Raw genomic sequence first — 57,671 nt, forward strand, 5'->3', positions numbered from 1 at the left:
AGTTTACATCAGCTAAGCGGGGGTTCTTGGGAACATACAGATCTGCCGCCTTTTCGTAATCCTCATCATTCTGCCTCGGGTGTGTCGATCATTGGAGGAGGCCAATATCCAAGGCCAGGGGAGGTCTCTCTTGCTCATCGAGGAGTGCTATTCCTGGATGAAATAGCTGAATTTACAAAGAAAACCCTTGATATGCTTCGCCAACCTTTGGAGAGTGGCAAAGTCAGCATTAGCCGGACACAAGCAACGGTAACTTATCCAGCCTCTTTTATTTTGATTGGGGCAATGAATCCTTGTCCGTGCGGCTATTCTGGTTCTAATACCCACTACTGCACTTGTACCCTAAAACAAATTATTGCCTATCAAAATAAGCTATCAGGTCCATTAAGAGACCGTTTCGATATTAATCTATCATTGGGCCCTGTCGATTTGAAATCCGTTAGCACCAGAAAGGAAGAATCATCGTCTTCCATCAGACAGAGAGTTGATGAGGCAAGAAAAAAGCAATACGAGCGATACGGAAGTGAAATTGGCAATAGCCGAGTCTCCTATGACACCCTATTGAAAACAAGTCCCTTAACAGCTGAACAGCAGCGGACACTGCAGCAATTCTCTTATAAGAAAAATTGGAGCAACCGAACCCAAATAAAAATCATTCGTCTGGCTCGAACTATATCTGATATACAGGGGAGTACTGGAATTTCGGATCAGAGTATTTGGGAGGCGGTGAAGTTGAATAGTCTAGCGGAGAGGAAGGATGTTAGAGGAGCTAAGATGAAATGGAACTGACTCCCTCCATATTCCTGTTTAACAATAAGGCATGAAGGAATCCAATATAGTAATGTAAAAAGTTCAAAACTATTTTATCTGCCCGAATATGGAAATCTACAAAGAGATGTTTTAAAAAAACCAAGAGTCTGAGATTTATTCTTAGGCTGTTTGCTTTTTTGTTCATAGATGTAAGAAAGTTAGACGCCTATTCTCATAACAGATTCACGATATTTAAGCATCATACTCAAAAAACTTTTCCTGTTCACATTGAGAGACAAACGATTAAGTAAATTATGAATTTTCAAAATGCAACAAAAATTATTCTTCCGTTCCCGAATAAATTTTGGCATAATAGTTTAAAAGAACTAATATAAAAAAGTAAATAAAGGGGGTACTGCGTATGAATTTTGATGATACGATTATTTGTACGGGTTATTCACGATTGCCTGATGGAATGACAGCTAAAAATCTTTATGGTGTCATGGGTGTTGGATTCGAGGTGGACCCCAAAACGGATTGTATTGTGAATGCTTCTAGTACCTTTGTTACAAATATGTGTACTGATTTTATTAAGAGTATATTTACCGGGCACGATTTAAAAGAAGGAATAGAGGGTCCAATTGAAAGGTTTGAAAGAAGGTATTTTGGTCTAGGAAAGAAAGCGATTATAGTAGCCATGCGAGATGCTTACAATCAATATTCCATTTATAAGTCTATGAATGTTCCTGTTTAAAAAATTTAAATTGCTATTGATTTCTATTCAATAATCTGTATAATTAGAAAATATAAAATATTTTTACAACTAAATTTTTCAGCGAGCCTAAAGTTCGGTGGATAGGCAACCCCTATTCATACAAAGGATTTTAAGACCAAGCTGTTCGAAAATACCCTTTTATAAAGGTGTATTTCGATATGGCTTGGTCTTTTATATTTTATGCGAAAAGGAGTGAAGATGATTGAGATCAAGTCCATCAAGATTAACGAGGTGTATTCAAGAGATTGATTTAAATCAGTATGATCATTTGGTTGTCTCATCAACCTATAACCTAAAGTATCTTATAGGAGCTAATTTTGATACTGGGGAGCGGATGACCGTGCTGCTTATAACACCGGGGAAGAATGGGAAACTCTTTATACACCAAATGTTTTCCAATCAAATTCCTGAATTAAATGGAATTGAAATCGTTTACTACAGTGATGATATGGATCCTGTAAAAACATTAGCTTCCCATTTTTCTAACAATGTAAGGTTAGGAATCGATCAAACGTGGCTCTGTTCCTACTTCATTGATTTATTGAAACATCTTCCAGGAATTAAATTTGAGAAAAGTACGATTGTAGAAAAGTTGAGAGAAATAAAAGATTCACAAGAGATTGATATACTTCGCCAATCTGCAAAGATAGCCGATGCGGTTATGTATCAAATTCTACAGCTGCAGCATTTCCCCTGTACCGAACGAGACGTTGCAGCAACGATTAAGAGTTTCTTCGCTGAGAACGATGTAAATGAACTGTCTTTTACGCCGATAATTGGGTTTGGGAAAAATTCGGCGAACCCTCACCATACGATCTCGGACCAAATATGCCAGCTGGATCAGCCGATTTTAATTGATATGGGTGGACTGTTTAAGAATTACTGTTCTGATATCACAAGAACCTTTTATCTGGGCAGAAGAAATCAGAAATTTGAGGACCTATACAAAGTGATTCTTGATACCCAGCTGCAAGCAATCGATATGATCAAACCGGGCATCGCTTTTTCAGAAATAGACCTGTTTGTGAGGAGTTCATTTAAGAAGTGGGGTTATCATTCATATTTTACCCATAGAACAGGACATGGGATTGGCCTCGAGCTGCATGAAGGTGTATCAATTCATAAAAACAATCATGATTTAGTTGCTCCGGGAATGGCCTTTAGTATTGAACCAGGGCTATATTTTCCGAATCAATATGGGATTCGGATTGAAGATATAGTGGTTGTTACAGATGATGGCTGCGAAGTTCTGAATAATTGTTCCAAGGAGGTGCAATATTTGGAGTTAATCGGAGTTTAAATGACTTTAAGATTTAAATCATTTCATTAAAGGGAGGAATACAAGAATGAATAAGAAAAGCTGGTTTTCTATTTTATTTGTCATGATGTTCATTTTCTCTGCTTTTCTAGCAGGCTGTTCCTATGAAAAACCTGCCAGCAATAACACTGGTTCTGCAGGGTCTGATAGCGGAGATGCTGGCTCTGCCAGAGATGAAATTAAGGTCGGATTGGATGTGGATGCAGGAACGATGGATCCCCGCTTATCAAAAGATACATCAGCAAAGAGGGTTTCCGAGCTTGTCTATGATGGACTCATTCGCCTTTCAGCCAATTTGGAACCAGAACCTGGGCTTGCAACGGAATGGGAAAGTCCCGATCCAACTACCTGGATTTTTACACTTCGCGAAGGAGTAACCTTTCATGATGGTGAACCATTCACAGCTGAGGATGTAAAGTATACATTTGATAGTTTAATAGATCCGGATTTTCAGGCGCCATATGCTTCACTTTATGAGCCAATAAAGACTGTTGAAGTGATAGATGATTATCAAGTGAAATTTATTTTAAAAGAGCCATCCGCACCACTATTAAGCTATTTGGACATTGGTATTGTACCTAAACATATTGGTGAAAAGAATGATAATACTTTATCCAATAATCCAATTGGGACAGGTCCTTATAAGATGGTGAAGTGGGATAAAAATAGCAAAATCTCATTTGAAGCAAATGAAAATTACTGGGGTGGCTCACCAAAAACAAATAAGCTAACCTACTTTATTATTCCTGACAACTCCACTCGTGTTGCCTCATTAGAGTCAGGAGATATTGATATCGTGCATTCTCCTTTATCCCCTCAGGATATCAAAAGAATAAAAGAAAATGACCAATTTGAAGTGATCGAAACCGAAGGGCTTGGATTTACTTATTTGAACTTCAATCAAAAACATCCAATATTATCGGATCTAAAAGTGCGTCAGGCAATAGCCCATTTGGTTAACAAAGAGGTCATCTCTTCAGATATTTATCAAGGAATGGATACACCTGGTAAGTCACCGCTAATCCCAGCTTCATGGGCATATGATGATTCTATTTCCGGCTTTTCATACGATCCTGATAAAGCAGCGGAATTATTCAAAGAAGCTGGCTGGGAAGATAGCGATAGCGATAACATTCTCGACAAAGATGGGAAAAAATTAAAAATTACTCTCTCCACTCATAGTGAAGATCCAAACCGTATGCAGACAGTGGAATATCTGCAAAACGAATTCACGAAGTATGGCGTTGAAACCGAAGTGAAAACAAGTGAATGGCCAACCTTTAGCACAGGTCTAACTGAAGGAAACTTCGATATTGCGTTAGTTGGATGGTTAAACTTGGTTGACCCGGATCGCTCTTTCTATAATCCTTTCCATACAAATGGCGGAAGCAATTACGGCAAATACAGTAATGCAACTGTTGACGACTTAATTGAAAAAGGCAGAAAAACTCTGGAACAGGAAGATCGTAAATCCTTCTATCAGGAAGCTGCCAAGATTGTTATAGAAGAAGTAGCGTATGATGTCCTATTGTATCAAGGCTATATTGCTATGTATAACAAGAACCTAAAAGGTTTTACTGAACATCCGGCCGGAAGTTTCTATGGACTAAAGGATGCTGAGATAACAAATTAAGTAAGACTGAAGTAAGGAAAGGGGAGGGTTTACCTCCTCTTGCCTTAAAGTCAGGAGTGATTTAAATGGCAACATTTATTGTAAAGAGGTTCTTTCAATTTATCCCTGTTTTATTAGGGATCTCTATCTTAGTATTCTTCCTGCTGCATCTTATTCCTGGTGACCCGGCACTAACCCTGCTTGGACAAGATGCAACAAAAGAGGATCTTGAACGATTAAGAAATGTTCTTGGGCTAAATGAGCCCCTTTATATTCAGTTAATGGTTTTTCTTAAAAATCTTTTCCAAGGGGATCTAGGGATATCCATTTTTCAGGACACCCCCGTTATTACGCTGATTTCCAACCATCTCCCTGCTACCCTGGAGCTTGCTGTTGTGGCCATGATTATTGCACTATTAATTGCCATTCCTCTGGGCATTATTTCTGCGGTAAAACAATTTTCCTGGCTTGATTACGGCAGTATGTTTTTTGCTCAGATTGGCGTATCGATGCCGGTTTTCTGGATGGGGCTGCTATTGATTATTGGCTTCTCTGTTAATTTGAATATCCTACCTTCATTTGGAAGGGGGGAGCCTTTGTTAGATGCATTCTTGCAGACAATTCAGACCGGGAATCTATTCTATCTAGTCGACAGTTTACAGCATATTATTCTGCCTGCCTTCACATTAGGCGTAATGAGCGCTGCACTCATTACTCGAATGGTCAGATCGGCCATGCTTGAAGTATTGAAAGAAGATTATATCCGAACAGCCGAGGCAAAAGGAGTCAGAGGCATCGTTGTGATTATAAAACATGCTTTTCGCAATGCCTTAATTCCGGTTGTAACCATTGTAGGGCTTCAATTTGGAAATCTGCTTGGCGGTGCAATTGTCACGGAGACCGTATTTGCCTGGCCGGGAATTGGTAGATTAGTCATTACGGCAATCAGCCAACGTGATTTTCCGGTGGTTCAGGGATGTGTATTAATGATTGCGCTTATTTTCGCTTTAATCAACTTGATCGTGGATATTCTGTACGCCATTATCAATCCAAAAATTCAACAAGGATAAGGAGGGAGATGATGGAACTTTCGAAACAATATCAAACAGAAAACCAAACAGAAACTCTCCCCAAGAAAGGCTTCGACTTCAAAGAGTTCGTCCAGCTTATCACCCAGAGTAAGTCCGTTTTAATTGGAGGGGCTTTTATATTAATTGTTGTGATTTGCGCTATTTTTGCTCCTGTCATTTCTACTCATGACCCTTATGAAATGAATATGAGTGAGCGGCTGCTGACACCAATGGAGGATGGACATATTTTAGGAACTGATCAGTATGGCCGGGATTTGTTTTCAAGAATCATCTACGGGGCAAGGGTCTCTCTTGAGGTGGGCTTAGTTTCAGTTGTGCTTGCCATGGTTATTGGCGTAACGCTCGGTTTGGTGTCTGGATATTACGGAGGCTGGGTTGATACGCTGATTATGCGCATTGTGGATATTTTCCTTTCATTTCCTGTATTGCTTTTAGCCATTGCGCTTGTTGCTGCTCTTGGTCCAGGTATTGAAAATGTTATTCTGGCCCTCGGGTTTGTATACTGGACCAACTATGCGAGGATCGTCCGGGCAAATGTGCTTGCAATTAAGGAAGAGGAATATATTCAGGCTGCAAAAACAATTGGTTCTAATGATTTTCGCATCATCTTTTTAAATATATTACCCAATTGTTTAGCTCCGATTGTGGTTGTAGCTACCCTTGGGCTCGGAACGGCTATCGTTTCTGAAGCGACACTAAGCTTTCTCGGTCTTGGCATTCAGCCGCCGGAATCCAGCTGGGGGTGGACACTGGCATTTGGGATGAAATTTATCAGGGAAGCTCCACATTTATCGGTATATCCAGGTTTAGCGATTATGTTTACCGTTTTAGGCTTTAATTTGTTAGGCGACGGAATTAGGGATTTAACAGATTCTAAATTAAAAAGGAATTAACTAAGGAGGAATTATGATGACAGTTACATCTACAAGGGAATATAAAGAGGTTGTTGTTACACACTTATCAAATGGAACGCCGCTTTCTTTGCCAATTCATACAATTCAAGGGGTAAAAGAAGGACCGGTTCTGGGAATCTCAGCACTTGTTCATGGAGATGAAATCATTGGTGCTGAAATCATCAGACGAGTATATAACCGTTTAGATGAATCGGAGCTTTCTGGAACCGTTAAGCTGCTTCCAGTTTCCAATCCGCTAGCCTTTGAAAGTATGACTAGAAATACACCCCTTGATATGAATAATTTAAATCGGGTGTTTCCAGGTAACAAAAATGGATGGGTAACGGAGCAACTGGCAAATTCAATGGTGGAAAACTTTTTAGATCATATAGATGTCTATATTGACCTGCATGCTGGCGGTGCAACTCCGGTTGTTGATTATGTATACATTCAAAATAATGAAGAATTATCACGGGCGTTTAACTTCCCGATTTTATACCGTCCTTCACATCCATATGAAGGCACTACAGCTACTTACACATTAGAAAAAGGAATCCCAAGCATTACAGTCGAGGCAGGGGGAGGTCCTAACAACGATAAAGACATCGAAAGAGGCGTTGAGGGAATTTTTAATGTGATGCGGAAGCTGAAAATGATTCCTGGTGAGGTTACGCCTCCTCCCAATCAAAAGGTTATGACTGAAATTACTATTATTCGTCCAAAGCACGGCGGAATCATGGTACCGGAATTTGACTTTAGTGCTGTAGGCACTGTCATCGAAGGAAAACAGGTTCTGGCAAGAACCTATAATCCCAGAACATTTGAAGAGCTGGAAGTCATTCGTGCGCCATTCCAAAACAATGTTGTGATTTTGACAAGAGGCCTCTTTAATAAAGTAAACCCGGGAGATTACGGATTTATGCTGGGAAATCTCGATAGTGCGGAGGAAGAATAATGAGCACTGAAACGGTCCATTTCGAGTCATTGGACCACAAATTGTCACAGGATTATACGCAAATCGTACTTGGGATGGATGTATTTTATCGAAAAAACCTCTCATCCGGAACGGAAGCTTCACTTGATCATGAAGGATTAGTACCTATTAACTTAACGAAAGAAACGCCAAATTCCTACAGCAGCTGGAATGATATTTTTTCAGATTTAAGGGATTTAAGGAGCAAATATTCGTCTATTCAATCCGAGGTTCGCAGAAATTATATGCAGCAGCAAATCGGATCACTCCTAACACTGGCAAGATGGCGAAGCGGAGAGGAAATTCCCTTCAGGGAGAATGTTAGAGCTCTGTTATATGTAAATGAAAATCCTTTTTCGGAAGCAGAAAGAAAAGAGCTTCATCATAGACTGGAATCATTATTAATTCAAAGAGGATTCTCAGGAACGCTGGAAGAGAAAGTGAAGAAATGGGAACAAGCGCAGCATGTCCCTTCACAGCAGGTTGAATCTGTATTAAAAGATTTGCTTTCACAAGGAAAAGAACGTGTAGTTCAAAAAATGTTTAAAGAGATGGAAGGTGTGGAGGTAACTCCAGTAGTGGTTACAGGTGTACCTTACAGTGCTTACTGTGATTATGTTGGCGGGAGAATGTATATAAATGGCGATCTGTCCTATACCTATGAATCTTTAAAACATTTAGTCACTCATGAATCTTTTCCAGGGCATACTACACATATGAAAATAAGAGAATTAGGTGTCCAATCGGGTGATATCCCTCTTGATGCCGGATTAGTCATCACCAATACAGCAAGCAGTTCCGTGTTCGAGGGGATTGGAGATAATGGGATCGATTTCATTGATTGGACTGATTCCCTTGATGATGAAATCTACAAAGTTTATCAGGAAATAAAAGCGATCTCCGGAATGAGTGCTGCACATATGATTCATGCTGAGGGAAAGTCTGATGAAGAGGTTTTGGTATTTTTAAGAGACTTTGCATTTGGTGAAGAAAATTGGATTCAATCCAGGCTCCGCTTTTTCAAACATACATTAAGAGCCCCGTTTATTTATTCCTATTGGAGAGGAAATGAAGCGGTTAAAGAGATTTATAATAGGCTTCCTGAAGATAGAAAATTAACTTTCTATGAATTTTTATATAAAAATATGTTATCTGCAGATACAGTCAAACAATTCAGATAGGATGTGACAAGATGGAACTTACTAAATCAGAAGAGTTATTTACAAGAGCGGTAAAATCAGTGCCTGGAGGGGTGCATTCAAATTCCCGATTCCGCAATCCTCACCCCATCTATTATCAAAAAGCAGAGGGAGCTTACCTGACCGATGTTGACGGCAATCGATATATCGATTGCATCATGGGAAACGGGGCTGTCATTCTTGGTCATAATGATTCGGATTTTAATGAACGGATCCAATTCTATAGTACTTCAGGGATTGTGACAGGAGTGGAAACGGAACTTAGTATTAAAACAGCTGAAAAGTTTCTCTCAATGGTTCCGACTGCTGAACAAATCCGTTATACCAATACAGGCACAGAAGCGGTCATGCATGCAATGGCCATGTCTCGAACGTATACGCAAAAGCCGGATATTGCTGTTATTGAAGGGGCATACAACGGCTGGCACGATGCTGTATTTGTCAGTACCTGGCCTGATCTGCAAAAGGCAGGTGACAAGTCAGAGCCAAAGTCCCTTCCAGGTGCATCGGGGCTAATAGAGGATGTAGTGAAAAGCACCCTCGTCCTTCCATTTAACGACTTGGAATCGGCTGAACGCCTGCTGACCGAAAATAAACACCGGATTGCAGCATTAATTATCGAACCAACTATGATAGACATTGGTTATATACCAGCCAAAAAAGATTACTTGCAAGGGCTAAGAAGGATCTGTGATCAATTAAATATTGTACTGGTGTTTGATGAATTATTAACCGGGTTTAGAGATTCCCCTGGTGGAGCTCAAGGGTATTACGGCGTGACACCTGATCTTTCTACATTCGGTAAGGCTATTAGTAATGGCTATATGCTGGCGGCTTTGGCTGGAAAAGCATCCATTTTTGAAACGGTCACTCCTGGAAAAGGAACATGTTCTTTTGTGGGGACTTATAATGGCCATCAGGTGTCATTAGCAGCTTCATTGGCCTTTATGGAACTCTATGAAGAGAAACAGGTTTTTCGTACATTGCAAAATAGAACGGAAAAATTGATCGCTGAATTCGCTAAATCAGCGGAAAAATATCAGGTGAAAGCTAGAATGCAAGGAAGAGGCGGGCATTTTCATTGGTACTTCACCGACCAGGAAATTACAGATTATCGCAGTGCTACACATAGTGAAAAGGAAAAATATGCAACGTTTATTGCAGCATTTGCTCAGAAAGGTATTTATTGTTCGCCAAACTACCTGCTCCACCATGCCATCTCAATGGCGCATACGGATGATATCATTCAACAGTTAGCGGACTATATGGATGTAAGCTTGCAGCAAACTGCTGGTGTTAAAGCAGGTTCATAAGGGGGAATGATTCGTGAAATCGAACATCCTGGAAGTCAAAAATTTAAAAACAACCTTCTCCTCTAGAAAGGCTTCTTTTAACGCAGTCGATGGCATCTCCTTTCATGTAGCGAAAGGAGAGACCCTCGGCATAGTTGGAGAATCAGGCTGCGGAAAAAGCGTAACTTCACTATCCATAATGGGCCTTGTTAAACCTCCTGGAAAAGTATCTGGTGATCAAATTGATTTTAATGGTGTCAACCTCCTGAATCTGCCCAAAAAGGAGATGAGAAACCTTCGCGGCAATAAAATCAGTATGATTTTTCAGGAACCCATGACTTCACTCAATCCTGTCTATAGTGTGGGAGACCAAATCGGAGAAACGTTAAAAATCCATAAAAAGCTTAAAGGTAAAGAACGAAAAAGAAAAGTTGTTGATTTATTAAAACAGGTCGGGATCCCGCGGGCAGATGAAATTTATGATCATTACCCTCATCAATTATCAGGGGGAATGCGGCAAAGGGTAATGATTGCCATGGCTATGGCTTGTAACCCTCAGCTGATTATTGCTGATGAACCGACGACTGCACTGGACGTTACGATTCAGGCCCAGATACTTGAACTTATGAAGGACCTGCAAGGCAAAAAAGGGATGTCCATGATCCTGATCACCCATGATCTTGGGGTGGTATCAGAAGTTTGTGATCGTTTGATTGTTATGTATGCAGGGAAAATTGTTGAGACAGGACCTGTAAAAGATGTATTGAATAATCCATCTCATCATTATACAAAAGGCTTATTGGCTTCATTGCCAAAAAAGGGCCATAAAGAAAGGCGCTTAAATTTTATTCCCGGTCAAGTCCCTGCTCCAGTCAACTGGGGAAAAGGGTGCCGCTTTGCTGATCGCTGTCCGTATGCTATGAGTCAATGCGAAACAAGTCTTCCTCCGCTTATGAAAGTCAGCGAAGCGCAAGAATCTGCTTGTTGGCTAATACCTGATAAAGAGGGGAGGACTCACCATGACATTATCAAAGTTACAAGATGATCAGCATGACTATATTTTAGAAGTGGAAAATGTGAAAAAATACTTTCCTATAAAAAAGGGGATATTTTCTAAACAGGTAGGTTCCGTGAAAGCAGTTGATAATGTATCTTTTCAGATGCGAAGAGGAGAAACACTGGGGATTGTAGGCGAAAGCGGCTGCGGCAAATCCACAATGGCAAGGCTGATTATCCAGTTGTTAAAAGCCACGGGCGGCCGCATTAAGCTTGAAGGAAAAGATTTAACCGCTATCTCAAAGGAGGAACTTCGAGCAACCAGAAGAGATATTCAAATGGTTTTCCAAGATCCTTACGCATCTCTTAATCCTAGATGGACAGTTGAAAAAACGTTATTAGAGCCTATGAAGGTATATAATATTGGATCCAAAAGTGAAAGAAACGAGAAGGTAGCCGACTTATTGAACAAAGTGGGCCTGGATCCCAGTTACGCCAAACGCCATCCCCATGAATTCAGCGGAGGACAACGACAGAGAATCGGGATTGCCAGAGCATTAGTTCTAAATCCTAAAGTAATTATTGCGGATGAACCTGTATCAGCTCTCGATATCTCCGTTCAGGCACAGGTCATTAATCTTATGCAGGATCTCCAGGAACAATATAATTTGACTTATATGTTTATTACCCATGATTTGTCCGTTTGTGAACATATATCCGATCGCGTAGCCGTTATGTATCTTGGAAAAATAGTTGAGCTTGCAAGTAAAGATCGGCTATTTTCAAATCCTCTCCACCCTTACACGCTGGCGTTAATTTCTGCTGCACCAGAGGTAAATGCGGCTCATAAAAGGGAAAGAATCATTTTAAAAGGAGATGTTCCAAGTCCGGCCAACCCGCCGTTGGGATGTGCTTTTCATACCAGATGCCCAAGCTGTATGGAAGTATGCAAAGTAGAAACACCAACGCTGACTGAAAAAGAACCTGGACAGTTTGTAGCCTGTCATCTATATCAATAAAGATAGAGGGAGGTTTCTATGAGATTATCTATTTCGAAAAAAGAAATTATAGCTAGGCAGGAAAGGTTTTGGGGAAGTCTTCAGCAGCAAAAACTAGACTGTGCAATCATTTTTAGCCCCATCGATATATTTTATTTAACGGGGTTCTATTTTCATCCAACAGAAAGACCGATTGCTTTTTTTGTTGATTCCAATCAGAAAACCCACTTATTTGTCCCCTTCTTAGAGAAAGAACACGCTGAAGAATTTACAGGTGCCATCAACTATGTCCATTCATATCCTGAATATCCGGGAATTAAGCATCCGATGGAATATTTCAAGGAAGAGTTAACAGCTGCTGGGTTTCAGGGGAAACGAGTAGGAGCTGATAGCCTTGGATATGCTTCGGCCTCAGGATATAGAGGATCGGCAATTGACCAATTACTAGAGGCTAAGGAGTATCAATCAATAAAGGATATTGTTCCGGTGTTAAGGATGATTAAATCAGAAGAAGAAATAGAATTGATTAAAGAATCCTGCCGGTGGGGAAATCTCGCACATCGTCTATTACAAAAATACTCCAAACCGGGATTAAGTGAGCTGGAGATTACAAGCAGGGCCAGCACAGAATCCACCTTGGCCATGATTGAAACCTTAGGTTCAGAGTACAAACCCCATGGTGAAACAGCCTTTGCCCTGTTTAGAGGGCAAGTCGGGGAGATGTCAGCGTATCCTCATGCCGTTGCGCAGAATGTGACTTTAAAGAAAGGTGATACATTAGTCACTGCAGCTGCAGCGAGCATATGGGGCTATAAAAGCGAGTTAGAAAGAACGATGTTTGTTGAAGAGGTAGGCAGTGAACAAGAAACGTACTTCCAGCATATGTACAATGCACAGGAAGTGGCCTTTCAGCATATTAAACCTGGGAGAACTTTATCATCTGTAGAAGAGGAAGTTCAAAGGTATTTTAAAGAGAACAACATTACTGAGTTAACAAGACATCACACAGGACATGCCATCGGTTTGCTCTTTCATGAATCCCCATTCTTTGATTTAGGCGACCACTCCATCATGGAACCAGGTATGGTCTTTACAGTAGAGCCGGGCATCTATGTAAAAGGAATAGGAGGATTCCGTCATTCAGATACTGTACTAGTAACCGAGGATGGAAAGGAGATGTTAACATACTATCCAAGGGATTTAAAATCCTTGATTTGCACGTAAGGGTATGGATTTATTCGATGTCCCTTTATATTGTGAGTTATGAAAGAAGCCATAATAGTGCTTTCAGATAGTAGAACCGAGCTGACAGATAGGTCGGTTTATCGGGATGGAAATAGAGGAGCTTGGACCCGTAAATGGTAAAGTGTGAAACTAAACTACTAAATAAAGAACCTTGCTGATCTGCAGCATAAAATCGGTGTCTGACCCCACTTACGGTGAAGGGGTAACTGAAAATTCTATAAATAAAATGAAAACTTGCTGTTTTTGCAGCAAGTTTTTTCGCTTTATGCGTGCCCAGCAAGCCTTTAATTGCTAACTGGTAAGTCCAGTCTGAATAAGTGGGACTAGGGGACAGGTACAGTGTCCCAAGCCGTGTTTGATGCGTAAACGTACTTGCAGAGTTAAGTTTAGTACTTTCTAGTCTGTGTGCATGACCCACAGATACAAGGAAATTAGAAAATTGGCCCCATGCACATTTAGATTAAGAACACGAATAGAAGTGATGATTCAATACTCAATAAAAAAGCCAGCGAATATACCGCTGACTCTATTAATTAAAACTATTTTTTAAATCAAACGTTTTGAAAGATGAGTGCCTAACCCCGCATACAGTGAAGCATTAAAGCTAGCTTGGCGTTGCTGAGCTAGTTTTTATGTAGGATATTGACCAATGATGAGAGGTGATTTAACACCAGTAAAGGAACGTATGTTCTGAAAAGTCGCTCGGATTTGGTATCCTGGTGCGATGTATCATATTGTTGCCAGAGGAAATCGCAAAGCGGCGATTTTTCATGATCATGTGGATTTTCAAACGTATTTGGGCATTTTAGAAGATGTCCGAAGTATGATGCCTTTTGTTTTACATTCCTATTGCCTTATGACCAACCACTTACACCTTCAGCTAGAAACTCTTCATCACCACATTCAATATATCATGAAAGAGATGCACTCCCGCTATGCTGTTTATTTAAATCAGCGGCTGAAAACAGATGGGCATGTTTTTCAGGGGCGCTACGGTGCAAAGCTAATTGAAACAGATGCCTATTTTTTACAAGTAAGCCGCTATATCCATCGTAATCCGTTAGAGGCCAAAATGGTCGGGAATCTGGAGGATTACCGGAGGAGCAGTTATTCCTCTTATATTAATCTTCTTCAGTTAAATCCTCATGTTGACCACATTAAAACCTTATCATATTTCCGTGAACCCGTTGAAGAACAATATAAACTGTTTGTTGAAAAAAGCTTACATCCAGGGAGGGATCATATGTGTGCAAGAGTAGCTAGTGTTGGATTAAGGGGAATGGAAGGTTATCTCGTTCATGTGGAAGTCAAAGTAAATGACCGGGGTCGATTCTATCGTAATTGTTAGACTGCCGGATGCATCGGTGAAGGAGCAAAAGAGCGGATTGCAGCTGCGCTCACTAGGTTTTCCCTCTCCAGTCATAAAATCATCATTCATTTGTCACCAGCTGAATTGAAGGAAAATGGACCGATGTTTGATCTAGCCATGGCAATTAGCGTAATAATTAGTTTGAAAGAGCTGAAAAAGCGGTATGGAAGAGAAATAGGCAACAGCAGAGTATCCTATGACACTTTATTGAAAACAAGTTCCTTAACAGCTGAACAGCAACGGACACTGCAAAAGTTCTCCTATAAAAAGAACTGGAGCAATCGCACCCAGATTAAAATGATTCGTTTGGTACAAACCATATAGGATATGCAGGGGCGTGTAGAAATTACTGATCAAAGTATATGGGAGGCAGTGAAGTTGAATAGTTTGGTGGAGAGGAAGGATGTAACTGGAATAAAGGTGAATGGTAGTTAACTAATATGTTGGAAATTACCATTTAAATCCGTGGCTGTAAGCATTTTTATAGCATGCTTCTTGATTAAATAATAAAAACAGAGCAGAAATGATTCTGCTCTGTTTTATTTTATCCTTTTCTTCACGTATCACTCCTAACCATCTTCATCAACCCGGGTATATGATGCGGACTTTGAGATGGTTCTGCAAATTCTTCCTCAACAATATGCCACCAGTCAAACATTTCTAAGTAAACCAAGTCAAAGAGCATGACGCCATGGGTTAGTTCGATATCTTTGCGAAGTGCTTTTCGGAATTGCTCGGGGTTCCCTAAGTATTGGTTTAAGTATAAGCTTCCATAGACAAAGGTGGCTTCGTTCACGACATCCATCGCTACTTCTGCTGATCCCTCTACACTATGGTCTGCCGGGTTGCCTTTTGCGATGGCTTCCTCTTTTGTTACTTCAGGGAAATAGGTTCCGGTCATCAGGAAATCAAGGGTCTCGGCATAGCCTGTTTTGTGATAGTCCGGGCTGGTCCAGCTATAATCGGGATGATAGGTTTTGCTTGCCCAGTTTACACCCTCACTATAGTAATCAGAGTACCAGGCACCAACATAGGTGCTAAAATAGACTTCATCTTTTAGATCATGTACAGTCTTTTCTGCCTTTTTGAAGAAGGATTGGATGTTTCCTGCACGCCATTCGATCCATTTTTGGTAGAGTGGGCCTTCGGAAATTTCCTGGCTGTTCCCGTTAAATTCAATGGAGAAGATATCCTGAGGCCAATTTTGTACCTCTTGGCCGATATACTCTTCAAATTTTGAACGGCTCAAATCACTGAAATCAGCGTAGATATTGTTATATCTTGCACGGTCTAATACGATTCCATCTACATCATAGTTTGTGACAAGCTCCTTGATGATTCCCAATTCATAGTTTTGCACATCTTCACGAATTGGATTGACAAAAGTAGAATGGCCTGGTGCCTGGCTTGAAGGAATAAGCTTTGTTTCTGTTGATGAAGTGTCCATGAGATCGCCAACTGAAACATTCTCAAGGAGCCAGGTTCTTGCTTCGCCATGCCCCGATAAAACATAGCCATCTTCGGGTACTTCAAGGGCTGGTGCTCCAGTCGTACTTCGATCAGAAACCTTCGTTACAACGTTATTTACCACTTGTACCTCAGCTCCCCAGCGGTTTGCCGGTGAAACATCGTATTGATCTGGAGTATACAGAACGAGAGAGTTGGTCGCCCTCGTTGTATTTAGACCCGTAATTTTGAAAGAGCTTCCGTTTGCAGCTTTTGCAAGTCTTACATTTTGATAGATGATGGACTGCCATTCGGGATGTTCATAAGCAGGTCCTTCCTGATAGGTAGTGGTTCCTTCCGAAAATACATTCATGGCAGCATGTACTTTAATGTCGTACTTATGTGCTTCTTCTATTACGGTTGCAAGCAAATCATAGCCCGCTGGATAGTCTTTAAACTTAGGATAATACTTGGAAGTGCTTGCATGGGGAGCAAGGCTGCTTTTGTAAGCAACAAATCCTGTTGAGTTTTTAATGTCCAATACAATGGTGTCAATGTTTGCGCGTGCAGTTTTCGCCACGATCTCCTGAACCTTTTCCTTCGTATTCAAGTAAGGGACATTCGCGGATAAATCGTACCATAGAATTCTTGCTTTCTTATCCGGATCTTTAATAATATCCTGCAGCACACGCTGCCTGGAATTATCATTGCCATTTGCCGCTGCAGGAATCACCGAGAATGCCAACATGAAAACAGATAGAAAAATGCTGATAAACTTTTTCATAACCCGCTCCTTTTTCCTGATATTTTTGTGAAACCATCCTGTAAATAGACAATTGTCACAATTCTCTTAAAATTATAACACCTTAACAAGGATGGTAAATAAATTCTTCAAAATTTTAGAAAAAACAGGAGAAATTATCCAAAATCAATAGATATGCCTAAGCAGAAGGAACTAAGTGCTGATTTCTCGTAAGTTGAAGTTTTTCTCCACCTTTACATAAAAAAATGAAGAATATATTCACAGGAAATACATATTGTGGTAGTATGAAACCAAGATATAGAATTTTCTGAAAATAGAAGGCGAGGGGGCTTCCATTCATTCAATCATTGAGGAACGTGTTTTGAACAGTTTGGTTTTAGGAAAATCTCAAAAGTATTACTTTCTTCATAGCAATGATAGAAACAGAGATTCTATTCATCTGCTATTTGTCCAGGATGGGGAAGATTATCTTGAATTGGGTGATCTTCAAGCTTGTTATGAAAGGCTGCTGGAAGAACAGCCAGCAGCTGCGCAGAGTCTGGTCATGGTTTTAATTCCGCCCGGATCTTCGCTTGAAAGATATGAAAGCTATCATCCTAAAGGGTCCCATCATCGAAAATTTCTTGAATTCTTTCTTAAAGAACTGGTTCCGGAAGTAGAGAAACATTTTACAGATCAAGATATTCAAATACGTAACAGAGGATTATTGGGTGACTCTCTTGGAGGAGCAGTAAGTTTATCGATTGTCTGCCGGCAGCCGAATCGTTGGACACACCTGCTATTGCAATCAGCCGCACTATCGGAGATCCATCACCAGGAAGCTGCCAAACTGGGAGATTTGAAAAACCTGAGCGTGTATCAGCTAGTGGGAAAGAAGGAGGATGAGTTTGTTTCTCCTATTTCCAATCAGAAGCTTTTCATTTTATCGCATAATCGCCGGATGAAGGAACTCCTCGAAACACAGCAGGCGGATGTTACATACATAGAAGAGGATGAAGAGCATGTATGGGTTTTCTGGCAACGGGATTTGCCCAGAGCCATTTCATATTTTTTAAGCCATTAAAGGGGGAAAAGCAGGAATGTTCAAGAAAAAGCATTTACTTATGATTTTGGCTTTAGTCTTCACAATGATTTTTTCTTCTGCCTGTAATAAGGAAACAGCCGGTGAAGATAAGGGCCAAAAAGATAGTGCCAAATCGGGCGAGCCAATCGAAATTGAGTTCTGGACGATGCAGCTGTCTCCAACCTTCGATGATTATATCAAAGGTGTAATCGCTGATTTTGAAGCTGAGAATGAGGATATAAAAGTAAAATGGGTGGACGTGCCTTGGGGTGACATGGAAAAGAAAATCCTTGCTTCCGTTGCTTCCAAGACGGCTCCGGATGTGGCAAACCTGAATCCGCAATTCGCTGCGAAGCTTGCAGAGCTTGATGCTCTAGTAAACATGGATGAAGCAGTACCGGAGGATGTTCAAAAGGAATATTTCGAGGGTGTTTGGAAATCGAATACGTTTGATGGAAAGACGTTCGGTATTCCTTGGTATTTATCTTCCCAGGTGACAATGTACAATACAAAGATTTTCGAGGAAGCTGGCCTTGATCCCGAAAAAGCTCCGGCAACATTTGAGGAATTGGCCGAAGTAGCAAAGCAAGTGAAAGAAGAAACAGGGAAATACGCTTTCTTCCCGCCGCTTGATGGAAGCCATTTATTAGAAGCACTTGTTATGATGGGTGTGGACCTTACAAATGAAGATATGACAAAGGCTGCTTTTAACACGAAAGATGGCGTCGCTGCATTCGAATATTTCGTAGACTTATATAAAAATGATTATATTCCGCGTGAAGTACTGACAGAAGGGCACGGCAAAGCGATTGATATGTATAATGCCGGACAGCTGGCTATTTTAGCATCAGGTCCGCAGTTTTTGAACCAGGTAAAAGAAAATGCGCCTGACATTCTTGAAGCTACAAAATCAGCTCCGCAAATTACAGGAAAAACAGGCAAGAAAAATACGGCTGCCATGAACCTGGTTGTTCCAAAGCAAAGCGAGCATCAGGAAGCGGCTATTAAGTTCTCTATTTATATGACTAATGCTGAAAACCAGGTTGAATTCGATAAGATTGTGCCAATCCTGCCATCTATTGAATCTGCGCTTGATGATCCTTTCTTCAGTGAGCTTCCAGAAAACCCAACTCCTATTGATGAAGCTAGGATTGTATCTGCAGGACAGCTGAAGGAAAGTGAAGTTCTCGTACCGCCAATGAAAAATTACGAAGAGTTAAAGACAGCCATGAACGAGGCACTTCAAGGTGCTATGCTTGGAGACCATACACCGGAGGAAGCAGTCAAGCAAGCGGAGGAGAAATGGAATGAGCTTTTGGCTCAATAGCCGTTCAATTTGGGGAGGGAGAATTCTCCCTCTCTTTTTTCTATAAAAGTCTTTGCGCAGAGAGTAGTGTTTACTGCTAAGGCAGCCATTCAGGAGACATACTTTCTCCGCAAAGAGCTTTTAAAAAAGAACTACATAGGACATAGAAATGGTGGTGCTGGAGTTGGGTGATAACCAATTTTTTCAGAAAATCAAAGGGAAGCTGATTGTTTCTTGCCAGGCATTAGAAAATGAGCCGCTCCATGGCTCAGAGGTTATGGCGAAAATGGCTGCAGCTGCAGAAATCGGAGGAGCAGCGGGGATCCGGGCGAATGGAGCAGGAGATATAGCTGCCATTAAAAATAAGGTCTCTTTGCCGGTCATTGGCCTTGTGAAAAGGGATTATCCTGATAGTGAAGTGTATATTACCCCAACTCTAAAGGAGATAGACGAACTGATTGAAGCGGGGGCTGACATGATCGCCATGGACGCAACAATTCGTAAAAGGCCGAACAGCGAGAGTTTAGAAAACCTTGTTCATTATGCAAAGAAGAACAATAAACTTACCATGGCTGACATCTCCACCTATGAAGAAGGGATACAAGCAGCCAAGCTGGGATTTGATTGTGTATCCACCACGATGAGCGGCTATACAAGCCACTCCGTCAATCAGACAGGTCCTGATTTTCTGCTGATTGAAAAATTGGCCAAAATCCTTGAAATTCCAGTAATCGGTGAAGGCCGAATCTCAACTCCTGCGGAAGCGCAAACCGCCATTCAATCTGGCGCTTATGCCGTGGTGGTCGGTTCCGCCATTACAAGGCCGCAAATCATTACACAAAAATATGCTGATGCTATTTCAAAGGAAGTGAATCATGATGCCCGTACAAAGTACTCCATCTAAAAGTAAAATGAATGTGTTAATCAATAGTTATTACCCATCCCTGACAAAGTCTGAGCAAAAGGTGGCATCTGTCGTTCTTGAGCAAATGGATAAGGTCATCTATTACTCTGTGACGGATTTGGCTGATATAGCGGAGGTCGGAGAAACGACTGTTCTGCGATTTTGCCGAAAAATCGGTCTTAAGGGATATCAGGAATTTAAATTGGCCATTGCCAAGGATTTATCTGTTTCCGGGCAGAATGATACAAGTGAATCTCAGCCCTTAAGCCTGGTGGATTCCATTGCGCAATATACCAAAAATGCTGTTGATGAAACGGTCAATATGATCGATGAAACGGTGCTTCAAAAGGCAATAGAACTTTTGTCTGCCGCAAGTTCTGTACACTTTTTTGGTGTTGGAACCTCCGGGCTGTCTGCACTGGACGCGAAGAATCGGTTCCTGCGGATCGGGCGCCGCTTTGATGCAATCATTGATCCGCACATCCAGTCGATGACAGCCGCAACACTTGGGCCAAATGATGTTGTGGTGGGATTAAGTATATCAGGAAGCACGAAGGATACCATCGATTCTTTACATATCGCAAAAGAAAATGGAGCAAAGGTGATTGCGATCACCTACTATGCCCGCTCACCTATTACAAAGGTTGCCGATAATGTTTTATTATGCGGAGGGAAGGAATCTCCGCTCGAAGGCGGGTCCCTCGCTGCCAAAATATCGCAGCTGTTTGTTATTGATCTGTTAAGTACAGGACTTGCTTTACAGGATAAAAATTATACGGTCGAAATGAAGGAAAAGACAGCACAGGCCGTAGTCGGGAAGATCTATTAATTAGGCTCTGTTTAAGCTTATTGTTGATTTTAGCGCCTTGTTGATTGGAGCGGAAGGCGCGAGATCCTCGAAAAATGCTCTCGTATTTCCTTCGTGCGGTGTTTATTCAAGGATGCTTATAGGAAGACCCCGCAGGCGCTAACGCCGAGGAGCGTCGGACCGCCCGCGGTTCGCTGAGTGCCTGGAGCGGAAATCAACAGGCAAAAGTAACAGAACCATTAATTAAAAAGGAAACCGGAATAACCGAGGTGAGATCATGAAAGCCATTGGAGTAGATATCGGCGGAACCGGTGTAAAAGCAAGCATCATCGACGAAAAAGGCCGCATTCTTTATGCCGAAAGCACAGCGACCATCCTGACAAACGGACGTACCGGGGTCCTCGAGTCGGTCTTTTCTGTTATTGATTCCCTGCTGAAAAAGGAAAAGTCGATCATCGGAATTGGCGTTGGAACTGCTGGGAGGGTTAATGCGATAACAGGCGAGGTAGTTTATGCTACAGCTAATCTTCCCGGCTGGCAGGGGACAAAGCTGGCTGGAATTTTATCCAAAAAATATGGTTTTCCTTGTTTTATTGAAAACGATGCGAATGCTGCTTTGATCGGAGAAGTATGGCAGGGAAATAAAGCGGCATACCCTTCCATTACCATGCTGACTCTGGGTACTGGCGTCGGCGGTGCCAATATGATAGATGGGAAAATCGTCAGCGGGGGACATTTTCAAAGCGGCGAGTGGGGGCATGCTGTTCTTGTGCCGAATGGGCGTCCATGTAATTGCGGCATGAGAGGCTGTACGGAGCAATACTTATCAGGGAAAGCACTTGTTCGGCTTGCCAATGAACAAACAAATAGACAGTTTAATCATGGTAATGAAGTCTTTGAAGGTTTGGCCGGTGATTGTGAGCAATTGAAAGCTGTCGTCCATACGTATATCGATTTGCTGGCTCTGGCGATTTATAACATTTCAGTGACTCTCGATCCTCATGCTGTCATTATTGGCGGGGGAGTGATTGATTCCAGAAAGCATTGGTGGACTCTTCTAATAGAAAGATTAAGAGATTATCATGTACAGGCTGAGGTTTTTCCTGCAGTGCTCGGGAATGCTGCCGGCATGATGGGAGCAGCCAAGCTTGTTTTTGACGGTTTAAAGAAAAGAGGGGAAGCATAATGAAAAGAAGTCCTATCACACCATATTTGTTTTTGCTTCCGGGCAGTATCATTTTGGGGGCATTTATTTTCTATCCGATGCTGAATGCGATCTGGTTAAGCTTCACCGATTACAATATGGTAACGGAATCGAGCTTTATAGGGTTTGAGAATTATAAAGAGCTATTTGCGGATAAGCTCTTTTGGAAGGTGTTAGGCCAGACATTCCTTTATTTAATTGTTGTTGTTCCCATACTGGTCATATTGCCGATCTTTTTGGCGATATTGGTTAATCAGCAAGTAAAGGGGATTTCTTTTTTCCGTTCGGCTTACTATGTGCCTGTTGTCACTTCCATGGTTGTGGTCGGCATCATGTGGAAATGGGTTTACGCCGATACCGGAATCTTAAATTATTTTCTGCAAAGCATCGGGATTATTGACGAGCCGGTGCACTGGCTCACATCTACTTCCACTTCCATTTTTGCCGTCATGGCTGTAACCATCTGGAAAGGCCTTGGCTATTATATGGTTATTTACCTGGCAGGTTTGCAGTCGATTCCCTCAGACTTATATGAAGCTGCCGACATTGATGGGGCAAGTAAATGGAAGCAAATTATTCATATTACCATTCCGCTCTTAATGCCTTCTATTTTAATCGTTTCGATTATGTCATCCATCTCAGCGATGAAAGTATTTGAAGAGATTTACGTGATGACAGGCGGAGGTCCTCTTAACAGCTCAAAGACTCTGGTTTTTTATATTTACCAAGAGGCTTTTGAAAAATTGAAAATGGGCTATGCGAGTGCTGCGGGAGTGGTCTTATTCCTGATAACACTAGTGCTCTCCATCATTAATATTAAGATGATGGGCAAAAAAGAAGAAGCCATAAAGGGGTGACAATATGAATTCTCCAATAATCGAAAAAACGGCTCAGCAGCCAATTGAAATAAAAACGAAAAGAATATCTGTAAAAAAAGCAGTCAAACTGACATTCACTTATGCTCTGCTGCTGTTTGTTACTCTTATTACAGTTGGTCCTTTTTTATGGCTTGTCTCTACCTCTTTAAAGTCTGGAGGAGAGAATATCTTTCAATATCCTCCACAGCTGATCCCGGAAAAAGTGACCTTCAGCAATTATTCAAGTGTCATGGAGGCTTTCCCTTTTTGGCGCTATTTATTGAACAGTACCATCGTGTCTGTCCTGACAGTCGTGCTTAATCTGATCTTTTGTTCACTGGCTGCCTATCCTCTTGCCCGAATGAAATTTAAAGGAAAAAATATTGTCTTCCTTTTGATTATCAGTACGATGATGATCCCTTTTCAATTGCTGATGATTCCAATCTATCTATTATCCTTGAATCTTGGATTGCAGAATACCTATGCCGGATTGGTGCTTCCTCATGCCACGACTGCGTTTGGGATTTTCCTGATGCGCCAGGCATTTTTAACGATTCCTTATGAGCTTGATGAATCAGGGAGAATGGATGGGGCCAATGCCTTTCAGATTTGGTGGAGAATATTGATTCCTCTCGTCAAGCCATCCCTTGTCACGCTCGCCATTTTTACCTTTGTCTCGGCATGGGGCGACTTTTTATGGCCGCTCATCATTACCAATGACTCAAGTATGTACACATTGCCGCTTGGCGTTAACGCACTTGCAGGCAACTTCTCCTCCAACTGGAGGCTAATTGCTGCCGGTTCAGTTATTTCAGTTCTGCCTATTATCATCTTCTTTGCCCTTATGCAGCGCCATTTCATCGAAGGAGCGATGAAGGGGGCCGTCAAGGGATGAAGGAACAGGGCCTTACCTGCTATATCGTCTTTCAAACTCACTGGGACCGCGAGTGGTATTTTCCCTTTGAAGTATTTCGCCACCGTTTGATCCAGGTGATCGAGAGGGTGGTTGATGGGTTAGAAAAAGGAGAATTAAAGCAGTTTGTCATGGACGGGCAAATGGCTGCGCTTGAAGATTATCTTGAGGTTTGTGAGGAGGATGCGGGGGAGCGGTTGAAAAAACGGATCTCCGAAGGGAGAGTCATTATCGGCCCATGGTATATCCTTGCGGATGAGTTTTTGGTTTCCGGGGAATCGCTTATTCGGAATTTGGAGATGGGGCTGAAGCTTGCTGGGAAATACGGCAATCCGCAAATGGTGGGCTATCTGCCCGATACGTTTGGCCATGTCAGCCAGATGCCGCAGATTTTGCAGGGGTTTGATATTGATAACGCGATTCTCTGGAGAGGGATAAAGCCGGAGAAATCGGAATTTTTTTGGGAGGCGCCGGACGGTACGCGTGTTTTCACTATATTTCTGCCTGAAGGATATTACCAGCCGATTCTGAATGAAGAGGACTATAAGGAGAAAATTCAGGCCTTTTTAGATAAAGTAGTGCCTTATGCTTCAACCTCAAAGGTATTGCTGACAAACGGCGGCGATCATCTCATGCCTAAGGCTGGAAGCATGTCGGAAAAGATTGATGAGCTGAATAGCCAGCTGGACCCTGTCTTTATAGAGAGAAATTATGAGGAGTATTTACAGGCGGTTCGGGGCGAAGTTAATGAAGAACTTAACACACATATGGGTGAAATGAGGGAGAATGACCATTGCTATATTCTCCCTAATGTTCTTTCAGCAAGAACTTATTTAAAGCAGCAAAATCAATGGATGGAGGATGAGCTGACTGGCTATGCGGAACCGCTGTTAGCTCTGGCTGGTAAACACCCAAAACGATATCTTGATGAAACCTGGAAGCTCTTATTAAAAAATCAGCCTCATGACAGCATTTGCGGCTGCAGTGTGGATGAAGTCCACCGTGAAATGGAAAATAGAACGATGAAATTGGGTCAGCGAATGGAACTGCTGCAGAACGAAGCACTAATGGCTTTAGGGGCTTTTGATTCATCAGTTAGCGGGAGCGGATTGCGAAAGCCATTTGAAGATGATGGCAGGTTTCTCGTGTTCAATCCTCATCCGTATCCTTATACAGGCTGGGTGAAAGGGATTGTATGGCTTCAAGAGGGAAGCAGGGAACATTTTGCATTAAGAAGTTCCGCTGGGGAAATCTATGAGCCTATCATTCTATCAAAGGAAAAACGAAGATTCTTTGAATCACCTTTGGATGCTTTTCCGGAATTTAGAGAAGGAATTTTTTATGAAGTGGCATTTTATGCAGAAAATCTGCCTGGACTTTCAATCAGTGAATTTACGGTTGTAGAAGGTGTGAACCTTGTATTGCAGGAGGAAGAAACGGCTAGCATAGAAAACAAGCATCTTACTCTTACTTTGGAGCAGGATGGAACTTTGACCATGATAGACAAAAAGGCAAATGTGGCCTATAAAGGACTTCAGCAATTCTACAGCAGTCTGGATGCCGGGGATGAGTATAATTACTCCAGGCCTTTAAAGGATATCGTTTCAAATGCTGTGCTGTCTGAAAACCCATCGGTGAAAAAGGCAGAAGGTGTTCAAATATTAAACTATAAGCTGGAGTTAGAGATTCCTGCCGGGTTAAATGCAGAACGCAATGGTCCGGCTGATCAGGTTTTGAAGACAACTCTTTCTGTGGAAGTGAAACTGTTCAAGAATATGACCAGGGCTGAGGTAACGGTTAAGGTTGAGAACAGGGCAAAAGATCAGCGGTTACGGGTGAAATTCCCGCTTTCAGCAACGATCCCATATACATACAGCGATACATCCTTTGACATTGTCAGGCGGGAAGCGAAGAAAATGGAAGTTTTCGATGCTCCGAAGCAGAGGGAAGTGCCAGTAGTGGTAGAACCAGCGTATTCATTCATTCGGGCTGACGATAAAAGAAAGGGCATTGTTTTCTTTCAGAGGGGGCTGCAGGAATACCAGATTACTTCTGACGGTGTAGGGGATGTATTGGAACTAACCTTGCTGCGCAGTGTAGGCTGGTTATCCCGTGATGATTTAAGGTCTCGAGGGGGCGGTGCTGGCCCTATGCTGGAGACTCCCGATGCGCAATGCCTTGGAAGCTATGAATTTACATATGCTTTTGGTCCTTTTATGCCTGAACTTTCGAATATGGAGATTGCAAGGGAAGCACGTGAATTCAGAGTTCCTGCAAAGATATTTTCGGGGAAGCTGAGAGAGGATACAGGAGCTTTAATTGAAATTGATAATGATACGCTTCAATGGAGTTCAATACGTCCAAGTGATGACGGTTTGCTTATAAGGCTGTGGAACCCTTCTGAAATTTCCCAGCAGATGAGCTTTTCAAGTATAAGAGGAATTGACCAGGTTACTAGAGTTACTCTCGGAGGCAAGCAGCTAAGCGAGATTAAAGGATTAAAAGATTCGATATTACCGAAAAGGATTTCCACTTATAGGATTCAATTTACTGAAGGCGGGGGAAAGGGATGAACCGAAAAATTGCTTTAATTCCTGTAGATGCAAGGCCTGTTACACGGGAGCTTCCCTGCCAGATTGCAGCGATAGGCGGATGGCAGGTACTAGTGCCTGAAAAAAGTTACTTGGGATTCTTAAAACAGTCCGGAAACATGGAGGGGCTTGTTCATTGGCTGAAGTCCATTGCTCCACAAGTGGACGGCTTTGTTATTTCTGCGGACATGCTTGGCTATGGAGGTCTAGTACCTTCCCGAATTAATCAGGACCGGGAGGAAGTTATTTTATCCAGGGTGGCGATTTTAAGGGATTTAAAAAGGCAATATCCCGAAAAGAAAATAATGGCCTTTAGTGCAACCATGAGGATCTCCAACAATTATGTGAATGAAGAAGAAAAAGAATACTGGCAGGATTATGGGGAAGAAATCTGGTCTTACTCCTATCATTCTCATAAGTTTGAGAAGACAAGAGATGCTGCTTCCGCCATTGTCATGGCTGAAATGGAAGCTAAAATTCCGGCAGACATTTTAGAAGACTATCTGGAAACACGGGAGAAAAACTTCAATGTGAATAAAGCGCTTCTTGGTTATATGGAGGAAGGGGTCATTGATGTCCTTGTATACCCGCAGGATGATACCTCCGAGTATGGGTTCAATATCCGTGAGCAGGAGCTTCTAGCGGCTGAAATCCTTAAGAGGTCCCTTTTTTCAAAGGTATGTATCTATCCGGGGGCTGATGAAGTAGCGAATACATTGGTTTCAAGATTGATTTATGCTTTGGAAGAAATACAGCCACCCAGGTTTTTCCCCTTCTATAGCGGAGAAAAAGGAGCCCTTTCTTCAGCCATGTATGAAGATCGCCCCATCGTGGAGTCGGTCAAAGGGCAAATTTACGCCTTTGGCAGCCATACGGTGGACAGTGCGGAAATCGCAGATGTTATCTTTGCGGTTAATGTTCCCGGTAAAAAGCAAGGCGATCTTGCGCTGCAAACAAACCTAGAAGGTGTCCATACGGCTGACCGCAATATTGGAGAATGGATCGAGCGGATAAAGTATTACATCCGTAAAGGCAAAAAAGTCGCCATTGCAGATGTGGCCTATGCCAATGGGGCAGACACTGCCATGATGCCGTGGCTGCTGGACTCTATCGACATTAGTGATCTTTCTGGCTTTGCAGCATGGAACACCGCCGGCAATACGATTGGAACCGTAATAGCGCAGGCTGCCATGATTCATCTGCAAAAAATGAAAGGAACCCTTCCAGAAGAGAAAGTAAGGGAACGGCTCCTTAACCAAACCGTCCTGCGGCTTCTCGACGACTATGTATACCAAACCATCGTGCGTCAGAAAGTGAGGCATTCTGTAGATGAAAGTGAAATTGAAGCTGAGGAACTGCTCAAAACGGTAACAGAAGTGTTTTTGAAAGAAGCCTTGCCCTTCTTAGAAAATTTTAACCTAAACTATGAAATAAAAATCTATCTCCCATGGCACCGAACCTTTGAAGTTGGGTTGGAGATAAAAAAAGGTACCAGGTACCACCCGAATTTTGTCGAAAGGAGCTGATTAAGTGCAAAGGGATTTAAGTGCAGACATTGTGATTATTGGCGGTGGTCTGGGCGGTTGTGCTGCTGCATTGTCAGCAGCGAAGATGGGTTTGAAGGTGATTATGACAGAGGAGACTGATTGGATTGGCGGGCAGTTGACCTGTCAGGCTGTTCCCCCAGACGAACACAAGTGGATCGAACAGTTTGGATGCACCAGGACATACCGAGAGCTGCGAATTCGGATTAGAGAGTACTATCGCAGGAATTACCCGCTAACAGAAAGGGCAAGGAAAATAGAATATTTAAACCCGGGTAACGGCTGGGTAAGCCATCTTGCCCATGAACCCAAGGTGGCGCTTGCTGTCCTGAAGGAAATGCTTGCTCCCTATATTAGCAGCAATAAAATAAGCCTCTTAACGGGGTATCGACCAGTAGAGGCGGAGGCTTCAGGAGACAGCGTTGAAACCATAACCGTCGAACATACACAAACAAAGCGGAAGCTTATCTTAAAAGGAACCACTTTTTTGGATGCGACAGAATGCGGGGACGTGCTTCCTCTAGCGGGAGTGGAATATGTTACTGGAGCAGAAGCAAAAAGGGAAACAGGTGAGCTGCACGCACCTGACGAAGCTTCACCTCAGGATATGCAGCCGATCACTCATGTTTTGGCTGCCGACTATTTGGCAGGGGAAGACCACACCATTGAAAAACCGGCCCAATATGAATTTTGGAAGGAGTATCAAGCCCCATTCTTAAAGCATAAGCAATTAAGCTGGCTTGCTCCTGATGCTAATACAGGCGGTTCGAAGGAATTTTCCATGTTTCACACAGAGAACCATTGGGGTTTATGGGATTACCGTCGTATTATTGACCCTTCTTTATATAAAAGAGGTTTTTATGAAGGAGATATTACCCTCATCAATTGGCCGCAAAATGATTATTGGCTCGGTTCTATTATTGATGTAGGCGAAGCGGAGAGCCAAAAGCATCTGGAAGGCGCAAAGCAATTGAGTTTGTCCCTCCTATATTGGCTGCAGACCGAGGCGCCTCGGCCTGATGGAGGCAAAGGGTATCCGGGAATAAGGATAAGACCTGATGTGCTGGATACAGAGGATGGATTAGCCAAGTACCCTTACATACGAGAATCACGGCGGATTAAAGCACAATTTACAGTTGTAGAGGAACATATCAACGCAGAAATCAGAGGGGATAAGGGAATTGAAAGATTTGAGGATTCAGTGGGAATAGGCTGTTATCGAATCGACCTTCACCCAACCACCGAAACGAATACTTTTTTTTATACTGAAAGCTATCCCTTTGAGATTCCGCTCGGCAGTTTGCTGCCTGTACGAGTTAATAACTTGCTCCCGGCCTGCAAAAACATCGGCACCACCCATATCACAAATGGCTGCTATCGAGTCCACCCGGTGGAATGGAATATCGGCGAATCTGCAGGCTTCCTGGCTGCCTTCTCAATCCAAAAAGGCATCAATCCAGCCAAAGTGCGAGAAGAAAAGGCACTACTAAAAGAGTTTCAAAGTTTGTTAGAGGAAAATGGTGTACAGCTTCACTGGCCTGATGGAGTTGGGCCGATATAAGTGGTACCAGGTACCACCCGAATTTTCTTGTTTCACAGCTAAGTTTCACGATAAATAACTGCCGATGCTTTTGCGTTGGTGGTTTTTTTAGGTTATATGAAGAAGTTAATTAGAGTGCTATAACATTTTTTTATGAATAAGGGGCATGGGCGAAGGGAGAAGAACTCATGTCTTTCTGATATGATGTACTTAAATATATAGAATCGTGGTTATTAATTATTGCAAATCATATGGTATGGGGGAAGAAGTATGGTTGGTATAAAATCAGTAATCTTTGATGGTGAAACAATCTATGTGTTTAAAAGTGCTATCTATATTTTTGAATATTCTTCTGGAAGTACTTGGAAGTATGTGTGATTGTGAGTGAAGTTACGCTTAGAAAATACGAAGATAGGGAAAGTTTGATAGCAGAAATAGAATTGGAAGATGGACGGCTAATAAGTTCATTTATGTTTCTAAAATCGCTGCCGGGCAAGCTGCCTAGGCTTAATTTAGTCTGGGAACTGGATGAGGGTGAAACATACGAAGATATCCTTAGGGTAAGTGAAAGTGATTTGGCATTTCCGGATATTGAAGAAGGCATCACGCTAGAGGATATAAGGAAAGTGGAAATGCCAAATGAAAAAGTTACACTTAAATTAACTTTGCCTATTGATCAAGTGGAGTGGCTGAAGGAGAAGAAGAACAAAGAACTGAGTCAAATTTTTAAAGAGTTGTTAAATGAGTATTTGCGTGGATGAACTTAAATAGTGTCTTACCCTAAATACGTTTGATAGGTATAGAACCTTTTTCTTATGTAAAAAAGAGGGTGTACTAGGACATCCTCTTCTGTCTATTCTACTTCAACTAGTACATCAGCCCACTTATCCGTTTTTACCGGACCACTTATAATTTCAGGGCTATATATATTTAAATAATAAAAGCCAGGTTCATTAAAGATATGTCTTAGAGCCAAATATAAAAAGACTAGCTTGCATCAGGCTAGTCTTTCAAGTTTTTATACCTATTATAGAGCTTCCTTTACCTTACTCAATAAAGCGGTCTCACGGGCTTTCTTAGCAGCCTCATACTCTTCTTTAAAGCTTTCAGCATGGGAAGGGCTAAATCCGTTTTTCTTTAAGTCTTCTTGCAATGCCTTATATATTTTATTAAAGGCAGCATTTGTATTGCTTTCTAGATCAGAGCTTGCAGTGGTGTATTTTTGGTAGAAATACATATACGATATAGAATCTCCCTTAAGCTGTTGGTCGGAGAATTCTTTATAGGCTTGTGCAATAAGAGAATCAATCTTTTTGTTTGCCTGTTTTTGCAGGTGTTCAAAAGATGGATAATACTTCTGTTTGATGCTGACAACTGTTGGTTCTGCCGGCTGGTTATAGTTTTTTACTACTTGGGCCTTTGAACCTTTTTTATCCTGGTCTGCTTTTTCAGCCTTTGATCCTTCATTAGTAACGTTAGCTGCTTTTGCATTTATTACAATTGAGGAAGTGTTTTTACTGCTGCTTTTTCCCCAAACCGTATTGCTGGTTTCCTTCCCTGAAGTTTCTTCAGTTAATACAACTTCATTATCTTCTGGCAAGTTAATATCATATTCGGTTTTGGTGATTTCCTCAACCTTCTTATCTGCGATATCATACGTTTTCACCTTTAAAAAATAGTAGGTAGTTCCACCAGCTCCAGCCATTAAAACAAGGACTAAAGAAATAAGGATTTTCCAGACCTTTTTCATTTCGTAAGATAAATCTCCTCTCAAGATGTAAGTTAGCATTAGAATTCTATCACAAAAATGAAAGTATTTGGAAATATTTTTAAGTGATATTAAAAAATAGGTAATACGGATTATAAAAGAACTACTTTTCATTATGGATATGTTATTATCTTCCTATATTTAATGTTTCCAACCAGTGGAAACATTAAACAGAATAGAACAGAAAAAGAAGGGAGAAAACGAATGTGATTGAAGAATCACACCAGAAAACGATGAGGATGCTGTCCCTTTTTGAACGTCTTAGCCAAGGTGATGTGATAAAAAAGCAGGAGGAAGCAGAGCATTTTCATGTAAGTGAAAAAGCGATTCAAAGAGATATTAAGGATTTACGAACTTATTTTTCAAATTATAAATATAATTCTTTATCTAAAAGCATTATCTTTATTCGAAAGGAAAAAGGATACATCCTTAGAAGGAGTAATAATATTGGACTTACAGCAGAAGATGTATGGGGAATAGCGAGGTTATTAATTGAAAACAGGGCTCTTCCAGAGATTCAGTTGAAGCAGGTGATGCTTCCGGCTGTACTTGCTGCTAAAAAGCTAGGATTGAAAAAACTATATATGCCTTTTGATGAAAGACTTCCCGTTTTGGAATTTAAGGATCTAGAGATTGTGTATATTACTTCGTTGGAAGAGGTTATTCTTACCTTAATGGGCAAGGGACCATCCCGTTGTTCCCTAAGCGAAAGTAATCGAGAACCTTTCGAATTATACTGATTTTCAGCAAATCGTTGGCCATTCATATGCGAAATTCACCTTAGAAGTAGCGGCCGCTGGAGAACACCATGTTTTTATGACCGGGCCTCCGGGCTGCGGGAAAAGCCTTTTGGCAGAAAGCTTTCCTTCCATCATGCCCCCATTATCGAAAGAAGCTCAGCTTGAAATGATAAGTTTACATCAGCTAAGCGGGGGTTCTTGGGAACATACAGATCTGCCGCCTTTTCGTAATCCTCATCATTCCGCCTCGGGTGTGTCGATCATTGGAGGAGGCCAATATCCAAGGCCAGGGGAGGTCTCTCTTGCTCATCGAGGAGTGCTATTCCTGGATGAAATAGCTGAATTTACAAAGAAAACCCTTGATATGCTTCGCGAGCCTTTAGAGAGTGGCAAAGTCAGCATTAGCCGGACACAAGCAACGGTAACTTATCCAGCCTCTTTTATTTTGATTGGGGCAATGAATCCTTGTCCGTGCGGCTATTCCGGTTCTAATACCCACTACTGCACCTGTACCCCAAAACAAATTATTGCCTATCAAAATAAGCTATCAGGTCCATTAAGAGACCGTTTCGATATTAATCTATCATTGGGCCCTGTCGATTTGAAATCCGTTAATATGAGAAAGGAAGAATTATCGTCTTCCATCAGACAGAGAGTTGATGAGGCAAGAAAAAGGCAAAACGAGCGATATGGAAGTGAAATTGGCAATAGCCGGGTCTCCTATGGCACCCTATTGAAAACAAGTCCCTTAACAGCTAAACAGCAGCGGACGCAGCAATTCTCTTATAAGAAAAATTGGAGCAACCGAACCCAAATAAAAATCATTCGTCTGGCTCGAACTATGTCTGATATACAGGGGAGTACTGGAATTTCGGATCAAAGTATTTGGGAGGCGGTGAAGTTGAATAGTTTGGTAGAGAGGAAGGGTGTAATTGGAGTGAAGGTGAAGGGAAACTGATTTAAACCATGCTAAATTCAGTCCATACTCTGAGCTATGTTAAAAAAGGACCTAGTGTAGTAAATAGATCAAAATCATAAAAAAGACCACCGTTTTCCATGTGAAATGGAAGTACCTTGTTAGTGTTAAAGTGAAGGCTAAAAATATTAAAGTGCAGGACTCTGCATTTTTCCTTTGCAAAGTTCTGCACTTTTATTTTGCAATACACAGATAGATCCTATTTAACTTGTTCCATTACATGTTCAATCACTTTGCCATAGGTTAAAGTAAAGTCCCCTATGACAAATACTCCACCGAGTACTTCTATAGGGCCTAATTCCGCAAGGGGGTCAAAGGTTGAGTGTTCCCAGTTTACGGTTGCGTTTCCATATTGTTTTGTATGAATGATAGAATCCTCGAATTCATTTAAGATCACTTGATCCATGTCTGTGCCATATTGGTCTGCTTTTGGCATGCGTTTTATTTGTAGCCTTGGGAATAGGTTTGGTGGATTTACCCTGGCCTTTTCGTCTAGCGTTAACGAGATATCGATAATCGTTTTTCCTTTACGGGTGATTTTTCCGTGTATCTGCCCATCCTTTTCTGTATAGGTAACTTCAGCTAGTTTTTTAGGGTAACCCCATATTTCTCGGCCTGCACATAGTGCATCATCCGTATCAACATATTCAAAGGCCATATATGCTCCAACCCTATCTTTGTATTTACATGGTATGACAATGCCGCCTTCGGAATAAGGATCTAGTCCTTCTATTTGATCATTTTTTAATACAAAGATTTCAAATGTATCGGATACAAACTCGAACTTGCTTGGTAAAAATTTTTCGATCGCATCACGATTTCCGCGACAATAAACACTTATTTTATGATAATTTTTATAATGATAAGGCAATGGCGGATATAGTGGTGCATATTCCGGTAATACGGTATACTCAGGTTTTATCATTGAAGTGCCTCCTTATAAACATTTAATGGATAATGAAAAAAGAATTACCCAAAAAGTATATACCCTTTGGGTAATAACTCTGTTTTATAGTTTTATATTCGGACTTTCTGCTGTCACGGACTGATCCGGGATTACTTTACTTACTATTAAAATAGCTAGTGTAGCACAAATCATTCCAGGAACTACCTCCATCATATAAGCACTTAGCCCTGCTACGTACCATATGGAAGCAGATAGAGTCCCGATGATCATACCTGCAATAGCCCCCCATTTACTTACCTTTTGCGGAGCAGCTACAAGAAACACTAATAGTGGTCCAAAGGCTGATGCCATTCCTGACCAAGCATAGACGACCAAGGCAAATACTGTATCTATATTTGCTAAAGCCAGCCCTGTTACAATCAATCCTAAGATAATCATCGTAATCCTCGTGTATTTAATCAACTGCTCTTGACTGTACTCTTTCTTACTAAAGGATTTCAACAGGTCACTTGAAATAGTCTGAACAGCAAGAAGCAATTGTGAAGAGAAGGTGGATTGTATAGCTGCAAAAATAGCGCCTACGACGATTCCTGCTATAATCGCAGGCATGATTTCAATGACAGTTGCAGGAAAAGCAAATTCTGGGTCAGCTAAATCAGGTAAAATGAGACGTGCACATAATCCTAAAATACTGGAACCTGTCATTACAATAACTGCCCATGCACTAGCGATCCAAGTTCCAGCTGCAAGAGAATGGTCATCCTTGGCAGAGAAAAATCTTTGTAGAATATGAGGTTGACCGACTTCTCCCAACCCATAGAAAAGCAGACCAGCAATAAAGCCAAATGCTGCTGAACCAGTAGCTCCCGCTGCGGCAGAACCTAGAATGGGGTCAACCGCTAACAATTGAGCCCATAATTCACCCCAGCCTCCAAGGGAGAAAGTTAAGTACAGCGGGAAGAAAAATAGTACGCCAAGCATGATAAATCCTTGAACTACATCTGTAAATACAACTGACTTATAACCTCCAGAGAAGCAATAAGCGATAACAAAGATAGCGCTGCCGATAAGACCGATATTGTAGTCGATCTCTAATAAAACATTGATCGTCTTACCAGCGGCAGTAAGCTGTGAGGCCATATAAGGTATGAAGAAAATAACAATTAAGAACCCTGCAATTATTTTTACTAAATGAGATTTATCATTTAATTTTTTTTCAAAAAAGTCAGCCACACCTAATGCTCCCAAATTTTTACCTTGCTTTCTTAGTCTTGGTCCTAAATATAACCAATTGAAAAGAACGCCAACTACAAAACTAGGTAACATCCACATCGTAACGGCGCCCATAGTATAGGAAAAGCCGACTGCACCAATGAAAATCCAGCCACTGGAATCGGTAGCGCCAGCACTAATCGCAGTCGCAACAGGTCCGAAGCCGCGTTTCCCAAGAAAATAGCTTTCCTCTGTATCACCATTTCCACGGCCTGCATAAATCCCGACAATAAATACTAAAGCCAAATAGATAAGGACTGTAATAGTAAGAATCAATCCTCATCACCTACTCTCTTAACTGCCTTCAGCAAAATAGCCGTTGCAAAAATGGTCAAAATCGGTACTCCGATATAAAGGAAATTTACAATAAGCGGTACTCCCATCATCTTTTGACCCCCTCGTTTACATTTAGATTAGTTTATCGAGAATCTTTGCCCAGCCGTTCTCCTCCGTTGCATAATAATCACCGATGACATAGGTGCCACCAAAAACCTCAATTGGAACAAATTCATCTAAAGGGTCATGTTCAAGACCCTGTAAATTCACTTCAATTGGCGCTTCCACTCTTGACTTCGTGATAAAATCCGGTGAAGTATCTCTGCTTAACACCATTTGCGTCAAGATTCCAGGACCATCAGGCCGAGGCATTGTGTATAGTAACAGGTGCGGATAGATAGGTGTCTCGGGTAAAGCTTCCTCGAGACTGTTATTCAAATCCATTTCCAACCGCATTAGTTCTACTCCATCTTTTGTAACAGCAGCTGTAACTTTTCCGTCCTTCTCTTCCAAAGAAGCATCGGCAAATTTTTTCGGATACCCCCATAGCTCTCTTCCGGCGATACAGGACCAGGTAGTATTTTCATATTCAAATAGATAGTACCCGCCAATAACGTCTTTATATTTAACTGGAACAATAACCCCTACATCATAAAAATTCCCGTTGCTTGCATTGCCAAAATCGGCGATTGTTAAAATAAAGTGATCGCTAATATACTCAAACGGGGTCTGCTCCAAGTATTTTTTGATCAACTCGGGTGTGGTGCGACAGTAGGCAGTAATGGTTTTTAAATCTGGACAATGATAAGGAACCGTAGGACTTTCAAATACAGGTGCTTGGACAGGCATATTGTTTCCATTTGGAACCTTGTAAGGTCTTTGTACGAGATCATCTCCTTTTTTGTGTTGTAGGACGCGCTCCTATATAACCATGATGCAAGATGTATGCCAAAGCGAATTGGCCTATGTACTGGGGAACAAATGTATAATCTTTTTGCAAAAAAGTACTGAAATTTCGGTAAACAACCGATTTTTCGGTATTTTTTTCGTGTGTAAGAAGAGGGGTTTTTATAAAAAGTGAATATCCAAAGGGTTTCACCTTAGAGAATTTTTGGCATAGTTCTTGCTTTTTACAGGGTAGTTACTTTTAAAAAGGCTATGTTAAAGCTTATTGTTGATTTTAGCACCCTGTTGATTGGAGCGGAAGGGACGAGACTCCTGCGGGAGAAGCGTGTCAACGGGAGACCCCGCAGGTGCGAACGCACCGAGGAGCGTCGGACCGCCCGCGGAAAGCGAGTGCCTGCAGCGGAAATCAACAGGCAAATTTAACAGAGGCTTAAAAAAAATCCCCAGGAGGAATTTCAATGAAAAAACCGTATGAAGTACAAAATTTTTGGACCGTTCCGATTCAGGCTCCGCTGGTGGACGCTTCTTGCTTCCCGCCTTTTTCATGTGAAAATTGCAAAACCTTAACAGCGTATTTTCGGGCCAATCCGGAGATTATAAAAAAGTATTTAGTCCCGCCCCCTTTTGAATATGTAAGTGATATCGTATATGCGTATGTTTCTGATTTTACAAATGCCGATCCAAACGATGGCTATAATCAGGGATTTTATGATTCGGGTCTCGTTATTCCAGTCAAATATAAGGGCAGGGAAGGCGTTCATGTGCTTTATGAATATGAAAACCATGATTATGCCATTGCTGCTGGGCGTGAGCTATGGGGTTATCCCAAAAAATATGCTGAAGCCAGCACGAAAGAGGAAGATGGGAAAGTTATTGGGATTGTCCATAAAAATGGAAAAGATATTATCCGACTAGAGATGGATGCATCCAAGGAGTTAACTCGTCCGATTGCGAAGCCTGCTCTCTTCCCTCATTTTCAAATAAAGGTTGACCCTAAGCCGGATGGACCAGGAATTGATTCTAAAAAAATTCTTTCTCGTGACTCTTCAATGGATTTTGTTACGAAAAGCTATGTTGAACGAGAAATCAAGGTGGAACTTCAGGGGATTCCTCTTAATCGGTTAGACGAATTTCAGCCACTGGAGATTCTTGGCGGAACTTACACAGTTGGTGATTTCCACTGTACGATGGAAAATGGCTGGGCTAAAGTGGAAGAAGTATTGATTTGAAACCTTGTAGAAGAGCCTGCCAGAAAATCTATTCGATTTTCAAAGCAGAGGCTCTTTACTTTATCATGGTTTCCCTTCGGAAATTCCTTAACTTATATTTATCTATTTTACTGTTTAAGGTTTGCTGGGGGATATCTAAATCCCGAGCAGCTCGAGCAATATTCCCTGCAGATTGTCGTAAAGCATTTCTAATAAGTTCTATTTCTATTTGTGATAACGTCTCCTTCAAACGGACTCTTTCCCCAGCTGGAGGTTTCATTTCATTCTTTATCTTAATCGAAAAAGGGGTATTTAACTTAATTTCATCAGCACCAATCAATTTTTCCTTGGCATAATTCATTGACCGTTCAATTGTATTTTTCAGCTCTCTGATATTGCCCGGCCAGTGATATTCCATTAGTAATTCAATGGCATTCTCGTGCAGCCCTAATATATTTTTATTTACTGTAGGATTCAGCTCTTGAATAAAGTAATCTGCTAAAATAGGAATATCCTCTTTCCTATCCCTTAAAGGGGGTATATCAATATTTAGAACGTTGAGTCGATAGTATAGATCCGAACGCATCTCGGCATTTTCAAGAATCTTCTGCGGAGCTATATTTGTCGAAGCAATAAGGCGAAAATCAACAGGGATTTCCCTCTGTCCGCCAACTCTCTGAACTTTTCCTTCTTGAATGACACGAAGAATTTTCGCTTGTAAATTCAACGGCATGGAGTTTATCTCATCAAGAAAAATAACTCCTCCATTCGCACACTCAAATAATCCTGGCTTGTTCTCTGCACCAGTGAAACTCCCTTTCACCGTTCCAAATAAGATCCCCTCTAAAAGTGCCTCGGGAATAGCCGCACAATTAAATGCAATGAAAGGAGCAGAATGAATATTTTTACTTAATGAAAAGACAGCTTGGGCAACTAATTCCTTTCCTGTACCCGTTTCACCATAAATAAGAAGATTAGAGGAACTATTAGAGCTGATTAATATCTGTTCCTTCAATCTCTTTATCGCAACACTTTCTCCAATGATGGAATCTAACGTATAATAAGGAGATTTACTAGCTCTGCTAACTTCTCTTTTATTATTTTCTTTAGGATGGATCATTCTGCTTTGGGCAAGTTGTTCTGATAAATTGTTTATTCCTGTTAAATCCTCTCCAAATTCAAAGGCACCAATGACCTGCCCATTTTTTACTATAGGATAAGTATTGGAAATAGAAATCCGGCGCCTACCCTCGATATCAAAATACTCCGTAATCTGTTCTTTAATGGGAATGCCAGTTGCAATTACCTTAACAAAGGTGCTGGAGTCTCTTTCTAAATTTTGAAACACATCAAATATAGAGCGATTAAGAACATCATTCCCTCCAAAAAAGGTTTTGCAGGCCATCTCATTTACATATACAATTCGATATTCCGAATCAACTATATAAACTGATTCCCCGATCACATTCATAATTGATTCAAAAAGGCTATCGTTCAACATTACATTATTCAAAATCCCCACGTCCTTTCATGCTATTATTATTTTTATTATATTCTGAACATTAATATAAAATCTAGTGGGACAAGGGGACAGGTCCCTTGTCCCTTGCATCCATCAGGATATGACTACTTACATTGCTGTCCCGGAACCTTTTAAGGAGCAGGTGGTGCATGAAATTCGTTTTCCAGATAGGATGAAAATGACAGGGAGGCGAAAGCCTCCTGTCATTTTTTAGAGTGACAGGAATTTATTTTATTTGGAAAATATATATTATACCTTTTCGTTCTTTTGTTTTATAATGAAATCAGTTCTTTTTTAAAATAGGAAACAATCTGATTACTATCCGATTGTTCGTAAATCAACAAGATGTAATTCTTAAATAAAGGGATTATCCAATTAACTCATCATATTTTTAATAAAATCCGAATATTAGGTTGAAAAAGTTGCTTAATATATGTATAATTCGAAATAACAGCGTGAGGGCAGGTGATAGATATCTTACCTTCAAATACGAATGAAACCAAAAAATTTCTAGCTCATCTGTATAATGAGGTGTCAAAGGAATTGGTCGGTGCTGGAACAACGCTATTAAAGGTTAGCGTTGATAAAGGGCTTATTACATTTCAAGCGAAACATCGCCGTTCTCAGCGTTCAGCCGCTTTGGAGGGAGAAGTTCCAAGCTTGAAGCAGGAAGTTGACTTCCATTTGTCACTTCTTTATAAGAAGAAATTAAGGCAAAAGCTTGAAGAACAAACGGATTGGGAGATTGAGGCCATTCTCAGGGATTACGACTCCGCCACGCAGCTTGCCTTTACCAATATTGTGTTAAAAGAAAAATAATCTGGATTTCCTGATGGATTTATCTTGATGGAAGGCTGGACGTAACACCGTTTGATTTATCTGACCTTTGTTTACAAAGAGAAGACAATCTTAGGTAGAATTTTTTAATTCTATTTAAGATTGTCTTTTTTTATAAAAAATAAGTAATTTTAAATACTAAAAAAATGGAGGTTGTTCAAATGAAAAAGTGGCTTACTGTTTTACTGTTGTCTTTCGTATCCTTGATTTTGGCTGCATGCAGCGGTGGAGATGAAAAGGATACCGCTGAAAATGGAGAGGCGCCAAAAGAATTGGTCGTTTCCACTTGGGGCTTTGCGGAAGATTTCTTCCGTGAAGAGGTGTATAAACCATTTGAAGAGGAACACAATGTCAAAATTGTTACGGAAATCGGCAATAATGCTGACCGCTTAAACAAAGTAAGAATGGGAAATTCCGAGGTTGATGTGATCTTCTTATCTGATTATTATGCACAGCAAGGAATTAATGATGAGTTATTTGAAAAAGTGGATCGCAGCAAGCTGACAAATGTGGACAAAATTTATGATACTGCTAAAGCACCGCTTGGTGAGGAATATGGTCCTGCTTATACCATCGCCCAATTTGGCATCGCGTATAATTCGGATGAAGTCAAACAGCCAATTACGAGCTGGAAGGATTTATGGAATCCAGAGCTTAAAAGCAAAATTACGATTCCGGCCATTACTTCAACATCAGGACCCATGTTCTTAGATGCAGCTTCCAAGGTTAGCGGAAGTACTGAGTTTAATGAAGATAAAGCTTTTGCACAAATGAAAGAAATTATGCCAAATGTTGTAAAAGAATATAGCCAAACTTCTGAATTTGTCAATATGTTCTCTCAAGGTGAAATTGCCGCAGGTCCTATAATGGAAATGTACTTTGCCTCTTTGCAGGAGGCTGTTCCAAATGCTAAATTTGTCAGCCCTGAAGAAGGCGGCTATGCTGTCATGAATACCGTAAATGTGGTAAAAGGCACGAATCAGAAAGACTTAGCTGAAGAGTTTATCAATTACATTTTAAGCAAGGAAGTACAAGAGAAGTCAGCAAAAAACAAGGTGGATTCCCCTGTTAATACCGAAGTAGAACTAACAGAAGAAGAAGCAAAAGGATTAACGTATGGTGAAGATGTAGTGAAAACTCTCCATACGTTAGATATGAAAATGGTCAATGAAAATACTAAAACATGGATTGACCGCTGGAATCGGGAACTGATTAAGTAACACGAGATTCAGCGCCTGCCCTAGGGCAGATGGATTCCGCCAACCAGTCATTTTTCGCGGAGTACATTTGCCTGCCGGCCAAGGCGCTTACTCTTTACAAAGAGGTGTGATGAATGAAAAGGAAACTAATTCTGGATGTAGATACGGGAATTGATGATGCTATCGGAATCATCCTTGCAGTGAAAAGCCGTCAGTTTGAAATTCTTGGCATTACAACCGTAAATGGGAACGTCTCCCTTGAATCGGCAACCCAAAACACATGCAAAGTATTACACCTTTTGGATGAAGAAGATATTCCTGTGATCAAAGGTGCCAATGCCCCACTCTTGAGAAATTCCTATTTTGAACATGCGGTGCATGGACAAGATGGCCTTGGAGGCGCTTTGCTTGATGCCCCAATAAAAAAACAGCCGGATGAAGGCTTTGCCCCTGATTTTATGATTAATTCCATTTTAAGCTTTTCTGGAGAAGTGACCTTGGTACTGACAGGTCCGCTTACCAATCTGGCACTGGCTCTGAAAAAATGCCCCGAAATTGTTCATCATGTGAAAGAAGTGATTTTTATGGGCGGGGTGGTTCAGGGTCCCGGTAATGTCACTCCAACAGCCGAGTACAACGTATATGTCGATCCTGAAGCCGCGAAGCTTGTTTTGGATGCCGGCTTTGCCTCGCTTACACAGGTTGGGCTGGATGTGACGAGAAAAGCTCTTTTAACCGATGAGCATATATCTCGTATAGAAAATGGCGAATTAAGGGAGTTTGTCGATCAATCTACCGCTGATTATCGTAAACGATACTTTGAACGCAATCGTGTTTCGGGCTGTGCGATGCATGACCCGTTAGCGGTAGCGGTTGCTTTAAATAAGAATCTTGTTACGACTGAGAAGTATTATTGTGATGTGGAAATGAAAAGTGAGCTTTGTGACGGGCAGCTTGTTTGCGACATTCAGGAACGTTTGGGCAAGAGAACGAATTTGCAAGTTTGTACGACTGTATTGGTGGAAGAATTTTTTGATATGTTTCTTTCCATTGTGAACTCATAAATCTTCCGAACAGGGGTTTTTGTAGATGAAAAAAAGATACCTATACCTTCTGCTTTTACCAGGGGTGTTATTTCTAACTGTCTTTATGATTGTTCCGATCCTATTAACAATTGGTTCCACGCTTTTTGCTGAAAATACCATTACATTTGATCGCTATATTACATTTTTCCAGGATCGATATTTTATCGATATTTTACTGACAACGCTAAGGGTGAGTATCTTTACAACCCTTATCTGTATCTTCCTTGGCTTTCCGGCTGCTTATTTTGTTTCTAAGCTGAGGCCGCGGCAGAAAGCGATTCTGCTATTATTGACGATTTTTCCACTGTTAACCAGCCCGGTTGTCCGTTCTTTTAGCTGGATGATCATTATTGGGAAAAATGGTGTGTTGAACAAAGTACTGCTGGGGATGGGCCTTATTTCGGAACCGCTTGATATCTTATATACACCAACTGCTGTCGCGATTGGCCTAATTCATTTATTTTTACCATTGATCATTGTGACTCTTGTTGGGGTGATGGAAAATATCGAACATGATTTGCTCGAAGCAGCTGAAAGCTTAGGAGCTTCGCGGCTGTCGGTCTTTTTAAAAATCGTTGTCCCGCTATGTGTACCTGGTTTGATGATTGGGAGCATCCTTGTGTTTGTTGGCAGCTTTACGGCCTATACGACACCAGCACTTCTAGGAGGACAGCAACGGGTGATTTCCACTTTCCTCTATCAAAACGCGATGACGCTCAATGATTGGGAGGTAGCCTCGGTGATTGCGACGATTATGATGGTTGTAACGATTGTCATCATTGTCCTTATGAATCTGTCCGCGAAAAAATTAAATCCAAGGGGGTAGCAGGATGAAGGAAACTAGCAAGGGATTAGCTGTTTTTACCTTTATTGTTTATTTATTTTTGCTTGGGCCGTTACTTATCATTTCTTTGACTTCCTTTGAAGCAGGGAGTGTGTTAAAGTTTCCGCCCGAGGAATTTTCTTTTAGATGGTACGAAAATATTTTGGAAGTCGAAATGTTCTTAACCACCTTTAAAACATCAATCCTTGTATCATTTGCAGGCAATATCCTGGCGTTACTTATTGGTATTCCTGCAGCTTACGCACTTAGCCGGTTTGACTTCAAGGGGAAAAGCTTGCTGAATGGTATTTTTGTTTCTCCGATTATCATTCCAGGGATCGTGCTGGGCTTTACCTTTTTACGTTATATTGTCGTGGCTTATCAGCTGCCCGTTTATACCGCTTTATTTATCGGACATACGGTCATTATGCTGCCCTTTATTATTCGTGTCATTGCTTCAAGTTTATCAAACTTTGATTTTTCGATTGAAGAGGCGGCTGAAAGCCTTGGAGCAAGCAAGCTTGGAACGTTTTTTAAAATTGTGCTGCCGAATATTAAATCTGGGATTATTGCGGCTGTCATGATTGCCTTCCTTGAAAGTTTCAATAATGTAGATATTTCCGTGTTTTTAACCGGTCCGGGTGTCAGCACCTTTCCGATTCAGATGTTAGCCTATGTTGAAAACTATTTCGACCCAACGATTGCGGCGATTTCCGTATTGCTGATGATTCTTACCGCTGTTCTCATGTTTATCATCGAGAGACTGATGGGTCTGTCTTATTTTACTAACCGATAAGGAGGCAGAATGATGGCGTTATTTACGTTAGAGGATATAACCGTTGCCTATAACAAGCAAAATATATTACAAGATTTTAATTTAACCATAGAAGAAGGGCAGCTTGTCTCCTTACTTGGACCAAGCGGCTGCGGAAAGACGACAACCTTGCGATTAATTGCCGGGTTTTTGCAGGCCAGTCAAGGGAAGTTTGTTTTTAAAGGAAAAGATTATACGAAGGTACCGGTAAACAAGCGAAATTTCGGCTTTGTGTTTCAGAATTATGCGTTGTTCCCGCATATGACGATTTTTGATAATGTGGCGTTTGGACTTCGTCTTCGAAAAATGCCGAAAACGGAAATCGAAAAGCGTGTAATAAATGTCTTGGAGATTGTCAGTCTAAAAGGTTTTGAAAAAAGGTATCCAAAAGAGCTTTCCGGCGGACAGCGGCAGCGTGTGGCAATTGCAAGAGCGCTTGTGATTGAACCGGATCTCCTTTTGTTTGACGAACCATTAAGTAACCTTGATGCTAATCTTCGTGTGAATATGAGGGTGGAGATTCGCCGCATTCAGCAGGAGCTTGGAATCACCGCTGTTTATGTATCGCATGACCAAGAGGAATGTTTCTCGATTTCCGATCAGGTGGCGATTATGAACAAGGGGGTCATCGAACAGCTAAGTGACCCAGCAACGATTTATAATCAGCCCAAAACAAAATTTATCGCTGATTTCATTGGCTATAAAAACTTTATCGAATTTGATGAGCGGACAGACTCCGGCCAAACCAGCAGGCTGACAAAGTCTGGCTATCCATTTGCTGTGCCTTTAAAGGGCCATGAACCTGCAGGAAAAATTGGGGCCATTCGTCCGGATAATCTAAAGCTTGAAGAAAAGAACGGGTCTCCCATCCCGGAAAATGGTTTGCCTGGAAAGGTAAAAGTGTCAACGTATCTTGGAAGAAGCTTTCAATATGTAGTGGAAACGCCAATCGGTGATTTTACAGTAAACAAAGAAATGACGATTCCATATCATGCCGGCCAGGAGGTTATTCTCGTTATTCCAGGCGACCAGCTGGTACTGGTTGATTAGGAGGAAGCAGAAATGAAGATTGATCTCTTTGTAAGAGATGTTCACGTTTATAACAGTTATTTTAAAACGTTTCAAAAGAGGAATGCCGCCATTAAGGACGGAAAGTTCTTTTATATTGGCGATCTCGGACCTGAGTCGTTCGAATCCGGTGAGACCGTCGACGGAAAGGGAGGTTATCTGATTCCGGGTTTAATCGATATTCATTTGCACATTGAGAGCACGATGGTGTCTCCTGCAACGTTTTCCTATGGGTTAGTCAAAAACGGGGTCACTACCATTGTTCCAGAGCCGCATGAAATGGCTAATGTTTTTGGTATTTCCGGTATAAAGGAAATGATCGAAGCGAGCAGGGATTGTACCGTCGATATGTTTTATGCGATCCCAAGCTCGGTGCCAGCGACCTCGATGGAAACCACTGGGGGAGCGATAGAAATTGAGGATATTGAAGAGCTTCTGCAGTCGGGGGATGTCCATTGCCTTGGTGAAATTATGAATTATTATGAAGTAATTACCGATCCAGATTGCAAAACGAATCAGATTTTATCTTACATTAAAAAACATTACCCTGATTTAATCATTGAAGGCCATGTACCGAAATTGCTTGACTTAGATTTACAAAAAGTTCTTTTTGCCGGGGTGGATTCGGATCATACGCATCAGACCGTTGAAGGAATGGAAGCTAGAATCTCCTCTGGGATGTTTCTTGAAATCCAGGAAAAATCCATGACACAAGAGGTCATCGATTATTTAATTGTGAACGGAGTAGATGAACATTTCTGCTTTGTGACCGATGATGTCATGGCGGATAATTTTAAAAACACCGGTCATTTAAATAAGTTATTGAAAAAAGCGATGAAGATGGGTATGACACCGGAAAAAGCGATTTATGCCTGTACGTATACACCGGCGAAACGGATGAGAATGTACGACCGCGGTGTGGTTGCACCTGGAAAAATCGCAGATTTCCTTCTTGTTTCAGATCTCGAACAGTTTGAGATTGAAAAGGTCTTTAAAAATGGAAAACAGGTTTTTGACACTGCTGCTCCTTATGTTCAGGAGGAAACGGGAAAGCAGTTTCCGGAGCATTTTTATCAAAGTGTTGTACTGGACCCGCTCGTGGAAGCAGACTTTGACGTTCAGGTTGAGGTTGATCAAAACCAGTGTGAATGCCGGATTATCAATGTAGCGGATGGTTCTACTTTTACAAAGGAAAGCATTGTTGAAGTAGAGGTGATAGATGGGCAGTTATGTTGGGAAAAGAGTCCGTATGCACTGATTGCGACCTTTGAACGGTACGGTAAAAACGGCAATCGCGCGCATGGTTTGATCACTGGCGATATCTTAAAACGGGGTGCGGTGGCGACGACGTATTCTCATGATAATCACAATTTATTGGTTGTCGGCTATAATAAGGAAGATATGCTGCTGGCTGCGAATGAAGTTATCCGCAAGCAAGGCGGTATCTGCTGTGTGGACAATGGAGAAATCCTCTCCATGCTTCCGCTGCCGGTCGGGGGGATTCTTTCCGAAGAACCGCTTGAATCTGTAGGTCAGCAGGTAGAAGAACTGACCAAAGCACTCCAGTCTTTAGGCTACCAGCATTATAATGTGATTATGAGCTTAAGTACCCTTTCCCTTCCAGTTAGTCCTGCTTTAAAAATTACGGACCAAGGATTAATACAAGTCAATGAGGGGAAAATTGTCCCACTGGTCGTTCGTTGACAAAAAGAGCAGGTGCATGACGTATGCACCTGCTCTTTTCCTTTGGATTTTTTCGTGGGACAAGGGGACAGGTGCAGTGTACCAAGCTGTGCTTGAAGTGGGACAAGGGGACAGGTACAGCGTCCCAAGCCGTGTTTGATGTGTAAACGTATTGCAGAGTTAAGGTTAATAAAGTTAGTGCTTTCTAGCTTGTGTGCATGACCTACAGATACAAGAAAATCAGAAAATCGGTCCTCCATACGCATTTAGCATAAGAAGGCGAATATAAGTGATGATCCAAAAATTCAATATTAAAAAGCCAGCGAATTTAGCCGCTGACTCTCTTATTTAAAACTATTTTTTTTCAATCAAACGTTTGATTAAAATGATTTACCTTCATCATGGAAGCAAAAGGATAGCATCCGCAATCGGCCGTTCACCTGTTTGGTCAGATGGTCTTGTGACCCGTTTTGAAGATTGATCATTTTTTAAATTTGTCACTAAAAAATAGGAGAATACCAATAAAGGACCATAAAATCTCCTTTTCATCGATACCTATCCATTCACACACCCACTCTTTATTTTCCAATCTAATCCATAAACATTCAAATCACATCTAAACTATTTAATCTTTTTAATAAGGAGGCTTTAGATTGACCTTCAAAATTTCCAGCATTGGTTTAAAAGGCTTGCGGGCTAACGCGTTCAAGTTCAGGTACATGTAACAAACAAAAAAAACCAATGATTGGTCTTAAAAAGGTACATGGTTCTAACTTTGTGTAAATTCTTTTCTTTCAGTAACCATTGAGGGATTGGAAATTTTTTTATCTAAGAAACGAATGCCCTCCATGCATCCTTTAACAAGCAAGAAAGTAAAGGAAAGGACAATAAATGTAATATAGCCATTCCAGCCCTTATTGTATTTTACTAAATCGGTATTCTTTTCAAGCCAATTCTCAAAAAGCGTCATTGGTCCGCTAAAAAGGAAAACACTTAAAATGGTTTTTAACGGCTTCATTTTATAAGAAAATTGATTATACATGACACATGATAAAGGAAATAAAATGTATAAAAACACAATGTTTGAATCAAATAATTTTGGAAAATAGCGATGCGGGTATTGTAAATACTTTGTTTTTATTACTGGTCCATCAAGTATAGTAGAAACTAAAGTTTTTATAAAATAAATAAGAAACCAATCCTTCATATCACCTTTTCTTCGCAGCAAAAAAAATAGGCTTCCAGCTATACCAAATATAGTTAACAGGTTCAATATTGTTCTGTCCTTCATATATACACCTCCTATAAATAAAATATCCTTTTTTAAATATATTATCAGGGAAATCAAAATTCTTGTTTCATTTACGAGGTGCTATCCTTTAATACTGACCCTTAACTAACGGACGCTTTTCGCAGCAAGCTATGCCTTTTTCTTAATGAATGGGCCATATTCTTGATTATGAGAAGGAAATTATTTAAAGTGATCGGAATTTTTGCTGTTCAATATGGAGTGCTTGCATGAATGCTAGTTTGTCCAAATGTGTTTTAGAATATTTTTTATAGGATGAAGAAATTACTGTTATACAGTTTGCTTATGACCTAACACCCAACATACGCAATTAGCATAGGAAGGCGAGTGGTAATCCCGGTAATTAATATAAAAAATGGCCAGCGGATTTAACCGCTGGCTCTCTTCATTAAAACTGTTTACAATCAAACGTTTGATTAAATTACCTTCATCTTATGGAAGCAACAGGATCGCATCCGCAATCGGCCGTTCACCTGTTTGGTCAGATGGTCTTGTGACCAGCGTATTGCCGACTGTCATGGAAGTGGAGCCGCCTCCGTCAAGATTAAGGGCATTGACTGCACCAAGCGATTTCATGATTCTGGCGCTCTCTTCAAAGTTTGCACCGACACTTAGTCCCGGAGCCCGTCCATCTACTGTAACGAAAAGGAGGGTTCCATCCGTTTTTACTCCAGCAAGGGTTCTTGGGTTTCGGCGCTCTCCAAATCGGTAATAGAATTCAGGGTTTTCTTCCCAGTGGAACCCTTCTGCAACTGCGTTAATGGAGATTTTTCCGTTTTCCAGCAAGCGCGGGCCGCCGTTGATAATGGCTGAAGTTTGTTCTAATGGCAATGGCTGTCCATCAGCTGTTACCTCATTTTTCACCTGGATATTCTTGCCCACCTGCGCATGGGCTTCAAGCCACTGGGCTGCCTCTCCTGTTCCGGCCAGAACGGAGCCTTCCCTTGGGATTTCTCCGCCCCGCTGTGTGCGAAGCTCGATCACTTCTCCCGTCTTATCCAGCACTGCTTCAACGCCATCTCCGGCTTCTGTTTTATGGCCAAACACCGGTGAAAAATGGATGAGCTCACTTTCGTCTTTACATGTATAATCATGCTTTGGATCCTCAGTCGGTATATCTTCTCCTGTGCCTCCACAGCCCCGGATTAAGCCTGGTTTCCGATTTAATCCGTCTACTTCGCGTACTGAACCGTCAGATGATACAGCAGTCTGGGAGGAAGAAACAGAAGAAATACGTGCGTCCCTGTTTGCAGAAGGAAGAATAAGGCTTGAACGGCCGTTTACCGCTTCACTTATCAGCTTTCCGTCCATAACTGAAATCCCGGCAAGATCGCCAGTCGTTCCATCCTTGTCTCCTACTACAAAGTAGCCTCCATTAATTCCAGCTAGTGCGTTATTCCGTCCAGCCATTTCAGTGAGGGTTTCTTTCTCCTGGACCTTATCTTTTCCGAGCTCCGGTAAAATGGTTCCGTTAAATAAGTCCGGATCTACTTCAAGTACATTTACGACCCAAGGACCGGTAGTCTGCTGTCCGTCTTCACCGGTATAAACAGTACGCAGGCCTGTATAGCCCTTCCCGGCCAATTCTTGCTGAAGCTCTTTGGCAGCCTCTTCATTCTGAAACTCTCCAACCCGGACCAAGTAGCCAAGAGGACCCATTTCCTTATCGTCCATCGCCCGGTCGGCAATACGGTCGATCCGGGGATTATACCCTTCTGATTCAAGCTTTTTTGCCAAAGCTTTCGCCTGTTCACGTGTTTCGGTAAAATCAACATCTACTGTGAAAAAATCCTTTTCAGATTCTTCACCCCGAATGATTTTTGTGTATGTGACTCCTGGAACAAGGCTTTCAGTGGTTCTTTGCTCGTTTAAATAAGGCAGGCCAAGAGGCAGTGTCTCTTTCTCCGCTTGCTCTTCATACTTTTCTGCTGATTTAGCGCTGGCCGGCATCTCCGGGACAGGGCCTGCAAGCAGAACAGAGGTTAAACTGATGGATGCAATCGCAGGGATGACAACTTTTTTGAAGGATTTGTTCAATTTTTTCACTCCTTATATGTATTGGTGAAATTCAAGCTGAAATTACTTTTATATTTCCATGCTTGATTGAGCATTTACCCACAGTATAAAAAACAGGTATTAACCAGACGTTAACCAATCTTTGCAGGGGTGTTAAGGTTTATTTAGCTTTGTAAATCCGAATCGGCAGACTGCCATTTTTATAACCCATATATCTCAAAAAAAGTGCCTGATCCCCGGCTTGATGAAGCGTTTGCTCACCGGGTATCAGGCACCTTATAGTTGGTTATTGGATGGTTCCGCCTGCCTGGGTGTAGCGGGCATTAAATTCCTGAACGAATTGATTGGCAATGGCTGGATCATGAATAATCAGCATATTTTCGTCGTTTATATTGTTGCCGTTGTTGCTCCAGTTTGTGGAACCGACGATGACGGTTGGATCACTGTTTGTATCTGCATCAATAATCATCGTCTTGCTGTGCAGCTTTCGCACCTCTGCATCCTTATAGACAGGGGCGGGATTTTTCCAGCGTGTGTTGGGATTATTCACACTTGTCTGGGAGGCGGTCCTTCCCGTCATATCGATGCTTGCAGACCACCATTGATTCCAGAAATCGGAATCAAACACGCCTTTCACATCAAATCCGGTCAGGGTTCCCTCGAGGTCATTATAGGAACCTTCCCATTTGTTTTTCAGTTCATCGGCGATCGCCTGGTCACTCCAGGCGAAAATGGAAAAGTAGGTATTGAAATGTGCTTCGTTTCGAATCAGCGAAGCCATTTTGCCAATCGCATTGTCTCCGGCCGAGAAGTAGATTTCAACCTTTTTTCCATTAATATCAATCACATGGGTGGTGTTATCGGTTTTTCGGCTGCTGAAGTTGGATATCGCAGGATCAGGGTTCAAGGCAGCCGTTCCCCACATTTCATTGAATTCTGTTTCATAAATCCCTGCAAGCTCTGGCCAGTTCAATTCTACAATCTGATTTTGGTTTCCGTCCAAAATGCCCTGCTGCATATTTTCATCGGATCCATAAAGGCCGGTCACGGTGAAATTCCATGTTCCAGTAAAAACCCATCTGTCATCAATAATGGCAAATTTATTGTGCATCTGGTTTCCGGGGCTATAGTAGCTGCCCGCCGATTTGGATTCCGCATCCACGAATAAGCGGCCTGTTACATCAGAATTACCAACGGTTACGGTTACTTGATCGATATCATTGGCTGAGGAAGGGAGGCCCTTGCTTGTTCTTTTGGCGCTATCCTCAACAGCAAACATAGGGGAGTCGGAAAAAATCACGATGTCATCGGCAGTCCCCATGGCAGTATCCTGCCCGCGGGCCATTTTCTCCAAATACAGGCGCATGGTTTCAAATCGCTCTGCATAATGCGGGTCGGCTGAATCTTTGGAATCAGCGATTACGCGGACATCAACGCCCTCTGCCGCTTTCTGGATGAGTGTATCCACAACACGTGGAAGGTTAATTTCATATGTAGCAAAATCAATGCTCTTTGTTGCCGAATTCAGACGCTTGATTAAAATATCTTCGAAGTTCACATTGTAATTCGCTTCGTTTCCGGCTGAAGCATATTGAGGAAATGCGCACTTGTTAAAGTATACGTTAATCGCTCCTTCAGCTTCGGAAACATTATTGAGATGCTGTGTCCTGTCATCACATACATTGGACGATGGGGGAGGTTCTGTTGAACCATCATCAGGATCTACGGTACCGCTTCCATCCGTTCCGGTGGAATTATACGCTTTTGGTGTACCAAGTCCGCCGGTGTAGCTTTTGTTGGCTGTTGCCCAGTTTGAGGAGGAAATTCCTTCTGCAGCCGGATCGATCCGCTCCATGGTTGCTTTTGACGTATTATCGCCTGCATACCATGTGTCAACTTCATCGATGACGGTGCCTGCTGAATCCAGCAGCTGAAGATGCTCTGCGGTATTGCCAAGCGCTCCGCTGTAAATAAGGTCTGCCGGAATATCGGATACTGTCTGATCATCGGTTCTTTCCAATAAAAAATAGCCGTTTGCCGGAATCGTACCGCTTACTGCAATGGCGGGTGTCCCATCGGCAGCATGCAGCTTCCAGCCATCCAGAACAACATCTGAACCGGTGTTATTGTAAAGCTCGATCCATTCATCATTATAGCTTGCCGTTGTCCCCATCCAGGCTATTTCGTTAATGACTACACTCCCGGATCCGGCTGCATGAACAGTTGAAGCCGTGTTCTGTGTTACCGGAAAAAGAATGGAAAACAATAAAATGAATGCTGGAAAAATAGAAAACAATTTTTTCACCTGACTACCTCCTAAAAATACAAATCAAGTTAATCATAGTGTGAGATTGTTCGAGAAATATATAGAAATTGTAAATTTTTTGAAAGATGGTTCTATTTTACTGGTTTATTTTTTTGAAGTGTGGATTGACAAGCCTGAATGCCTAAATAAGCTCTGAGACTAGAAGATCTTGTATTCCACCTTTGTCTGACTGGTGTTTATCACCCTTTAATAGATTGATAACACCTTCAATGAAAGCTGCAAAAAACTCGTTATATGATCCTGACCAATTATTTAACAAAAGCACCTTCTTCTTGCTTTATCCTCTTCGTGTTACAATTTAAAAAAACGATTCGGAGGAATAGAGATGTCGATTAGGCGGAATGAGCCTTGTCCATGTGGGAGCGGCAAGAAGTATAAGCAGTGCTGTTTGAAAAAGAAGAAAGTGGTTGAACTGGGGCAGGTTAAGCAGGAACAGTTTTTTCAGATGAAGAAAAGGCTGAGTGAACGGTTAGCGGAGGAAGTGCTTGGTTTTTATTCTTTCCTGGAGTATCAGGCGCTCATGAAAGAGTTTAGGGAACGAATGGGCGTGAGCGATATAATGGACGGATATGGCCATCATTGGCTTATGTTCTTTTATCGCCATCCGGCGTTTGGCGGATTACGAGGAATCGAATGGTATAACCGGAAGAGGGGGCGGCGAGATGAGCCGGCGCTGCAGCGTATGGCGCAGGTTTGGGAGTCGCTTGTGCCGCGTTTGATTCAGCATGTCGATTTTAATGAACGAGGGGTTCTTGTGGAAGATTTATTTACACATGAACGCTTTCATATGCCGTATTGTGAAACATTACCGGAGCCGCAGCCTTGGGGAGGGGCATTTTGCCTGTTAGAAGAAAGGGATGGCGGCTATTATATGAATGGAGTGGCTGCGACCGTAGGACCGGGAAAATTGAAGGAAGCAAAAAAGCTTCTTAAAAGCCATTTGGATCAAACAGGAGACTCGTATGAAAAAGCGTCGATCGATCTTTTTCCGGAAACTACGGGTGCCTTGCTTCAGGAGGCAGAATGGTTAGTTAAAGAGGAGAGTAAATTGGTGCATACGACACTCGTGTATTCTATGACTGACGTTAATCAAGTGATGACAGTGGTTCACCAAACTGGCCGCCTGGATATGGAGGAATGGGATGGGCATAGCGGCAAGGGAAGTCTCGTAGCCAATCGCTACCGCTATGAAGATAATCTGGCAAATGGCTCTGTTTATCTAAATGAAGTCGAAGGGATCATTGAATTAGCAGGGAATCAGCTGACATTTCAGTCTATCGATCAAAGAGCCGCAGCTAAATTCCAGCAGCTATTAATGAGTATTCCGCAGGCTGATTTGATTAAAGAGGTGAAAGAAAGCCGGAAGGTGCCGGCGGGGGTTCAAGCCAGCTCCTTTAGTGTGGCACTAGAAGAAGGAGTTCCGCCTGTTTTCGCCCACTTTGCCCATCAGGCCATGCACACGAAAGACCTGCACCTGCCGCTTCCGCAGTTTAATGGAAAAGCACCGGCAGAGATGACGGAATTAAAGAAACACGCAGAACTTGAACAATGGCTTAGAGAGCTTGAATATGCGAGTTATCAGAACACGAAAAGTCAGACAAAAGAAAAATGGACAGCTGACTTTAACCAGTTAAGGAAAGCCTTGAATAGGCCGCTTTCTCCATTCACAACACTTCGGGAGGAAAGGGAATCAGCTATTGTCCGATTGGAAGATTCGGTGGAGCATACGGCCGGCTGGACAAAAGAGGACTTGGAGTTATGGGATGAAATGGGACTGCCTGTTCATGAAATCAAGAACGAATATGCACGGGATCTCTTAGATTTTTTCCAGGAAAAAGGTGCAGGGAAATCCTCTAATACCTTTTATAAATACCGTCTTGGGGTGCAGGTAATCTCTCATTTTTTTGTGGAGGAAAAGATTGAACGGACAACTGGCATACTTCCGGAGCAATGGGAAGCATTGATTGCCTATTATTATCTGGAGTTTAATCATGATGCTACGACTAATCAGGCAAAGGGATTTTTGACTGTGGTCAAAAGCTTTGCGGCTTGGCTCGACCGAAGAGAAGGGACAGCTCATGGGCCTATCGTGAAGCAGCTTGTGAAAGAATTGGAGACTCCTATATTACAGGCAATTACTATCCTTGAAGCTTATACACCTTATCACGAAAGAAGATACGAATTCAGCCACCATATGGGGCAATTTCGCCGAATAATTGAAAAAGGGGAAGTTCCTGGTCAAATAGTGAAAGGTTATTTTCGCGTAAAATCCGTTACTGCCTCGTATGTGAACTTTGTGAAGATCGATGAACCTGGCCAAGTGTTTAAAACTACCGTTCCAAAAGAAACCCTTTCACTGATACAGTCAGGGATGATTTTTTGCGGATCTTTGGCTCAAAAAACAAACTGGAAAATCTACAGCGCTGAAAGGGTTTACCCGAAACAAGCGGGTAGAGCGGTGCCAGAACGTCGGCTTCCCTCAGGCCATTAAAGGACTAAAGTGCTTTGAGAATGTGATTGGTGACGATTAAAGAGTACAGGAAGCCTAGCTGTTTGAACGGGAATATTTGTTTGGTTTTTAGTATTATGTTTTAGGTGATTATCATATTATCAATTTAGCAGCTGAATATTGTGAGGGTGGTTGGGTGTCGATCTTCTTTCCTTTAATCATGGAAACATTTCTTGAAGTCATTCGTGAAGTGATGAAAGGTGTTGTGCGTAAGATTGCTGCACACACATTTCGAAAGAACGTACTAGACAACAAGAAAACCACCCCTCGCCGTCGCAAGCAAAAGGGTGGCTTTCAAAAGTAACAAATAAAGTTTGACAACCACACCCTGACGGTAAAGGTTGCGGGAGAGAAGTGTTAGCAGCACTTCTCTTTTTTAGTTTATTCTTATTATATAGGAAGTAGCCTAAAATGAAATAAATTAATAAGAGGAGAGAAAGGCATGTGGTTAAAAACCAATATTAGTGGCTTCCTTCTGCTAGTGACCTGGCTTGGGGATTTATAATGGCACCCGACCCCTGGGAAATGATTGAAGAGTGTAAACTCAGTGCAACTTACACTTTTCAATTCCCATTTCTTGTAAACGATCTCTTAACCAGTGTGCCTTACCCCGACTGCGTTAATGCGTTAATGATTGAGGGGACAGGCACCTCTTTTCCGAAACCGAAGATACAACACACTTCTTATTTATGAGGTTTTTTCTACATGATAAAAGAGGTATTTTAGGTATTGAGTTTAAAATAGACAACAAGTTAGAACCTCCATATAATATGCAATCTAACTTCTATATTCTTACTGAAATAAACCAGCTGGACGATTTCACAAGGAAGCTAGGGAAATTTATCAGAGATGAAATAAATGAATTAGAAAGTTTAATATAACTAGGGCTTACTCCACAATCAGGCGCTTTTATGAAATTGAAAGCGTCTTTCTTTATGAAAAGTGAAAGAAATTAAAAAACGGAAGAAAAATAATGCGACCTAAAGAAGCAAGAAGAGAAACAGCGTGGAGAAGCAAAGAAAGCAGAAGAGAAAGCCAAAGATGTTTCTGGCTATTATTTGAAGTATGTTTTAGCAGTATGTTTATTAATCTTTATGAATCAATTCTCAAACAAAAAATGTATATATTCTTATATTATACATAAATGTGAAACTCTAGTTATTGAACAAACGGGCCATTTTCTTGAACAAAAGTTTTTAAAAAAATTGGCTGTATATATAGGTTCAATCTCTAAAGAAAGATCAATGATTCATAAGTCTGATAAAAATAATCAGGAGTTTTTTACCTTATATTCCATATTTCCCCTATGTAAACTGATACTGAGTTGATAAATAAATTTTTTAGGGAGGGAAAGGAGAAAAATGAATTTATTCCTCAAGGAACGATAAGAGCTGTTACTGTTTTTTTATGCTCTTAAATGCTTTTGTATTTTCGCCACAGTCTAAGGACCAAAAAGCATCATCCCCTGAACATTTTATATAAACGGTGGGGAGCGAAATGGCATCCATTCATTGGTTTACAGTTCGAAAATAGATTGGGGCAAAGGTTTATTGATGTTCGGTAAATTTAAGTGTCATTCTGGCTCGGGAATTTTTGTAAAATTTAAATATCTTTTGATAAAGACAACAAGTTGCTATTAAAAAATAACACTTGTAAGGGAGTTGATCTAATGACATGATTTCAAGGATTTTGACAATATTTCTTCGGTTGCGAACCACGATAACGTCAATAGGTTAAATAAATATTTTAATAGAGGAGATTATCACGGTGGGAAAAAAAATAAAAAGGATGTTGAGTTTTTTATTGATCTTTGCAATGATTTTTAGCGGATTTGGGCAAGCGGTCGTTGCCAAGAGCAATAACCAAGCTAATCAAGGAAAAAATAAGATTTCTAGTGAGCAAAATGTAAAACAGTGGTTAAGTGAATATGAATTCTATGAGGACACAAGAATTGCAAAAATCTATGATCAGATTGCAATAAAAGAATTAAAGCGTTTTGCCACAGTCATAAAAGAAACGAATGCGAAGTTTGATTCTAAACTGATAGCGGAAATGGATGAAACTGGAGACTTTAAACAAACAGAGATAAATGAACCTGATGTACTTCAACAATTGATTAACGAATATGAACAAGCTGTTGAAGAGGAGTACATAAAAGAGGTGGTTCTTAAAAGTGATCGGCTCATGAAAATCAAACATAAGTTAACCATAGGTCTATGGGGGTATGTAAAAGAAAACGATTTTAATGAACCAACTGAAGTATTAATTTCAGATATACTCTTTAATTTTTATTTATCAGATAAAATTGTCAATAAAAATGCTATCGGCATTTTAAAGGATATCTCTGATCAAACGGATCACAAAGGAAATAAAATAAAAGCTCATTTGAATAACGCTGTGAAAATGTCTGAAAAAGCGAATGGATTTCTAGAAAAAGATCTAGCTATCCCTGCATCAAAATCCTATCAAAATGTATATAAACAAGTACTATTCGGACTTGAAAAAGCAGGCTATCAATTTAACACCGAATTCTTTGAATCTACTTCTGACAAGGATGGTGACACGATAACCGATGGAATAGAATTTCTAGAGGGAATGAATGCATTTGAAAAGGATACAGATGGTGATGGATTAAAGGACAATATTGAATATGAGATGAAATCCTCTATTTCCCCTATAAAATATGATACAGATGATAATGGCATAAGTGATGCAGATGAAGATAGCGATGAAGACGGCCTGAAAAATAAAGAGGAGCAGGCTTATCAAACAAATTTGATGAAGAAAGATTCAGACCAAGATGGTTTAACTGACGGATTTGAAGTTAAACAGTTTGGTTCATTACCTAATAAGGATGATACAGATAGCGATGGATTAAGTGATGGAGATGAACATGCTTTAAAGACAAACCCGAATGCTGCAGACAGTGATAATGACGGGACCACGGATTCACAAGAACTCCATCAACAATCTATTC

At 41.3% G+C, this 57,671-nt stretch carries 47 protein-coding genes (1 of these 47 only partly in view); 37 read left to right on the forward strand and 10 right to left on the reverse strand.

Annotation, left to right across the window (positions count from 1 at the left end; all coding sequences use genetic code 11):
* The 14 genes from DFO73_RS05775 to DFO73_RS05840 all read left to right on the forward strand — a co-directional run.
* Positions 1-789: ATP-binding protein (locus DFO73_RS05775; protein ID WP_142669513.1), on the forward strand; the 789-nt coding region annotated here is incomplete at its 5' end.
* 382 nt (positions 790-1,171) lie between these two features.
* On the forward strand, positions 1,172-1,504 hold the full coding sequence (locus tag DFO73_RS05780; RefSeq protein ID WP_110063828.1) for a DUF3870 domain-containing protein: 333 nt from the start codon (positions 1,172-1,174) through the stop codon (positions 1,502-1,504).
* 223 nt (positions 1,505-1,727) lie between these two features.
* Entirely contained in the window at positions 1,728-2,825 is a 1,098-nt protein-coding gene (locus DFO73_RS05785; RefSeq protein WP_110063829.1) for a M24 family metallopeptidase, read from the forward strand.
* Between the two features lie 46 nt (positions 2,826-2,871).
* Positions 2,872-4,476, forward strand: a complete 1,605-nt coding sequence (locus DFO73_RS05790; RefSeq protein ID WP_110063830.1) for an ABC transporter substrate-binding protein — start codon at positions 2,872-2,874, stop codon at positions 4,474-4,476.
* Positions 4,477-4,541: 65 nt separating this feature from the next.
* Positions 4,542-5,525: an ABC transporter permease gene (locus DFO73_RS05795; RefSeq protein ID WP_110063831.1), complete on the forward strand. Its 984-nt coding sequence runs from the start codon at positions 4,542-4,544 to the stop codon at positions 5,523-5,525.
* 11 nt (positions 5,526-5,536) lie between these two features.
* Positions 5,537-6,439, forward strand: coding sequence for a nickel transporter permease (gene nikC, locus DFO73_RS05800; RefSeq protein WP_110063832.1), 903 nt, complete (start codon positions 5,537-5,539; stop codon positions 6,437-6,439).
* A gap of 13 nt (positions 6,440-6,452) precedes the next feature.
* Positions 6,453-7,394: a succinylglutamate desuccinylase/aspartoacylase family protein gene (locus DFO73_RS05805; RefSeq protein ID WP_110063833.1), complete on the forward strand. Its 942-nt coding sequence runs from the start codon at positions 6,453-6,455 to the stop codon at positions 7,392-7,394.
* Positions 7,394-8,593: a hypothetical protein gene (locus tag DFO73_RS05810; RefSeq protein WP_110063834.1), complete on the forward strand. Its 1,200-nt coding sequence runs from the start codon at positions 7,394-7,396 to the stop codon at positions 8,591-8,593. The genes DFO73_RS05805 and DFO73_RS05810 overlap by 1 nt, the downstream gene beginning before the upstream one ends.
* 11 nt (positions 8,594-8,604) lie before the next feature.
* Positions 8,605-9,924 carry an aspartate aminotransferase family protein gene (locus DFO73_RS05815; RefSeq protein WP_110063835.1) on the forward strand — a complete coding sequence of 440 codons (1,320 nt, stop codon included), beginning with the start codon at positions 8,605-8,607 and terminating at the stop codon, positions 9,922-9,924.
* A gap of 13 nt (positions 9,925-9,937) precedes the next feature.
* On the forward strand, positions 9,938-10,948 hold the full coding sequence (locus DFO73_RS05820; RefSeq protein ID WP_110063836.1) for an ABC transporter ATP-binding protein: 1,011 nt from the start codon (positions 9,938-9,940) through the stop codon (positions 10,946-10,948).
* A complete protein-coding gene (locus DFO73_RS05825; protein WP_110063837.1) occupies positions 10,923-11,918 on the forward strand; it encodes an ABC transporter ATP-binding protein in 996 nt (331 codons plus the stop codon). Before DFO73_RS05820 ends, DFO73_RS05825 begins: the two co-directional genes overlap by 26 nt.
* Positions 11,919-11,936: 18 nt before the next feature.
* Positions 11,937-13,121, forward strand: a complete 1,185-nt coding sequence (locus DFO73_RS05830) for a M24 family metallopeptidase (protein WP_110063838.1) — start codon at positions 11,937-11,939, stop codon at positions 13,119-13,121.
* Positions 13,122-13,866: 745 nt separating this feature from the next.
* Entirely contained in the window at positions 13,867-14,490 is a 624-nt protein-coding gene (locus DFO73_RS05835) for a transposase (RefSeq protein WP_258309266.1), read from the forward strand.
* 36 nt (positions 14,491-14,526) lie between these two features.
* Positions 14,527-14,835 carry a magnesium chelatase domain-containing protein gene (locus DFO73_RS05840; protein WP_258309283.1) on the forward strand — a complete coding sequence of 103 codons (309 nt, stop codon included), beginning with the start codon at positions 14,527-14,529 and terminating at the stop codon, positions 14,833-14,835.
* A gap of 232 nt (positions 14,836-15,067) precedes the next feature.
* Here the strand turns inward: DFO73_RS05840 and DFO73_RS05845 are convergent, their stop codons facing one another.
* Positions 15,068-16,741 (reverse strand): alpha amylase family protein, encoded by a 1,674-nt coding sequence (locus DFO73_RS05845; protein ID WP_110063840.1) that lies wholly within the window; start codon positions 16,739-16,741, stop codon positions 15,068-15,070.
* A 340-nt stretch (positions 16,742-17,081) separates the two neighbouring features.
* Here DFO73_RS05845 and DFO73_RS05850 point away from each other — a divergent pair, with 340 nt between their 5' ends.
* The 11 genes from DFO73_RS05850 to DFO73_RS05900 all read left to right on the forward strand — a co-directional run bounded on the left by DFO73_RS05850 (position 17,082) and on the right by DFO73_RS05900 (position 30,211).
* Complete coding sequence (locus DFO73_RS05850) at positions 17,082-17,783, forward strand: alpha/beta hydrolase (protein ID WP_181395933.1); 702 nt, start codon at positions 17,082-17,084, stop codon at positions 17,781-17,783.
* A 16-nt stretch (positions 17,784-17,799) separates the two neighbouring features.
* A complete protein-coding gene (locus DFO73_RS05855) occupies positions 17,800-19,110 on the forward strand; it encodes an ABC transporter substrate-binding protein (protein WP_110063842.1) in 1,311 nt (436 codons plus the stop codon).
* Between the two features lie 148 nt (positions 19,111-19,258).
* Entirely contained in the window at positions 19,259-19,993 is a 735-nt protein-coding gene (locus DFO73_RS05860; protein WP_110063843.1) for an N-acetylmannosamine-6-phosphate 2-epimerase, read from the forward strand.
* Entirely contained in the window at positions 19,965-20,822 is an 858-nt protein-coding gene (locus DFO73_RS05865; protein ID WP_258309268.1) for a MurR/RpiR family transcriptional regulator, read from the forward strand. The genes DFO73_RS05860 and DFO73_RS05865 overlap by 29 nt, the downstream gene beginning before the upstream one ends.
* A gap of 256 nt (positions 20,823-21,078) precedes the next feature.
* Positions 21,079-21,987, forward strand: a complete 909-nt coding sequence (locus tag DFO73_RS05870) for an ROK family protein (RefSeq protein WP_110063844.1) — start codon at positions 21,079-21,081, stop codon at positions 21,985-21,987.
* Positions 21,987-22,862: a carbohydrate ABC transporter permease gene (locus DFO73_RS05875; protein ID WP_110063845.1), complete on the forward strand. Its 876-nt coding sequence runs from the start codon at positions 21,987-21,989 to the stop codon at positions 22,860-22,862. Before DFO73_RS05870 ends, DFO73_RS05875 begins: the two co-directional genes overlap by 1 nt.
* A 4-nt stretch (positions 22,863-22,866) precedes the next feature.
* The gene (locus tag DFO73_RS05880) at positions 22,867-23,757 is read left to right on the forward strand and encodes a carbohydrate ABC transporter permease (RefSeq protein WP_110063846.1); all 891 of its coding nucleotides are present in this window, start codon (positions 22,867-22,869) and stop codon (positions 23,755-23,757) included.
* Positions 23,754-26,348 carry an alpha-mannosidase gene (locus DFO73_RS05885; RefSeq protein ID WP_110063847.1) on the forward strand — a complete coding sequence of 865 codons (2,595 nt, stop codon included), beginning with the start codon at positions 23,754-23,756 and terminating at the stop codon, positions 26,346-26,348. The genes DFO73_RS05880 and DFO73_RS05885 overlap by 4 nt, the downstream gene beginning before the upstream one ends.
* Positions 26,345-27,892, forward strand: coding sequence for a DUF4127 family protein (locus DFO73_RS05890; RefSeq protein ID WP_110063848.1), 1,548 nt, complete (start codon positions 26,345-26,347; stop codon positions 27,890-27,892). The genes DFO73_RS05885 and DFO73_RS05890 overlap by 4 nt, the downstream gene beginning before the upstream one ends.
* 4 nt (positions 27,893-27,896) lie before the next feature.
* Complete coding sequence (locus tag DFO73_RS05895) at positions 27,897-29,471, forward strand: FAD-dependent oxidoreductase (protein WP_110063849.1); 1,575 nt, start codon at positions 27,897-27,899, stop codon at positions 29,469-29,471.
* 359 nt (positions 29,472-29,830) lie between these two features.
* A complete protein-coding gene (locus DFO73_RS05900; RefSeq protein WP_258309271.1) occupies positions 29,831-30,211 on the forward strand; it encodes a hypothetical protein in 381 nt (126 codons plus the stop codon).
* A gap of 266 nt (positions 30,212-30,477) precedes the next feature.
* On the opposite strand, the gene DFO73_RS05905 is transcribed toward DFO73_RS05900, so the two are convergent.
* Positions 30,478-31,200, reverse strand: a complete 723-nt coding sequence (locus tag DFO73_RS05905; protein ID WP_110063850.1) for a hypothetical protein — start codon at positions 31,198-31,200, stop codon at positions 30,478-30,480.
* A 224-nt stretch (positions 31,201-31,424) separates the two neighbouring features.
* Here DFO73_RS05905 and DFO73_RS29200 point away from each other — a divergent pair, with 224 nt between their 5' ends.
* Together DFO73_RS29200 and DFO73_RS05915 are read left to right on the forward strand one after the other, a co-directional pair.
* Positions 31,425-31,958 carry an HTH domain-containing protein gene (locus DFO73_RS29200; RefSeq protein WP_258309272.1) on the forward strand — a complete coding sequence of 178 codons (534 nt, stop codon included), beginning with the start codon at positions 31,425-31,427 and terminating at the stop codon, positions 31,956-31,958.
* 10 nt (positions 31,959-31,968) lie between these two features.
* Complete coding sequence (locus DFO73_RS05915) at positions 31,969-32,916, forward strand: YifB family Mg chelatase-like AAA ATPase (RefSeq protein ID WP_258309284.1); 948 nt, start codon at positions 31,969-31,971, stop codon at positions 32,914-32,916.
* A 217-nt stretch (positions 32,917-33,133) separates the two neighbouring features.
* On the opposite strand, the gene DFO73_RS05920 is transcribed toward DFO73_RS05915, so the two are convergent.
* From DFO73_RS05920 to DFO73_RS05930, 3 genes are all read right to left on the reverse strand, one after another.
* Complete coding sequence (locus tag DFO73_RS05920; RefSeq protein WP_110063851.1) at positions 33,134-33,859, reverse strand: acetoacetate decarboxylase family protein; 726 nt, start codon at positions 33,857-33,859, stop codon at positions 33,134-33,136.
* 84 nt (positions 33,860-33,943) lie between these two features.
* Positions 33,944-35,389 carry a sodium/proline symporter gene (locus tag DFO73_RS05925; protein ID WP_110063852.1) on the reverse strand — a complete coding sequence of 482 codons (1,446 nt, stop codon included), beginning with the start codon at positions 35,387-35,389 and terminating at the stop codon, positions 33,944-33,946.
* Positions 35,390-35,521: 132 nt separating this feature from the next.
* Positions 35,522-36,238 carry an acetoacetate decarboxylase family protein gene (locus DFO73_RS05930; protein WP_110063853.1) on the reverse strand — a complete coding sequence of 239 codons (717 nt, stop codon included), beginning with the start codon at positions 36,236-36,238 and terminating at the stop codon, positions 35,522-35,524.
* 515 nt (positions 36,239-36,753) lie between these two features.
* On the opposite strand from DFO73_RS05930, the gene DFO73_RS05935 reads away from it, so the two are divergent.
* Complete coding sequence (locus DFO73_RS05935; RefSeq protein ID WP_110063854.1) at positions 36,754-37,524, forward strand: acetoacetate decarboxylase family protein; 771 nt, start codon at positions 36,754-36,756, stop codon at positions 37,522-37,524.
* Between the two features lie 55 nt (positions 37,525-37,579).
* Here DFO73_RS05935 and DFO73_RS05940 read toward each other — a convergent pair whose 3' ends face one another.
* Positions 37,580-39,016 (reverse strand): sigma-54 interaction domain-containing protein, encoded by a 1,437-nt coding sequence (locus DFO73_RS05940; RefSeq protein WP_110063855.1) that lies wholly within the window; start codon positions 39,014-39,016, stop codon positions 37,580-37,582.
* A 483-nt stretch (positions 39,017-39,499) separates the two neighbouring features.
* Between DFO73_RS05940 and DFO73_RS05945 the strand changes: the two genes are divergently transcribed.
* The 7 genes from DFO73_RS05945 to DFO73_RS05975 all read left to right on the forward strand — a co-directional run bounded on the left by DFO73_RS05945 (position 39,500) and on the right by DFO73_RS05975 (position 46,555).
* A complete protein-coding gene (locus DFO73_RS05945) occupies positions 39,500-39,844 on the forward strand; it encodes a DUF2294 domain-containing protein (RefSeq protein WP_110064012.1) in 345 nt (114 codons plus the stop codon).
* 179 nt (positions 39,845-40,023) lie between these two features.
* The gene (locus DFO73_RS05950) at positions 40,024-41,082 is read left to right on the forward strand and encodes an ABC transporter substrate-binding protein (protein WP_110063856.1); all 1,059 of its coding nucleotides are present in this window, start codon (positions 40,024-40,026) and stop codon (positions 41,080-41,082) included.
* Positions 41,083-41,195: 113 nt separating this feature from the next.
* Positions 41,196-42,125, forward strand: a complete 930-nt coding sequence (locus DFO73_RS05955) for a nucleoside hydrolase (protein WP_110063857.1) — start codon at positions 41,196-41,198, stop codon at positions 42,123-42,125.
* A 25-nt stretch (positions 42,126-42,150) separates the two neighbouring features.
* A complete protein-coding gene (locus DFO73_RS05960) occupies positions 42,151-42,972 on the forward strand; it encodes an ABC transporter permease (protein WP_110063858.1) in 822 nt (273 codons plus the stop codon).
* A 4-nt stretch (positions 42,973-42,976) separates the two neighbouring features.
* Positions 42,977-43,765 carry an ABC transporter permease gene (locus DFO73_RS05965; RefSeq protein WP_110063859.1) on the forward strand — a complete coding sequence of 263 codons (789 nt, stop codon included), beginning with the start codon at positions 42,977-42,979 and terminating at the stop codon, positions 43,763-43,765.
* A gap of 12 nt (positions 43,766-43,777) precedes the next feature.
* Positions 43,778-44,833 (forward strand): ABC transporter ATP-binding protein, encoded by a 1,056-nt coding sequence (locus tag DFO73_RS05970; protein ID WP_110063860.1) that lies wholly within the window; start codon positions 43,778-43,780, stop codon positions 44,831-44,833.
* 12 nt (positions 44,834-44,845) lie between these two features.
* Positions 44,846-46,555 (forward strand): adenine deaminase C-terminal domain-containing protein, encoded by a 1,710-nt coding sequence (locus DFO73_RS05975; RefSeq protein ID WP_110063861.1) that lies wholly within the window; start codon positions 44,846-44,848, stop codon positions 46,553-46,555.
* Between the two features lie 378 nt (positions 46,556-46,933).
* Here the strand turns inward: DFO73_RS05975 and DFO73_RS28485 are convergent, their stop codons facing one another.
* The 4 genes from DFO73_RS28485 to DFO73_RS05990 form a co-directional block, all read right to left on the reverse strand.
* Positions 46,934-47,083, reverse strand: a complete 150-nt coding sequence (locus DFO73_RS28485) for a hypothetical protein (protein WP_181395934.1) — start codon at positions 47,081-47,083, stop codon at positions 46,934-46,936.
* A gap of 220 nt (positions 47,084-47,303) precedes the next feature.
* The gene (locus tag DFO73_RS05980; protein ID WP_110063862.1) at positions 47,304-47,825 is read right to left on the reverse strand and encodes a CBO0543 family protein; all 522 of its coding nucleotides are present in this window, start codon (positions 47,823-47,825) and stop codon (positions 47,304-47,306) included.
* Positions 47,826-48,275: 450 nt separating this feature from the next.
* Positions 48,276-49,880 (reverse strand): phosphodiester glycosidase family protein, encoded by a 1,605-nt coding sequence (locus DFO73_RS05985; protein WP_110063863.1) that lies wholly within the window; start codon positions 49,878-49,880, stop codon positions 48,276-48,278.
* A gap of 265 nt (positions 49,881-50,145) precedes the next feature.
* A complete protein-coding gene (locus tag DFO73_RS05990; RefSeq protein WP_110063864.1) occupies positions 50,146-52,164 on the reverse strand; it encodes a phospholipase D-like domain-containing protein in 2,019 nt (672 codons plus the stop codon).
* Between the two features lie 346 nt (positions 52,165-52,510).
* On the opposite strand from DFO73_RS05990, the gene DFO73_RS05995 reads away from it, so the two are divergent.
* The gene (locus DFO73_RS05995) at positions 52,511-54,676 is read left to right on the forward strand and encodes an SEC-C domain-containing protein (RefSeq protein WP_110063865.1); all 2,166 of its coding nucleotides are present in this window, start codon (positions 52,511-52,513) and stop codon (positions 54,674-54,676) included.
* A gap of 1,785 nt (positions 54,677-56,461) precedes the next feature.
* Positions 56,462-57,671: the 5' end (the start) of a DUF3289 family protein gene (locus DFO73_RS06010; RefSeq protein WP_110063868.1), read on the forward strand. Its footprint extends 1,490 nt past the window's final position; 1,210 of the gene's 2,700 nt are visible here — the first part of the coding sequence; it begins with the start codon at positions 56,462-56,464; the stop codon falls past the right edge of the window.

It is taken from the genome of Cytobacillus oceanisediminis, assembly GCF_003182355.1.
GTDB lineage: Bacteria > Bacillota > Bacilli > Bacillales > Cytobacillaceae > Cytobacillus > Cytobacillus oceanisediminis_A.

Bases quoted from the DNA above. Each gene is read 5' to 3' on its own strand.
- DFO73_RS05780 (WP_110063828.1), top strand. From the start codon at position 1,172: ATGAATTTTGATGATACGATTATTTGTACGGGTTATTCACGATTGCCT.
- DFO73_RS05790 (WP_110063830.1), top strand. From the start codon at position 2,872: ATGAATAAGAAAAGCTGGTTTTCTATTTTATTTGTCATGATGTTCATT.
- DFO73_RS05795 (WP_110063831.1), top strand. From the start codon at position 4,542: ATGGCAACATTTATTGTAAAGAGGTTCTTTCAATTTATCCCTGTTTTA.
- nikC (WP_110063832.1), top strand. From the start codon at position 5,537: ATGGAACTTTCGAAACAATATCAAACAGAAAACCAAACAGAAACTCTC.
- DFO73_RS05805 (WP_110063833.1), top strand. From the start codon at position 6,453: ATGATGACAGTTACATCTACAAGGGAATATAAAGAGGTTGTTGTTACA.
- DFO73_RS05810 (WP_110063834.1), top strand. From the start codon at position 7,394: ATGAGCACTGAAACGGTCCATTTCGAGTCATTGGACCACAAATTGTCA.
- DFO73_RS05815 (WP_110063835.1), top strand. From the start codon at position 8,605: ATGGAACTTACTAAATCAGAAGAGTTATTTACAAGAGCGGTAAAATCA.
- DFO73_RS05825 (WP_110063837.1), top strand. From the start codon at position 10,923: ATGACATTATCAAAGTTACAAGATGATCAGCATGACTATATTTTAGAA.
- DFO73_RS05830 (WP_110063838.1), top strand. From the start codon at position 11,937: ATGAGATTATCTATTTCGAAAAAAGAAATTATAGCTAGGCAGGAAAGG.
- DFO73_RS05835 (WP_258309266.1), top strand. From the start codon at position 13,867: ATGTATCATATTGTTGCCAGAGGAAATCGCAAAGCGGCGATTTTTCAT.
- DFO73_RS05845 (WP_110063840.1), bottom strand. From the start codon at position 16,741: ATGAAAAAGTTTATCAGCATTTTTCTATCTGTTTTCATGTTGGCATTC.
- DFO73_RS05855 (WP_110063842.1), top strand. From the start codon at position 17,800: ATGTTCAAGAAAAAGCATTTACTTATGATTTTGGCTTTAGTCTTCACA.
- DFO73_RS05860 (WP_110063843.1), top strand. From the start codon at position 19,259: ATGGTGGTGCTGGAGTTGGGTGATAACCAATTTTTTCAGAAAATCAAA.
- DFO73_RS05865 (WP_258309268.1), top strand. From the start codon at position 19,965: ATGATGCCCGTACAAAGTACTCCATCTAAAAGTAAAATGAATGTGTTA.
- DFO73_RS05870 (WP_110063844.1), top strand. From the start codon at position 21,079: ATGAAAGCCATTGGAGTAGATATCGGCGGAACCGGTGTAAAAGCAAGC.
- DFO73_RS05875 (WP_110063845.1), top strand. From the start codon at position 21,987: ATGAAAAGAAGTCCTATCACACCATATTTGTTTTTGCTTCCGGGCAGT.
- DFO73_RS05880 (WP_110063846.1), top strand. From the start codon at position 22,867: ATGAATTCTCCAATAATCGAAAAAACGGCTCAGCAGCCAATTGAAATA.
- DFO73_RS05885 (WP_110063847.1), top strand. From the start codon at position 23,754: ATGAAGGAACAGGGCCTTACCTGCTATATCGTCTTTCAAACTCACTGG.
- DFO73_RS05890 (WP_110063848.1), top strand. From the start codon at position 26,345: ATGAACCGAAAAATTGCTTTAATTCCTGTAGATGCAAGGCCTGTTACA.
- DFO73_RS05905 (WP_110063850.1), bottom strand. From the start codon at position 31,200: ATGAAAAAGGTCTGGAAAATCCTTATTTCTTTAGTCCTTGTTTTAATG.
- DFO73_RS05920 (WP_110063851.1), bottom strand. From the start codon at position 33,859: ATGATAAAACCTGAGTATACCGTATTACCGGAATATGCACCACTATAT.
- DFO73_RS05930 (WP_110063853.1), bottom strand. From the start codon at position 36,238: ATGCCTGTCCAAGCACCTGTATTTGAAAGTCCTACGGTTCCTTATCAT.
- DFO73_RS05935 (WP_110063854.1), top strand. From the start codon at position 36,754: ATGAAAAAACCGTATGAAGTACAAAATTTTTGGACCGTTCCGATTCAG.
- DFO73_RS05950 (WP_110063856.1), top strand. From the start codon at position 40,024: ATGAAAAAGTGGCTTACTGTTTTACTGTTGTCTTTCGTATCCTTGATT.
- DFO73_RS05955 (WP_110063857.1), top strand. From the start codon at position 41,196: ATGAAAAGGAAACTAATTCTGGATGTAGATACGGGAATTGATGATGCT.
- DFO73_RS05960 (WP_110063858.1), top strand. From the start codon at position 42,151: ATGAAAAAAAGATACCTATACCTTCTGCTTTTACCAGGGGTGTTATTT.
- DFO73_RS05965 (WP_110063859.1), top strand. From the start codon at position 42,977: ATGAAGGAAACTAGCAAGGGATTAGCTGTTTTTACCTTTATTGTTTAT.
- DFO73_RS05970 (WP_110063860.1), top strand. From the start codon at position 43,778: ATGGCGTTATTTACGTTAGAGGATATAACCGTTGCCTATAACAAGCAA.
- DFO73_RS05975 (WP_110063861.1), top strand. From the start codon at position 44,846: ATGAAGATTGATCTCTTTGTAAGAGATGTTCACGTTTATAACAGTTAT.
- DFO73_RS28485 (WP_181395934.1), bottom strand. From the start codon at position 47,083: ATGAAAAGGAGATTTTATGGTCCTTTATTGGTATTCTCCTATTTTTTA.
- DFO73_RS05980 (WP_110063862.1), bottom strand. From the start codon at position 47,825: ATGAAGGACAGAACAATATTGAACCTGTTAACTATATTTGGTATAGCT.
- DFO73_RS05995 (WP_110063865.1), top strand. From the start codon at position 52,511: ATGTCGATTAGGCGGAATGAGCCTTGTCCATGTGGGAGCGGCAAGAAG.